The 57,671-nt window shown below is 67.1% G+C and carries 49 protein-coding genes and 1 pseudogene (2 of these 50 only partly in view); 19 read left to right on the forward strand and 31 right to left on the reverse strand.

Annotated features, from left to right (window positions below; genetic code table 11):
* Window positions 1-1,077, reverse strand: partial view of a 3-hydroxy-9,10-secoandrosta-1,3,5(10)-triene-9,17-dione monooxygenase oxygenase subunit gene (gene hsaA / locus GC106_RS03050; protein WP_173124047.1) — the 5' portion only. The gene continues 84 nt to the left of window position 1, outside the view; the window shows 1,077 of its 1,161 coding nt (coding positions 1-1,077); it begins with the start codon at window positions 1,075-1,077; its stop codon lies off the left edge, out of view.
* A 91-nt stretch (window positions 1,078-1,168) separates the two neighbouring features.
* Entirely contained in the window at window positions 1,169-1,381 is a 213-nt protein-coding gene (locus GC106_RS03055; RefSeq protein ID WP_173124049.1) for a hypothetical protein, read from the reverse strand.
* 551 nt (window positions 1,382-1,932) lie between these two features.
* Here GC106_RS03055 and GC106_RS03060 point away from each other — a divergent pair.
* Complete coding sequence (locus GC106_RS03060; RefSeq protein WP_173124051.1) at window positions 1,933-4,128, forward strand: (Fe-S)-binding protein; 2,196 nt, start codon at window positions 1,933-1,935, stop codon at window positions 4,126-4,128.
* Between the two features lie 50 nt (window positions 4,129-4,178).
* On the opposite strand, the gene GC106_RS03065 is transcribed toward GC106_RS03060, so the two are convergent.
* Genes GC106_RS03065 through GC106_RS03085 form a run of 5 tightly spaced genes read right to left on the reverse strand, consistent with a single transcriptional unit; the run spans window position 4,179 to window position 8,957 of the window.
* A complete protein-coding gene (locus GC106_RS03065; protein WP_173124053.1) occupies window positions 4,179-4,709 on the reverse strand; it encodes an HD domain-containing protein in 531 nt (176 codons plus the stop codon).
* The gene (gene dmpG / locus GC106_RS03070; RefSeq protein ID WP_173124055.1) at window positions 4,706-5,713 is read right to left on the reverse strand and encodes a 4-hydroxy-2-oxovalerate aldolase; all 1,008 of its coding nucleotides are present in this window, start codon (window positions 5,711-5,713) and stop codon (window positions 4,706-4,708) included. Before dmpG ends, GC106_RS03065 begins: the two co-directional genes overlap by 4 nt.
* Window positions 5,667-6,581, reverse strand: coding sequence for an acetaldehyde dehydrogenase (acetylating) (locus GC106_RS03075; RefSeq protein WP_173124058.1), 915 nt, complete (start codon window positions 6,579-6,581; stop codon window positions 5,667-5,669). Before GC106_RS03075 ends, dmpG begins: the two co-directional genes overlap by 47 nt.
* Complete coding sequence (locus GC106_RS03080) at window positions 6,581-7,363, reverse strand: 2-keto-4-pentenoate hydratase (protein WP_173124060.1); 783 nt, start codon at window positions 7,361-7,363, stop codon at window positions 6,581-6,583. The genes GC106_RS03075 and GC106_RS03080 overlap by 1 nt, the downstream gene beginning before the upstream one ends.
* The gene (locus tag GC106_RS03085; RefSeq protein ID WP_173124062.1) at window positions 7,350-8,957 is read right to left on the reverse strand and encodes an FAD-binding protein; all 1,608 of its coding nucleotides are present in this window, start codon (window positions 8,955-8,957) and stop codon (window positions 7,350-7,352) included. The genes GC106_RS03080 and GC106_RS03085 overlap by 14 nt, the downstream gene beginning before the upstream one ends.
* Window positions 8,958-9,054: 97 nt before the next feature.
* Here GC106_RS03085 and kstD point away from each other — a divergent pair, with 97 nt between their 5' ends.
* From kstD to chsH3, 5 genes are read left to right on the forward strand one after another with little or no spacing between them, the layout of a single operon-like run.
* Window positions 9,055-10,728 carry a 3-oxosteroid 1-dehydrogenase gene (gene kstD, locus GC106_RS03090; protein ID WP_173124064.1) on the forward strand — a complete coding sequence of 558 codons (1,674 nt, stop codon included), beginning with the start codon at window positions 9,055-9,057 and terminating at the stop codon, window positions 10,726-10,728.
* Entirely contained in the window at window positions 10,725-11,873 is a 1,149-nt protein-coding gene (locus GC106_RS03095) for a 3-ketosteroid-9-alpha-monooxygenase, oxygenase component (protein ID WP_173124066.1), read from the forward strand. The genes kstD and GC106_RS03095 overlap by 4 nt, the downstream gene beginning before the upstream one ends.
* Window positions 11,873-12,172, forward strand: a complete 300-nt coding sequence (locus tag GC106_RS03100; protein ID WP_376777698.1) for a hypothetical protein — start codon at window positions 11,873-11,875, stop codon at window positions 12,170-12,172. Before GC106_RS03095 ends, GC106_RS03100 begins: the two co-directional genes overlap by 1 nt.
* The gene (locus GC106_RS03105; RefSeq protein WP_173124068.1) at window positions 12,165-13,151 is read left to right on the forward strand and encodes a ferredoxin--NADP reductase; all 987 of its coding nucleotides are present in this window, start codon (window positions 12,165-12,167) and stop codon (window positions 13,149-13,151) included. Before GC106_RS03100 ends, GC106_RS03105 begins: the two co-directional genes overlap by 8 nt.
* Before the next feature lie 8 nt (window positions 13,152-13,159).
* Window positions 13,160-14,011 (forward strand): enoyl-CoA hydratase ChsH3, encoded by an 852-nt coding sequence (chsH3, locus tag GC106_RS03110; protein WP_173124070.1) that lies wholly within the window; start codon window positions 13,160-13,162, stop codon window positions 14,009-14,011.
* Here chsH3 and GC106_RS03115 read toward each other — a convergent pair.
* From GC106_RS03115 to GC106_RS03145, 7 genes are read right to left on the reverse strand one after another with little or no spacing between them, the layout of a single operon-like run.
* The gene (locus GC106_RS03115) at window positions 13,998-14,738 is read right to left on the reverse strand and encodes a L,D-transpeptidase family protein (protein ID WP_312872378.1); all 741 of its coding nucleotides are present in this window, start codon (window positions 14,736-14,738) and stop codon (window positions 13,998-14,000) included. The genes chsH3 and GC106_RS03115 overlap by 14 nt on opposite strands.
* A gap of 9 nt (window positions 14,739-14,747) precedes the next feature.
* Entirely contained in the window at window positions 14,748-15,923 is a 1,176-nt protein-coding gene (locus tag GC106_RS03120; protein WP_173124072.1) for a lipid-transfer protein, read from the reverse strand.
* An 8-nt stretch (window positions 15,924-15,931) separates the two neighbouring features.
* A complete protein-coding gene (locus tag GC106_RS03125) occupies window positions 15,932-16,300 on the reverse strand; it encodes a MaoC family dehydratase (RefSeq protein ID WP_173124074.1) in 369 nt (122 codons plus the stop codon).
* Window positions 16,293-17,165 carry a bifunctional MaoC family dehydratase N-terminal/OB-fold nucleic acid binding domain-containing protein gene (locus GC106_RS03130; RefSeq protein ID WP_173124076.1) on the reverse strand — a complete coding sequence of 291 codons (873 nt, stop codon included), beginning with the start codon at window positions 17,163-17,165 and terminating at the stop codon, window positions 16,293-16,295. The genes GC106_RS03125 and GC106_RS03130 overlap by 8 nt, the downstream gene beginning before the upstream one ends.
* Window positions 17,162-18,274, reverse strand: coding sequence for an acyl-CoA dehydrogenase family protein (locus GC106_RS03135; protein WP_173124078.1), 1,113 nt, complete (start codon window positions 18,272-18,274; stop codon window positions 17,162-17,164). The genes GC106_RS03130 and GC106_RS03135 overlap by 4 nt, the downstream gene beginning before the upstream one ends.
* Window positions 18,265-19,227, reverse strand: a complete 963-nt coding sequence (locus GC106_RS03140; RefSeq protein ID WP_173124080.1) for an acyl-CoA dehydrogenase family protein — start codon at window positions 19,225-19,227, stop codon at window positions 18,265-18,267. The genes GC106_RS03135 and GC106_RS03140 overlap by 10 nt, the downstream gene beginning before the upstream one ends.
* 8 nt (window positions 19,228-19,235) lie before the next feature.
* Window positions 19,236-21,215 carry an acyl-CoA dehydrogenase family protein gene (locus tag GC106_RS03145; RefSeq protein ID WP_173124082.1) on the reverse strand — a complete coding sequence of 660 codons (1,980 nt, stop codon included), beginning with the start codon at window positions 21,213-21,215 and terminating at the stop codon, window positions 19,236-19,238.
* A gap of 116 nt (window positions 21,216-21,331) precedes the next feature.
* On the opposite strand from GC106_RS03145, the gene kstR reads away from it, so the two are divergent.
* Window positions 21,332-21,943 carry a cholesterol catabolism transcriptional regulator KstR gene (gene kstR, locus GC106_RS03150; protein WP_173124084.1) on the forward strand — a complete coding sequence of 204 codons (612 nt, stop codon included), beginning with the start codon at window positions 21,332-21,334 and terminating at the stop codon, window positions 21,941-21,943.
* A gap of 52 nt (window positions 21,944-21,995) precedes the next feature.
* Here the strand turns inward: kstR and GC106_RS03155 are convergent, their stop codons facing one another.
* Entirely contained in the window at window positions 21,996-23,156 is a 1,161-nt protein-coding gene (locus tag GC106_RS03155) for an acyl-CoA dehydrogenase family protein (protein ID WP_173124679.1), read from the reverse strand.
* A gap of 11 nt (window positions 23,157-23,167) precedes the next feature.
* Window positions 23,168-23,929: a 3-oxoacyl-ACP reductase FabG gene (fabG, locus tag GC106_RS03160; RefSeq protein WP_173124086.1), complete on the reverse strand. Its 762-nt coding sequence runs from the start codon at window positions 23,927-23,929 to the stop codon at window positions 23,168-23,170.
* A gap of 64 nt (window positions 23,930-23,993) precedes the next feature.
* Here fabG and GC106_RS03165 point away from each other — a divergent pair, with 64 nt between their 5' ends.
* Window positions 23,994-24,638, forward strand: coding sequence for a TetR/AcrR family transcriptional regulator (locus GC106_RS03165; RefSeq protein ID WP_173124088.1), 645 nt, complete (start codon window positions 23,994-23,996; stop codon window positions 24,636-24,638).
* On the opposite strand, the gene GC106_RS03170 is transcribed toward GC106_RS03165, so the two are convergent.
* The gene (locus GC106_RS03170; RefSeq protein ID WP_173124090.1) at window positions 24,613-25,002 is read right to left on the reverse strand and encodes a EutQ-related cupin domain-containing protein; all 390 of its coding nucleotides are present in this window, start codon (window positions 25,000-25,002) and stop codon (window positions 24,613-24,615) included. The two genes, GC106_RS03165 and GC106_RS03170, sit on opposite strands and share 26 nt — an antisense overlap.
* A gap of 80 nt (window positions 25,003-25,082) precedes the next feature.
* Between GC106_RS03170 and GC106_RS03175 the strand changes: the two genes are divergently transcribed.
* Window positions 25,083-25,661: a TetR/AcrR family transcriptional regulator gene (locus GC106_RS03175; protein WP_173124092.1), complete on the forward strand. Its 579-nt coding sequence runs from the start codon at window positions 25,083-25,085 to the stop codon at window positions 25,659-25,661.
* On the opposite strand, the gene GC106_RS03180 is transcribed toward GC106_RS03175, so the two are convergent.
* Both GC106_RS03180 and GC106_RS03185 read right to left on the reverse strand, forming a co-directional pair.
* On the reverse strand, window positions 25,646-26,485 hold the full coding sequence (locus GC106_RS03180) for an HpcH/HpaI aldolase/citrate lyase family protein (RefSeq protein ID WP_173124094.1): 840 nt from the start codon (window positions 26,483-26,485) through the stop codon (window positions 25,646-25,648). The two genes, GC106_RS03175 and GC106_RS03180, sit on opposite strands and share 16 nt — an antisense overlap.
* Window positions 26,486-26,498: 13 nt before the next feature.
* Window positions 26,499-27,563 (reverse strand): HpcH/HpaI aldolase/citrate lyase family protein, encoded by a 1,065-nt coding sequence (locus tag GC106_RS03185; RefSeq protein WP_173124096.1) that lies wholly within the window; start codon window positions 27,561-27,563, stop codon window positions 26,499-26,501.
* 208 nt (window positions 27,564-27,771) lie between these two features.
* Between GC106_RS03185 and GC106_RS03190 the strand changes: the two genes are divergently transcribed.
* Window positions 27,772-29,592 carry an elongation factor G gene (locus GC106_RS03190; RefSeq protein WP_173124098.1) on the forward strand — a complete coding sequence of 607 codons (1,821 nt, stop codon included), beginning with the start codon at window positions 27,772-27,774 and terminating at the stop codon, window positions 29,590-29,592.
* Between the two features lie 29 nt (window positions 29,593-29,621).
* Here GC106_RS03190 and GC106_RS03195 read toward each other — a convergent pair whose 3' ends face one another.
* From GC106_RS03195 to GC106_RS03220, 6 genes are all read right to left on the reverse strand, one after another.
* Window positions 29,622-30,584: an isoaspartyl peptidase/L-asparaginase family protein gene (locus GC106_RS03195; RefSeq protein WP_217279935.1), complete on the reverse strand. Its 963-nt coding sequence runs from the start codon at window positions 30,582-30,584 to the stop codon at window positions 29,622-29,624.
* Between the two features lie 147 nt (window positions 30,585-30,731).
* Window positions 30,732-32,531: a glycoside hydrolase family 5 protein gene (locus GC106_RS03200; protein WP_173124681.1), complete on the reverse strand. Its 1,800-nt coding sequence runs from the start codon at window positions 32,529-32,531 to the stop codon at window positions 30,732-30,734.
* A 64-nt stretch (window positions 32,532-32,595) separates the two neighbouring features.
* Complete coding sequence (locus GC106_RS03205; protein WP_173124102.1) at window positions 32,596-33,159, reverse strand: GTP-binding protein; 564 nt, start codon at window positions 33,157-33,159, stop codon at window positions 32,596-32,598.
* 28 nt (window positions 33,160-33,187) lie between these two features.
* Entirely contained in the window at window positions 33,188-33,697 is a 510-nt protein-coding gene (locus GC106_RS03210) for a DUF742 domain-containing protein (RefSeq protein WP_173124104.1), read from the reverse strand.
* 7 nt (window positions 33,698-33,704) lie between these two features.
* The gene (locus GC106_RS03215; RefSeq protein ID WP_173124106.1) at window positions 33,705-34,142 is read right to left on the reverse strand and encodes a roadblock/LC7 domain-containing protein; all 438 of its coding nucleotides are present in this window, start codon (window positions 34,140-34,142) and stop codon (window positions 33,705-33,707) included.
* The gene (locus tag GC106_RS03220) at window positions 34,139-36,949 is read right to left on the reverse strand and encodes a sensor histidine kinase (protein ID WP_173124108.1); all 2,811 of its coding nucleotides are present in this window, start codon (window positions 36,947-36,949) and stop codon (window positions 34,139-34,141) included. Before GC106_RS03220 ends, GC106_RS03215 begins: the two co-directional genes overlap by 4 nt.
* A gap of 500 nt (window positions 36,950-37,449) precedes the next feature.
* On the opposite strand from GC106_RS03220, the gene GC106_RS03225 reads away from it, so the two are divergent.
* From GC106_RS03225 to GC106_RS03240, 5 genes and pseudogenes are all read left to right on the forward strand, one after another.
* A complete protein-coding gene (locus GC106_RS03225) occupies window positions 37,450-37,824 on the forward strand; it encodes a DUF485 domain-containing protein (protein ID WP_173124110.1) in 375 nt (124 codons plus the stop codon).
* Window positions 37,821-39,398 (forward strand): monocarboxylic acid transporter, encoded by a 1,578-nt coding sequence (locus GC106_RS03230; protein ID WP_173124112.1) that lies wholly within the window; start codon window positions 37,821-37,823, stop codon window positions 39,396-39,398. The genes GC106_RS03225 and GC106_RS03230 overlap by 4 nt, the downstream gene beginning before the upstream one ends.
* 242 nt (window positions 39,399-39,640) lie before the next feature.
* Window positions 39,641-40,612: pseudogene (locus GC106_RS03235) on the forward strand (type III PLP-dependent enzyme); the annotation flags it as partial.
* A 96-nt stretch (window positions 40,613-40,708) separates the two neighbouring features.
* A complete protein-coding gene (speD, locus tag GC106_RS47490; protein WP_312872417.1) occupies window positions 40,709-41,086 on the forward strand; it encodes an adenosylmethionine decarboxylase in 378 nt (125 codons plus the stop codon).
* Window positions 41,083-41,925 carry a spermidine synthase gene (locus GC106_RS03240; RefSeq protein ID WP_173124114.1) on the forward strand — a complete coding sequence of 281 codons (843 nt, stop codon included), beginning with the start codon at window positions 41,083-41,085 and terminating at the stop codon, window positions 41,923-41,925. The genes speD and GC106_RS03240 overlap by 4 nt, the downstream gene beginning before the upstream one ends.
* Here GC106_RS03240 and GC106_RS03245 read toward each other — a convergent pair.
* Both GC106_RS03245 and GC106_RS03250 read right to left on the reverse strand, forming a co-directional pair.
* The gene (locus tag GC106_RS03245) at window positions 41,900-42,259 is read right to left on the reverse strand and encodes a DUF3817 domain-containing protein (protein ID WP_173124116.1); all 360 of its coding nucleotides are present in this window, start codon (window positions 42,257-42,259) and stop codon (window positions 41,900-41,902) included. The genes GC106_RS03240 and GC106_RS03245 overlap by 26 nt on opposite strands.
* Window positions 42,246-42,638: a hypothetical protein gene (locus GC106_RS03250; RefSeq protein WP_312872380.1), complete on the reverse strand. Its 393-nt coding sequence runs from the start codon at window positions 42,636-42,638 to the stop codon at window positions 42,246-42,248. The genes GC106_RS03245 and GC106_RS03250 overlap by 14 nt, the downstream gene beginning before the upstream one ends.
* A gap of 112 nt (window positions 42,639-42,750) precedes the next feature.
* On the opposite strand from GC106_RS03250, the gene GC106_RS03255 reads away from it, so the two are divergent.
* Complete coding sequence (locus tag GC106_RS03255; RefSeq protein WP_173124118.1) at window positions 42,751-42,945, forward strand: hypothetical protein; 195 nt, start codon at window positions 42,751-42,753, stop codon at window positions 42,943-42,945.
* Window positions 42,946-43,002: 57 nt separating this feature from the next.
* On the forward strand, window positions 43,003-44,742 hold the full coding sequence (locus GC106_RS03260; RefSeq protein ID WP_173124120.1) for an HEXXH motif domain-containing protein: 1,740 nt from the start codon (window positions 43,003-43,005) through the stop codon (window positions 44,740-44,742).
* Here the strand turns inward: GC106_RS03260 and fxsT (GC106_RS03265) are convergent.
* Genes fxsT (GC106_RS03265) through GC106_RS03275 form a run of 3 tightly spaced genes read right to left on the reverse strand, consistent with a single transcriptional unit; the run spans window position 44,739 to window position 51,506 of the window.
* On the reverse strand, window positions 44,739-48,935 hold the full coding sequence (gene fxsT, locus GC106_RS03265) for an FxSxx-COOH system tetratricopeptide repeat protein (RefSeq protein WP_173124122.1): 4,197 nt from the start codon (window positions 48,933-48,935) through the stop codon (window positions 44,739-44,741). The two genes, GC106_RS03260 and fxsT (GC106_RS03265), sit on opposite strands and share 4 nt — an antisense overlap.
* Entirely contained in the window at window positions 48,932-49,942 is a 1,011-nt protein-coding gene (locus GC106_RS03270) for an AAA family ATPase (RefSeq protein WP_312872381.1), read from the reverse strand. Before GC106_RS03270 ends, fxsT (GC106_RS03265) begins: the two co-directional genes overlap by 4 nt.
* Before the next feature lies 1 nt (window position 49,943).
* On the reverse strand, window positions 49,944-51,506 hold the full coding sequence (locus GC106_RS03275) for a VMAP-C domain-containing protein (protein ID WP_246364628.1): 1,563 nt from the start codon (window positions 51,504-51,506) through the stop codon (window positions 49,944-49,946).
* Between the two features lie 149 nt (window positions 51,507-51,655).
* On the opposite strand from GC106_RS03275, the gene GC106_RS03280 reads away from it, so the two are divergent.
* Window positions 51,656-51,823, forward strand: coding sequence for a hypothetical protein (locus GC106_RS03280; RefSeq protein ID WP_173124126.1), 168 nt, complete (start codon window positions 51,656-51,658; stop codon window positions 51,821-51,823).
* 646 nt (window positions 51,824-52,469) lie between these two features.
* The gene (locus tag GC106_RS03285) at window positions 52,470-53,654 is read left to right on the forward strand and encodes an aKG-HExxH-type peptide beta-hydroxylase (RefSeq protein ID WP_246364629.1); all 1,185 of its coding nucleotides are present in this window, start codon (window positions 52,470-52,472) and stop codon (window positions 53,652-53,654) included.
* 22 nt (window positions 53,655-53,676) lie between these two features.
* Here GC106_RS03285 and fxsT (GC106_RS03290) read toward each other — a convergent pair whose 3' ends face one another.
* A protein-coding gene (gene fxsT / locus GC106_RS03290; protein WP_281368361.1) for an FxSxx-COOH system tetratricopeptide repeat protein crosses the window boundary here: on the reverse strand, window positions 53,677-57,671 show its 3' portion. The gene runs 313 nt beyond the window's last position; only the last 3,995 of its 4,308 coding nucleotides appear in the window; its start codon lies off the right edge, out of view; its stop codon occupies window positions 53,677-53,679.

Raw genomic sequence — 57,671 nt, forward strand, 5'->3', positions numbered from 1 at the left:
CACGCGGCCGGCGTGCGCGTCCCGCCAGAACCGTTGGATCGGCGTACCCGCGTTCAACGCCTTGCCACCGGAGTTCTCGAACAGCCTGTCCACCGCGCCGATCGCCCGCGAGGTCGCTTTGACCTGGTCGCGCCGAATCCGCATGCGCAGGTCGAACGGCACCTTCTCGCCCGCGACGACGTGCTTGTACGCCGTGCCGATGTTGTGCTCCAGTTGCAGCCAGGCGGCGTCGATCTCGCTTGCCGCTTCGGCGACGCGGACTTGCGAATACGGGTCCTCGGCGGCCTTGTTGCCATAGGAAGCCCGCACTCGTTGCTGCATATAGGAAACGTGCGCCTCGTACGCTCCCGTCGCCATGCCCACGACCGGGGCGGCGATCGAGTACGAGAACACCGACGCGAACGGCAGCCGGTACAACGGGCCGGTGTTCACCTCCTGGCCAGGGCAGACACATTTGCCGGTGTCCATGAAGCTCAGCGTCCGGTACTCGGGCACGAACACGTCGTCGACGAGGATGTCGTTGCTGCCGGTACCCCGCAGACCGACAGTGTCCCAGACGTCCTCGATCTTGTAGTCGGAGATCGGCAGCAGGAACGTCCGGAAGTCCACCGGGTTGCCGTCGTCACCCAGCACCAGCCCGCCGAGGAAGACCCAGGAGGCATGGTCGCAGCCCGACGAGAAGCTCCACCGCCCGGAGAACCGGAAGCCGCCGTCGACCGGGGTCGCCCGGCCCATCGGCGCGTAGGAAGAGGAGATCCGGGTGTCCTGGTCCTCGCCCCAGACGTCCTGCTGTGCCCGCGCCGGGAACAGCCCGAGCTGCCACGGGTGACAGCCGAGCACCGACGACACCCAGCCGGTCGACCCGCAGGCGCTGGAGATCAGCCGGACCGAGCGGTAGAAGTCGAGCGGATCGGCCTCCAGCCCGCCGTGCCGGGCCGGTTGCAGGAGCTTGAAGAAGCCGCTCTGCCGCAGCGACTCGATCGATTCCGCCGGGACCCTGCGCAGGTCCTCGGTCTCCTGGGCGCGTTCGCGCAGCACCGGCAGGAGTTCCCGGACCGCGTCGACGACCTCGCTCATCAGCAGCTCCCGAACTGGAACGTGTTCTCCCTACCGACTCAGACTAGAACACGTTCCATTTTCTGTCGACGCTCGGGCGAGCCGCCGGTGGTCAGGACGCCGGTCCGGCGTCCTTCGGCGGCTGCGCGCCCGGAGCGGAGGTGGCGGCGGGACGGGAGGACGCCATGTCGTCCACCCACTTGCTGATCTCCACCGCGATGTCCCGCGCCGCGGCCGCGACGATCGAGGCGATCCGGCCGAGGTGATCGGCCGTGACATCGGCGGCGGTACGGATGGCGTCCCTGGTCTCGTAGTCAGTACCCATGACCGCAAGCTACCCATCTACATCGATTCAGCCCGGCGCACGCGTGCCGCTGCGGCACGCCACTAACCCATACGGGTGCTACCAGCCGGTAAACGATCGTGAGTACGCTCCGGAAAACAGTGGCGCCGGTCACAGGGAGGCTCACCCATGCGGCACGCCTTGGCAAGGTGCCTCGCGTGTGGCTCTCGGTGTGCCTACTGCGATCTGCCGGTCCTGCTCGCCAGCGAACGCGAGCACCCCGGCTACGGCGTGGTGGATCAGGTCAACGACCTCGGCGGGCTGCCGGGCCTGGGTCTGGTCCACGTGTTCTGCCGGGACGCCGCGCGGTCACGAAGCGCGGCCCGGCGTGGGCTTGTTGTCAGAAGGGCGTATCTCGGACGTGCCACCGAGCGTTATGAAGCGCGTCTACCTCTGCGGCCTTACGATCGCCTCGGGGTTTGTCCGGGTGACGGGCGGCGGTGGCGGATTGCGAAGATGCGGTACGCGTGCAAGGCGTGCCGCTACTACACAAGCTCACACTGACAGCTCGAATTGACGAGGGTTGGGTCCACGTGGTCGTTCGTCTCGTTCTTGGCCTGTTGATGACCGTTGTCGGGGTCGGGTTCGCCGTGCAGCGAATCCTCTGGCTGAACAAGCTGATCAGGTCGGGCGAACCCGACCATGACCGATCCGGCAACCTGGGCAAACGGGTCGCGGCCCACCTCGCCGAGGTGTTCGGCCAGCGCAAGCTGCTGAAGTGGTCGATCCCCGGCCTGGCGCACCTGTTCACCTTCTGGGGCTTCGTCATCCTGATCACCGTCTACCTGGAGGCGTACGGCGCGCTGTTCTACGACAAGTTCGCGATCCCGTTCGTCGGCCACTGGGCGGTGCTGGGGTTCCTGCAGGACTTCATCGCGGTGATGGTGGCCGTCTCGCTGGTGGTGTTCGCGGTGCTGCGGATCAAGCAGTCGCCGGAACGCAAGCAGCGGGCGTCGCGGTTCTACGGCTCGCACACCGGTGGCGCGTGGCTGATCCTGGTGATGATCTTCAACGTGATCTGGACGCTGTTCCTGTTCCGCGGATCGTCCGCGGCGGCGGGCAACTTCCCGTACGACAGCGGCGCGTTCGTGTCACTGGCCGTCGGCGACCTGCTCGCCCCGCTAGGCCACGACACCAACGAGGTCATCGAGACGGTCGGCCTGCTGCTGCACATCGGCGTCGCGCTCGGCTTCCTGATCATCGTGCTGCACTCCAAGCACCTGCACATCTTCCTGGCGCCGATCAACGTCACCGCCAAGCGGCTGCCGGACGGCCTCGGCCCGTTGCTGCCGATGACGTCGCACGGCAAGCCGATCGACTTCGAGGACCCGGGCGAGGACGACGTGTTCGGCCGGGGCAAGATCGAGGACTTCACCTGGAAGGGCATGCTGGACTTCGCGACCTGCACGGAGTGCGGCCGCTGCCAGTCCCAGTGCCCGGCGTGGAACACCGGCAAACCGTTGTCCCCCAAACTGGTCATCATGGACCTCCGCGACCACCTGTTCGCGAAGGCGCCGTACCTGATCGGCGGCAAGCAGGAACCCGAGGGCGGAGTCGTCGAGAAGGCCGTCGACGAAGGCGAACACCACCACAACGTGCCCGAATCCGGGTTCTCGCGGGTGCCGGGTGACCAAGGTGGACGGCCGCTCGTGGGAACGCTGGAGCAAGGCGGCGTGATCGACCCGGACGTGCTGTGGTCGTGCACGACCTGCGGCGCGTGCGTCGAGCAGTGCCCGGTGGACATCGAGCACGTCGACCACATCGTCGACATGCGGCGCTACCAGGTGATGATCGAGTCGGAGTTCCCGACCGAGCTCGGCACGCTGTTCCGTAACCTGGAGACCAAGGGCAACCCGTGGGGCCAGAACAACTCGGAGCGGATGGACTGGGCCAAGGGCCTGGACTTCGAGGTGCCGGTGTTCGACGGCGAACTGGCGTCCGATGTGGAATACGTGTACTGGATCGGCTGCGCGGGGGCGTTCGACGACAACGCCCGCCGGACCGTCCGGGCCACGGCCGAACTGCTGCACCTCGCCGGCGTGAAGTACGTCGTGCTGGGCAAGGAGGAGAGCTGCACGGGTGACCCGGCGCGACGGTCGGGCAACGAGTTCCTGTTCCAGATGATGGCCCAGCAGACGGTGGAGATGCTGAACGCCGTCTTCGAGGGCCGCGAGCCGGTGCAGCGCAAGATCGTGACCACGTGCCCGCACTGCATGAACACCCTCGGCCGCGAGTACCCGCAGCTGGAAGGGCACTACGAGGTCGTGCACCACACCCAGTTGCTGAACCGTCTGGTGCAGGCCGGAAAGCTGACGCCGGTGGCGCCCGCCGACCCGCAGGGCCCCGGAGTGACCTACCACGACCCGTGCTACCTCGGCCGGCACAACAAGGTCTACACGCCGCCGCGGGAACTGATCGGCGCCGCGGGCGCTTCGCTGACCGAGATGCCGCGGCACGCCGACCGGTCGCTGTGCTGTGGCGCGGGTGGCGCTCGCATGTGGATGGAGGAGCGGATCGGCAAGCGCGTCAACGAGGAACGTGTCGACGAGGCGCTGACCACCGGCACGGACACGGTCGTCACCGGCTGCCCGTTCTGCCGCGTGATGATCAACGACGGCCTGACCGCGCGCCAGAGCGAAGGCAAGGGCGAAGGCGTGGCCGTGAAGGACGTCTCCCAGCTCCTGCTGGAGTCGGTGAAACGAGGCGGCACCATCCCCGCCACCGACTAACCCCCTCGTGAGTGTTTATCCGTGTTCTAACCCGGATAAACACTCACGAGCTATTTGGTGGGGTGGGACGACTGGTAGGCGAGTCTGCGGTCGGCACTCGCGGCTATCCGGTCGAGGACGTCGTCCAAGGCCATGAACGCCTCCCACGGTTCGCCGCCGAGCCGGTCCACCACCAGTTGCTCCAGGTCCTGGACGCGCTTGGCCTTCCAGATCTTGTCGGCCAGGCTGACCACCAGGTCGTCCAGGCCGACGCCGGGAGCGTGCCAGGACGCGTGCGTCCGGGCGAAGCGGGCCAGTCGCTCCGGAAAACCGCGCTCCAGCAGAAGTTCGTAGCCGGCCTGTTCGTGCTGGGACCCTGGGCCGGAGAGTTCGGCGGGGTACAGCACCTTGCCGACGTCGTGGGTGGCCGCGCCGAAGAGGACTGCCTCCCTGTCGACGGTAAGGCCACGCGCCTCGAACCAGTCGACCAGCTGACACGCCACGTCGTGCACCAGACGAAGATGCGCCGCCAACCGGGGCGGCGCATCCAACGCTTCCAGCAGTGCCACCACGTCATCGGGCAACGGTCGTAACGACGTCACCGGGGCACTTTAGCCGCGAGGTTGATCGCGATGTCGGCCAGTTGATCCTCCTGGCCGCCGACCAGCTTGCGCTCGCCCGCCTGGACGAGGATTTCCGCGCCGGAGACGCCATAGCGCTCGGCCTGGCGGTACGCGTGCTTCAGGAAACTCGAGTAGACGCCCGCGTAGCCCATCAGCAGTGCCATCCGGTCGAGCTTGCACTCCTCGGGCATCGCGGGCAGCACCACGTCCTCGGCCGCGTCGACGATCTTGAAGAAGTCGATGCCGGTCTCGATCCCGAGTTTGTCGCACACGCCCACGAGCGCCTCGGTCGCCGTGTTGCCCGCGCCGGCACCGAATCGACGGGCGCTGCCGTCGATCTGCCGTGCCCCGGCACGGATCGCGGCGATCGAGTTCGCCACCGACAGCCCGAGGTTCTCGTGGCCGTGGAACCCGGCTTCGGCGTCGGCACCGAGCTCCGCGACCAACGCCGAAACCCGGTCGCTGACCTGTTCGAGCACCAAGGCACCGGCGGAGTCGACGACGTACACGCACTGGCACCCCGCGTCGGCCATGATCCGGCCCTGCCTGGCGATCACCTCGGGCGGCTGGGAGTGGGCCATCATCAGGAACCCGACGGTCTCCAGGCCACGTTCCCGTGCCAGACCGAAGTGCTGCACGGCGATGTCCGCCTCGGTGCAGTGGGTGGCGATCCGGCAGATCGAGGCGCCGTTGTCCTGAGCGACGAGGATGTCGTCCTTCACGCCGACGCCGGGCAGCATCAGGAAGGCGATCTTCGCGTTCCGGGCGGTCCGCACCGCGACGCTGATCAGCTCCTGCTCCGGCGTCTTGCTGAAGCCGTACGTGAAGGACGAGCCGCCGAGGCCGTCGCCGTGGGTGACCTCGATGACCGGGACACCGGCGTCGTCGAGTGCGGCCACAATGGACCGTACCTCGTCGGCCGTGAACTGGTGCCGCTTATGGTGCGAGCCGTCCCGCAGCGACGTGTCCGTGATCCTGAGCATGGGCGATCCTTTCCCCGACCCGTACCGCGGCGGCGGTCATGATGTCCAGGTTTCCGGCATAGGGCGGCAGGAAGTCCCCTGCCCCTTCGACTTCGACGAAGACGGTCACCCGGGCCGGGGCCACGCCGTCGGCCGGGTCGAACTGCGGCTCGTTCAGCAACCGGTAGCCGGGCACGTACGAGGCCACCTCGGCGACCATGGACGTGACCGACGCGGCGATCGCGGAGTGGTCGGCGTCGGACGGGATCGCGCAGATGATCGTGTCCCGCATGATCATCGGCGGGTCGGCCGGGTTCAGCACGATGATCGCCTTGCCTCGGGTGGCGCCGCCCATCACCTCGATCCCCCGGCTCGTGGTCCGGGTGAACTCGTCGATGTTCGCCCTCGTCCCGGGGCCCGCGGACACCGAGGCGACCGATGCGACGATCTCCGCGTAAGGGACCTCGGCGACACGGGACACCGCGGCCACGATCGGGATCGTCGCCTGCCCGCCGCACGTGATCAGGTTGACGTTCGTGGCGTCCAGGTGCTCGTCCAGATTCACCGGCGGCACGACGTAGGGCCCGATCGCCGCCGGGGTCAGGTCGATCGCCCGGATTCCGGCTTCCTCGTACCGCGGCGCGTTCGCGCGGTGCACGTACGCCGAAGTCGCCTCGAACACCAGCTGCGGCCGATTCGCACTGGACAGCAGCGCATCCACACCGTCTGATGTGGTCTCCAGGCCGAGCGCGGCCGCGCGCTTGAGTCCTTCGCTGTCCGGGTCGATCCCGACCATCCACACCGGATCGATCACTTCGCTGCGCTGGAGCTTGTACAGCAGGTCGGTCCCGATGTTGCCGGAACCGACGATCGCCGCTGGAACACCCATCAGACACCCCCGAACGTCAGGGAAACCACGCCGAGCCCGGAGAACTCGGCCCGGAACGAGTCGCCGGGCCGCGCGTCGATCGCCCGGGTGCACGATCCGGGCAGCACGATGTGCCCGGCCCGCAACCGGACACCGAAGCTCGCGACCTTGCCCGCCAGCCAGGCCACGGCCGTGACCGGGTTGCCGAGCACGGCGTCCGACCTGCCTTTGGCCACCTCGGAGCCGTTACGCCAGAGGACCGCGTCGATCCCCCGGATGTCCACCTCGGACGGCCTGACGCGCGCGGCGCCCAGCACGAAACCGGCGGAGGACGCGTTGTCCGCGATGGTGTCGGGCAGGCTGATCTGCCAGTCCACGATCCGGCTGTCGATCAGTTCGATCGCGGGCGCCAGGAACTCCGTCGCCGCCAGGACGTCGTCCTCCGTGCAGCCCTCACCCGGCAGGTCCGCGCCGAGGACGAACCCGACCTCGACTTCGACCCGGGGATAGCAGTACCGCCCGGTGTCGACCGGAACGTCCTCGGACAGAGCCATGTCGTCGAGCAGATGGCCGTAGTCCGGTTCGTTCACGCCCATCATCTGCTGCATCGCCTCGGACGACAGGCCCACCTTGTGGCCGAGGACCGGCCGCGCCCGCCGCCTGATGTTGTGTAACTGGATCTCATAGGAATCCACCGCGTCGATGCCGGGATAGTCCCGGACCAGTGGTGCGATCGGCGACCGGTCGCGTTCGGCCGCGTACAGCCGGTCCGCCGCGTCGATGCGTTGGTCAGCCGTGAGCACTTGTCCTCCTCACACTCGCGCTGATGCCCGCTCTCCGACCGGAGAACACGCAATCGGCCAGCGACAACCCGCTGACGTAGGAGTTCGAGCAGATCCCGACGGCAGTGCGGCCCGCGGCGAACAGGCCGTCGACCACAGTGCCGTCGTCCCGGCGGACCGCGCCGGTCTGCTCGTCGACCACAAGCCCGCCGAGCGTCAGCATCGGGCACGGATAACCCAGGCTCGGCTTGATCGAGATGTCCAACAGGGAGTACGGCGGCGAGTCCAGCGCCCGCACGAACTCCGCCGGTTTGCCTGCCGGGTCCGGCTTCCCCGAGATCGCCGCCGCGTTGTGCGCCTCCACGGTCGCGGTCAGCCCGTCTGGGTCCACCCCTGCCTTACGGGCCACCTCTTCCACTGTGGACCCGCTGACGGACTCCCTGCCCAGCAGGAACCGCGTCTGCAACCGGTGGAACCACACGGTCTGCGAACGCAACTGTTTGCGCACCTCAGCGACAAGCGCGCTGTCCACGAACAACCAGCCGCGGGCACCGTGCTTCGTGACCATGTCATGCCCCAGGGCGGCGCCGTACCGGGACTCGTCGCCGATGCGCTGTCCTGAGGCGGAAACGGCGAGACTGCCCAGAAAAGCACTCGGTGGGCTGATGAACCGCCACGCGGACACCCGGTCCAGGTACGCCGTGGCGCCTCCGGCTTCGACGCCCATGAGGATTCCGGTGCCGTCGTCGGCCACGGTGCCCAGGGCCAGGCCACGCCGGTAGTCGGGCGCGTGCTCGCGCATCATCTCCCGGTTGGCCACGAACCCGCCCGCCGCCAGCACCACGCCGCGCCGCGCTTCGACACGAAACGGCTTCCCATAACGCTGTTCCAGCCGTTTGACCCGCCGGTTCAGCGCCTTCCGCAGGAACGGTACGTACAGCCCGGGCTTCGCCGCGTACTTCCCGTAGACGTGATGACGGCGAGCAGCCCACCCGGTCAGCACCGAACATTCCACCCCGACCACCCGGCCGTTCTCGGTGATCAGGCGGCGCGCAAAGGTTTGCGTCCGGACTCGCGCCCCGGCTCGGGCGGCCTCGGCGAGCCGGGCGAAGAACACCTTGCCTGACGTGCCTTTGCCTTTGGTCCGGTGACCGCGGGCAGCAGGCGGGGCGGCGTCACGAAATCCGCCCGCCGACTCGCTGCCCGAGTAGTAGAGGTAGTGCTTGTTGCTCGGGTAGGACGTCTTGTACGGGCACAGGCTGGAGTCGAACGGCACACCCTGTTTCTCCAGCCAGGCGATCATGTCCACGCTCGTATCGACGAACCTCCGAAGCGTCTCCTCGGAGACCACGTCCCCGGTTTCCAGCCGCAGATAGCGCAACATCGCGTCCGGAGTGTCCGTGACACCCGCTGCGACCTGATGGGACGTGCCGCCGCCCGCGTAGACGACGCCGCCGGACATCGCCGTCGCCCCGCCGCCACCGAACCGATCCAGTACGAGCACGTCGGCCCCAGCCGACGCCGCCTCGATGGCCGCGCAGGCTCCGGCCGCCCCGAAGCCGACGATGACCACATCGGCGCTGTCCTGCCACTCATGTGAAACACGTTTCTGCACTGTCGGACCTGCCTCACAGGGGGTGAATCCGCAGACACCATAGCGCGACTGGCGACCAAGACTATAACCTGTTCTAGTATTGGCCACGGAGGTGCTGATGACGGAGCCAGCCGAGTTCGACCTCGTTGTCGTAGGCAGCGGAGCGGCCGGGATGACCGCCGCGCTGACCGCGGCCCGCAACGGGCTGAGCACCGTGGTGCTGGAGAAGGCGCCGACGTACGGCGGCTCGACGGCCCGGTCGGGCGGGGGCGTCTGGATCCCCAACAACCGGGTGATCCTCGACGCCGGCGTGCCGGACACCCCCGAAGCGGCGAGCGCCTACCTCGACCACATCGTCGGTGATGTCGTGCCCGCCGAGCTGAAGCGGACCGTGCTGGACCGTGGTCCGGAGATGCTGGACTTCGTGCTGGCCCACACCCCGCTGAGGTTCGCGTGGGTCAAGGGCTACTCCGACTACTACCCGGAGGCTCCCGGCGGGATGCCCGGCGGCCGGTCGATCGAGCCAAAGCCGATGCCCGCCGGCCTGATCGGCTCCCATCTCGACACGCTGACCAGGCCATATCTGGCCTCGCCGATGGACGTCGCGGTCACCCAGGCCGACTACCGCTGGCTGAACCTGGTTCGCAGGCATCCCCGCGGCATGCTGCGTGCGCTCCGTGTCGGCGCACGCGGCTTCCTGGCCAGGGCCCGCAAGCGCAGGCAGCTGGCGATGGGCCAAGCGCTTGCTGGAGGTATCCGGGCGGGCCTGGCCAAGGCCGGTGTGCCGGTCTGGCTGGAGACCGCTCTCGTCGACCTGGAGACGCGCGACGACCGGGTGACCGGCGTTCGAGTCACTCAGGGCGACAAGGAGTTCGTCGTCAGGGCCCGTTACGGCGTACTGCTGGCGTCCGGTGGTTTCGAGCGCAACGAGGAGCTGCGCAAGAAGTACCAGCGCGAGCCGATCGGCACACAGTGGACAGTCGGTGCGCAGGAGAACACCGGTGACGGCATCGAAGCCGGGCTGCGGCTCGGCGCTGCCGTCGACCTGATGGACGACGCGTGGTGGGGTCCGTCCATAGTGCTCAGTGGTGGTCCGTACTTCTGCCTGGCTGAGCGGACTCTGCCTGGCTGCATCATGGTCAACGCCGAAGGCAAACGGTTCGTCAACGAAGCCGCGCCCTATGTGGACGCCGTGCACGCGATGTACGGCGAAGGCGACGGACCTGCCAGGAACTTCCCGACCTGGCTGATCGCCGACCAGCGCTACCGCAACCGATACGTGTTCGCCGGGCTTTACCCGGGACAGCCGTTCCCTGGTCGTTGGTACAAGGCAGGCGCCGTGGTCAAGGCGCCGACTCTGCGGGAACTGGCCGAGCAGATCGACGTCTCACCAGACGGCCTGGCAGAGACCGTGCAGCGGTTCAACGGCTTCGCGGCAACCGGGAAGGACGAAGACTTCCGGCGCGGTGAGTCCGCGTACGACAAGTACTACGGGGATCCGCGCAACCGTCCCAACCCATGCCTTGCGGCACTGGAGGTCGCGCCGTTCTACGCGGTCCGGATAGTGCCCGGAGATCTGGGGACCAAGGGAGGGTTGCGGACCGACGCGACAGCACGGGTCCTCAGGGAAGACGGTTCGGTCATCGAAGGCCTTTACGCGGCCGGGAACGCCAGTGCGGCGGTGATGGGACGCACGTACGCGGGCCCTGGTGCGACGATTGGACCCGCGATGACGTTTGGTTACCTGGCCGCGCTGGACATGGCCGCACTGGCGAAGGGGAGCAAGCAGTGACTCGCGACGAGATCCGGACCATCGACGTCGGCACCCCGCCGACCAGGTTCGCCCGAGGCTGGCACTGCATAGGTCTGGCCGAGCACTTCAAGGACGGCAAGCCGCACGCGATCGAGGCGTTCGGCACCAAGCTCGTGGTGTTCCAGGGCCAGGACGGCGAACTCAACGTGCTGGACGCGTACTGCCGGCATATGGGCGGAGACCTCAGCCAAGGCAGCGTCAAGGGCGACGCCATCGCGTGCCCGTTCCACGACTGGCGTTGGGCCGGCAACGGCCGCTGCGTCGAGATCCCTTACGCCAAGCGGGTTCCGTTGAGGGCACGCACCAGGGCATGGACCACCCTGGAGCAGAACGGCCAACTGCTGATCTGGCACGACCCGCAGGGCAACCCGCCGCCCGACAACGTGATGATCCCTCGTGTGGCCGGTGCGTACGAGGACGGCTGGAGCAACTGGACCTGGGACAGCATCCGGATCGAGGGCTCACACTGCCGCGAGATCATCGACAACATGGTCGACATGGCGCACTTCTACTACATCCACTTCGCCTTCCCGACCTACTTCAAGAACATCTTCGAAGGCCACATCGCCACGCAGTACCTCAACTCGCGCGGACGGCCGGACGTGACGGCGACGGGCAGCAAGAACACCGGCAACTACGCCGGTGAGGACAACCTGTTGCGTTCCGAGGCGTCGTACTACGGCCCGGCGTACATGATCAACTACCTGTGGAACGACTACAAGGGCATCGAAGTCGAGACGGTGCTGATCAACTGCCACTACCCGATCACACACAACTCGTTCATGCTTCAGTACGGGCTGATCGTCAAGAAGCTGCCCGGCCTGGACGACGAGATGGCCGACAAGGTGGCGGGCAAGTTCGCCAAGAGCTTCAAGGTCGGCTTCCTGCAGGATGTGGAGATCTGGAAGAACAAGACCCGGATCGACAACCCGTTGCTGTGTGAGGAGGACGGCCCGGTCTACCAGCTGCGCCGGTGGTACGAGCAGTTCTATGTGGACGTCGAGGAAGTCACCGACGACATGACCAGGCGCTTCGAGTTCGAGGTGGACACCACCAAGGCGAACGAGGCCTGGGAACGTGAGGTCCAGGAGAACCTGGCTCGCCGCAAGGAAGCCGGTGTGTGATGTGGGCCAAGGCGCCTGTCGGCGATGTCACCGAGATGGCCGAGCGGACAGCGGCCGACCGGCGGGGATTCCTCGCGGACGGACTGCGGCCGGTGGAGTGCACCGCCTGCGGGACTTGCGTTCTGGTCAAGAAGAGCAGCAGGCACCAGATGAGCATCCAGTGGCAGACGCCCACCGGCAGCTGCCCGGAGTACGCCGCCCAGAACAAGCCGGGCGCGTTGCTGGACACGTGTTCCAAGCTGCGTGCCAGCATCGAGTCGCTGGTCGCCGAAGGCCTGCTTGAGGTGCCCGATGGCTGAGTACCAGCAGGTGAAGGTCGCCGAGGTGATCCAGGAGACGGCCGACGCGGTGTCCGTGGTGTTCGACGCGAGGATGGACTACCGGCCGGGCCAGTTCCTGACTCTGCGATGCGGCCCGGTGGCCCGGTGCTACTCGTTGTCCAGTTCGCCGCATGTGGACGAGCGTCCACAAGTGACGATCAAACGGATACCGGACGGCTACGGCTCCGCGTGGGTGTGCGACAACGTCCGCGCGGGAACGGTACTGGACATCCTGCCGCCCGCCGGGATCTTCTCACCGAGTTCGTTGGACGACAACCTGTTGCTGTTCGCGGGCGGCAGCGGGATCACGCCGGTGATCTCGATCATCAAGTCCGCGCTGGCCCGTGGCACGGGCCGGGTGGTGCTGGTGTACGCCAACCGGGACGAGTCCTCGGTGATCTTCGCGGCCAAGCTGCGTGAGCTGGCGGACGCGTACCCGGACCGGTTCATGGTGATCCACTGGCTGGAGTCGTTGCAGGGCCTGCCGACACCCCGGCACCTGACCGCGTTGCGCCCGTTCACCGGGTTCCAGTCGTTCCTCTGTGGACCGGCGCCGTTCATGGAAGTCGTGACCCAGGCGTTGCGGTCGATGGGCGTGCCGCGCGACCGGATTCACATCGAACGGTTCATCTCCTTGACCGGCAACCCGTTCGAAGAGACCGTCGAGGAGCCGGCCGAGGGTGACGAGGCCACCGTCGAGGTCGACCTGGACGGCGAGCAGTTCACCTTTCCCTGGCCGCGTAACAGGAAGCTGCTGGACCTGTTGCTGGAGAAAGGTGTCCAGGCGCCGTACTCCTGCCGCGAGGGCGCGTGCAGTGCGTGCGCGTGCCGGATCGAGCAGGGCGAGGTGAAGATGCTGCAGAACGAAATCCTCGACCAGGAGGACCTGGACGACGGGATCGTGCTCGCCTGCCAGTCACTGCCGGTCACCGACACGGTCAGGATCACGTACAGCTGAGGAGTTCCATGCCCATCGACCCTTCAGTCGCCATCGGTGCCTCCTTGGGCGAGACCACGTTCGAGTGGATGCCGTCCGACGTGCTGCTGTACCACCTGGCGCTGGGCGCGGGCGCGAATCCGACGTCCGAAGTGGAACTGCGGTACGCGACCGAGCCGGACCTCCAGGTCCTGCCGACCTTCGGCGTGGTCGCACCGAACTTCAAGCGGACAAAGCCTCCCGCGGTGTCCTATCCCGGCGTCGAGATCGATCTGGCGAAGGTCTTGCACGGTCAGCAGGAGATCACCGTGCACCGGCCGCTGCCGGTGCGGGCGACCGCGACGATCAGCACGCGGATCTCGGACGTGTACGACAAGGGCAAAGCCGCTGTGATCGTGCAGGAGGCCACGGCCGTCGACTCCGCCGGCGAACCGTTGTACACCACCAGGTCCAGCATCTTCGCGCGCGGCGAAGGCGGTTTCGGCGGATCACGCGGACCGTCGGCCTCAGTCGAACTTCCCGGCCGGGCACCGGACTTCGTGCTGGAAACTCCCACGCTGCCACAGCAGGCGTTGCTGTACCGGCTGTGCGGAGACCGTAATCCCCTGCACTCCGACCCCGCGTTCGCCGCGGCCGCCGGCTTTCCCCGGCCGATCCTGCACGGCTTGTGCACGTACGGCATCGTGTGCAAAGCCGTGGTCGACGGGGTGCTCGGCGGCGACGTCAGCCAGGTGTCCGGGTTCGCCACACGCTTCGCCGGTGTGGTCTATCCCGGTGAGACACTGCGCAGCCAGGTCTGGCAGGAGGACAAGCGCTTGCTCGTCACGTGTTCGGTGGACGACCGGCCGGTCCTCACCGACACCGTGCTCAGCCTATGGTGATCGCCGGTCTTTTCGCCGGGTCCAGCCATCGCATGATCACGTCGAGCTCGCCGGACGGAACGGCGACGCAGCCCGCGGTCGGCTTGCCGTTGTGGACGTGCAGGAAGAACGCCGAACCGGCACCGGGTTTGACCGGATCACGGTTGTAGTCGATCACCACCGCGTGGTCGTAGACGTGGCCCGCGGTGATCAGGCGCTCGCCCGCGCGTTCGTCGAACGGGCACTTACCCGGCGGGCAGCGGAAATGCTTGTTGTATTCCGGGGAATCGACGTCACTGACCCACCAGTCCTGTTCGTCGACGGTGAAATACGGCAACCGGGTCCCGTTGTTCGGTGCGATGCCGAATGCCTCGGTCAGTGCGTAAACGCCGGCCGGTGTCCGGGAGCGGCCTTCCTGTGCCTCGCCGATGCCTTCCGCGCCGACAAAGGCGTCGACCGGGCCGATGTCCCGGTGCCACGAGTCGTTCACCCGTGACCAAGCACTCAGTTTGGCGGTCGTCGACGACCAGTCGCGTGCCGACACCGTGACCACCTGCTCGACGATGCCGTGGTGCGACGCCAGTACTCCGTTGCGCGCCTCGCCCGGGGTGACCGCGGCGATCAGCGCCATCTCGTGTTGGTCCACTACCTGCTCATCTGTTGTCCCGACCGTGGGTGCGAAGGCGGGTAACGCCGCCGCACCGAGCCAGGCTAGAACGAGCACCAGGGGAAGGGCGACACGACGCACCGGGGCAGACTAGTCGATACCCGGCCCGGTGACTATCAATCCGCTGGTAGGTACTCCGGTACCCGCAGTGACCAGAACCGGGCCGCCCACCTGGTTGCAGGACGTGCCGCGGATCTGCCGGACGGCTTCGGCGATGCCGTTCATCCCGTGGATGTACGCCTCACCCAGTTGCCCGCCATGGGTGTTGACCGGCAGCCGGCCGCCCATTTCGATGGCGCCGCCGGCGATGAACTCCCGTGCCTCGCCCGGCCCGCAGAAACCGAGTTCCTCCAGTTGGACAAGGACAAAAGGGGTGAAGTGGTCGTAGAGCACGGCTGTGGCGATGTCGCCGGGCCGCAGCCCGGACTGCGCCCACAGCTGGTCACCGACGATCCGCATCTCCGGCAGGCCAAGAAGGTCGTCCCGGTAGTACGACGTCATCACGAACTGGTCGGGACCACTTCCCTGCGCGGCCGCGGCGATCACCGCCGGTGGGTGCGGCAGGTCCTTGGCGCGTTGCGCGCTGGTCACCACCAGCGCCACGCCGCCGTCGCTTTCCTGGCAGCAGTCCAGCAGATGCAGTGGTTCGACCACCCAGCGGGACGTTTGGTGGTCTTCCAGAGTGATCGGTTTGCCGTGGAACCACGCGTTGGGGTTGACCGCGGCGTGCCTGCGGCCGGCCACCGCGACGCGGCCGAAATCCTCCGAGGTCGCCCCGTAGACGTGCTGGTAGCGCCGGGCGAACATGGCGACGTCGGCGGCGGGCGTGCCCAGACCCATGGGATACGACCACGACGCGTCGATGCCGTTGGACGTCGGCGCGGCGGCGGCCGCGGCGGAGACGCGGCCGAACCGGTGTCCCGATCGTTCGTTGAACGCGCGGTAGCAGACCACGACTTCGGCGATCCCGGTCGCCACCGCCATCGCCGCCTGCTGCACGGTCGCACACGCCGCGCCACCGCCGAAGTTGATCCGGCTGAAGAAGCTCAGCCGCGGGATGCCCAGTTCCCTGGCGACCGCGATCTCCGAGTTGGTGTCCATGGTGAACGTGACCAAGCCGTCCACATCGGACGCTGTGAGACCGGCGTCGGCCAGCGCGGCCCTGACCGCCTCGACAGCCAGCCGCAGCTCCGTCCGGCCGGACCGCTTGGAGAACTCGGTCGCGCCGATCCCGGCGATCGCGGCCTTGCCCGGCAACGTGCTCATGGTGGTTTTCATGTGCCTGCCACCCGTACCGTCCCGGTTACGTGATCACCGAGTGAGCACTTGCCGACCACGTCGACCACGGTGTCCTTGCCATCCCGTTTCGCCGTGCCGGAGAAGACCAACGTGTCCCCGGCGTAACACGGCACGCCGAGCCGGATGGAGATGTTGCGCACCAGGGCTTCAGGGCCCGCCCAGTCCGTGACGAACCGCTGGACCAGGCCTGTCGTGGTGAGGATGTTGAGGAAGATGTCCTGGGAGCCGCGCGCCACGGCCGCGTCCCTGTCGTGGTGCACGTCCTGGAAGTCGCGGGTCGCCAGCGCGGTGCTGACCACGAACGTCGTGGTCGTGTGGATCTTCAGCTCGGGCAGCTCAGTCATGTCGCGCCCGCCAGACCGGAAGCGTCAGTTCACTGTCCACTCGCGACCAGTCGACGACGACCTCCTGACCGATCCACACCTCGTCCGGTGGGACGTCGGGCAACTCCCCCAGCATCCGTACGCCTTCCTCGAGTTCGACCAGCGCGATCACGACAGGCAGACGCTTGCCCGGTATCGGCGGGTGGTGGTGCACCACGTAACTGAAGATTGATCCGCGACCGGAGGCCAGCACGTACTCCGGTGTGGCGCTGCCGCAGACCGGGCAGAACGGTCCTGGTGGATGTCTGAGCCGACGGCAGTCCGGGCAGCGCTGGATCCGCAGTTCCCGCTTGGCCGTGCCCTGCCAGAAGAACTCGGTGTCCTGGTTGACCAGTGGCCTGAGCACCGATCCGGACGGCTCCGGCGGCCTGAACTTCAGGACGCGGAACATCATCTCGGCCACCGGCTCGTCGTCCACGTACCAGGTGCTCACCGTGGTCACGAACCAGCCCTCGCCCAAAGCTGTCCGCTTAGGACCGACCACATCGGACAATCTCGTGGTGACCGCGAGCTGTTCACCCGGTCGCAGGTACCGGTGATAGGTCTGCTCACAGTTCGTCGCCACGACCGACGTGAATCCGGCGGCGTCGAGCACCTTCGACATCGCCCCGAGCGGGTCGTCGGCGTCACGGACGCCGTTGAGGCCGTACATCGTCCAGACCTGGACCATCGCGGGCGGGGCGAACTTCGGGTAGGCCGGGTTGCGGTCGCCCAGCGCCTCCACCCAGTTGTTGATCATCGGTTCGTTGACGGGATCCCTGGCGAGCCGGGGTTCGCTCTCGCCCAGCGCCTTGAGCCGCCCGGCCTCGGCCTCGATGGAGTTCATCGGATCACCCTCGGCAACCCGAGTCCGGCCATGGCGATCAGTTCGCGCTGGATCTCGTTCACGCCACCGCCGAACGTCAGGACCAGGTTGCGTTTCGCCTGGACGTCCAGCCACTTCACGAGTCCGGCGGTCTCCGGATCGGCGGGATCGCCGTGACGGGCGACGATCTCCTCCATCAGCCTGCCGACGCGCTGAACCCGGTCGGACGAGAAGACCTTCGTCGCCGACGCGTCCGCCACGTCCAGTTCAGACGATGCCACCTGGCCGTTGAGCAGCTCGTTGACCTGGATGGTCGCGTAGGTCTCCGCGAACGCCCGTCGCACGTCGGGCCTGTCCAGCAGATTTCTCCTGGCAGCCCACTCGTGCACGCGGTCGCGGAGCCCGGCGAGCCGCCCGGCCGGGCCGAGCATGATCCGTTCGTGGTTGAGCTGGGTCGTGATCAGCTTCCAGCCGCCGTTCTCCTCGCCCACCAGCATGTCGGCCGGGACGCGGACATCGCTGTAGTAGGTGGCGTTCACGTGGTGGGCGCCGTCGCAGGTGATGATCGGTGTCCACGAGTAACCCGGGGACTTGGTGTCCAGGATCAGGATCGAGATACCCTTGTGGCGTGGCGCTTGCGGATCGGTCCGGCAGGCCAGCCAGACGTAGTCGGCGTCGTGCGCGCCGGTGGTGAAGATCTTCTGGCCGTTGACCACGTAGTCCGCGCCGTCCCGCACTGCCGTTGTCCGCAACGAGGCCAGGTCCGTGCCTGCCTCCGGCTCGGTGTACCCGATCGCGAAATGCACTTCCCCCGCTTCGATCCGCGGCAGGAAGTACTCTTTCTGGGCCGCTGAACCGAAGGTTTTCAAGGTGGGCCCGACGGTCTGCAGTGTCACGTACGGCAGCGGGACGTCGGCCCGTGCGGCCTCGTTGACGAAGATCTGCCGCTCCACCTCGGTCGTGTCGCGGAACCACCCGTCGGAGCCCAGCCTGCGCACCAGATCCCGGTAGACCGTGCCGTGCCGGTCGGTCAGCATCTCTTCGCGTTGTTCGGGTGTCAACAGGGTCTTGAAGTACGCACGCAGCTTGTCCCGCAAGGCTTGCTGCTCGTCGGTCAGGTCTACGAACACCGCGCCCCCAACAGGTCGAGCCGATGCTCCGCCCCGCCGACGAACCGGACGAGGTCCTTGGCCAGCGAGTAATAGCGGTGCATCGGATAGGTGATGTCGACGCCGATCCCGCCGTGCAGGTGGTGACAGGTATGCATGGCCTGGGGAAGTTCCCCGGCGAGCCAGTAGGCGGCCACGTCGATCGCGCTTCCGGCGGCACGGCCCGTGTGCACGCGCCAGATCGCCGACCAGGCAGCCAGGTGCAGGGTTCGTGCCGCCACGTACACGTCCGCGATCTGTTGCGCCACCGCCTGGAACGTCGCCAGCGGCTTGCCGAACTGCTCGCGTGTCCTGACGTGTTCCGAGGTGAGGTCGAGCGCGCCGGCCAGCAGCCCGTCGCCGACGGCCACAGCACCGGCGAGCGCAAGCGCTTGCAGGGTCGGCGCTTCGCCAAGCCGTTCGCCTCGTACGCCGGTCAGTTCCACCGTGTACTCAGGAGATCCGCTCGATGTGTAGGTCCGGGTCGTGGTGACGTCGTCCGGGTCCACGATGTACACGTCGTTCCCGGCGGCCACAAGCAGTGTCGTCGCTTCCCCGGCGTACGGAACGTGTTTCATGGTTCCGGTGATGACGCCGCCGTGAGCCTGCGCGTTGCCGTCGAGTGCTGCCGTGATCACTCCCGGCTCGGCCAGGAGACGGTCCTGTTGTTCCTCCGTTCCCATGTGGACGATCGGCAGCACGCCCATCGCCAGGGTCGCCATCGCCGGGGTGACCACTCCGGCCCGGCCGACCTCCTTGAGCACGACACAGGCCTCGATCACGCCAAGACCGTCGCCACCAAGACGTTCCGGGATGGAGAGGGTCAGCAGGCCGGCTTGCCCCAGCGCTTTCCATGCCTGGTCGGGGTCACGGCGCAGCACTGCCGCGGTCAGGCCGGCGATCTCCCGTTGTGTGTCGTCGAACGTGAAGTCCACGCCACCTCCTAGGTCCTCGGCAGGCCGAGAACTCGTTCCGCGGCAAGAGTCGACAGGATCTGCGTGGTGCCACCGGCGATGCTCAGGCACCGGGTCATCAGGAAGGCGTGGATGGCTTCGGCGGCCACGTCGGCCAGCGCGCCGTCGGCGCCGTACAGGTCGAGAGTGGCTTCCGCGACCGCCTGCCGGTGCCGGACGCCGACCAGTTTGCGGACGCTGGGATCGGTGCCGAACTGGTCCATCAGAGAGACGACCAGACCACCCGCGACCAGTCCGCCGAGTTTGTCCGGATCAGCACCTCGGGTTTCCGCCGTTTCCAGGAGCTTGTCGACTTCCGCGCCGAAGGACGACGCGCCGCCCATCGCGACCCGCTCGTTCGCCAGCGTTGTGCGGGCCAGCTTCCAGCCGTCGCCGGGACGGCCGACCACGCAGTCGTCCGGCACGAAAACGCCGTCCAGAAAGACCTCGTTGAACATGGCGTCGCCGGTGATCTCCCGCAACGGCCGGATGGTCAGCCCGTCGGACCGCATGTCCACCAGGAAGTACGTGATGCCTTGGTGTTTCGGCACATCGGGGTCGGTCCGGGCGAGGCAGATCGCCCAGTCCGCCTCGGTCGCGCGCGAGGTCCACACTTTCTGGCCGTGCAGCCGGTATCCGCCTGGTTCCCGGACCGCGCGGGTCCTGAGCGACGCCAGATCCGACCCCGCCTCAGGCTCGCTGAACAGCTGGCACCAGACGATCTCGCCACGCAGTGTCGGCCAGACGAAGCGTTCCCGCTGTTCGTCCGTGCCGTGCTGGAGAACCGTCGGCGCCGCCCACGCGCCGATCACCAGATCCGGCCGGGTCACGCCTCGGCGGCGAAGCTCGTCCGCGATCATCTGTTGTTGCCCGGGGGACGCGTCAAGGCCGTACGGCTTCGGCCATTCCGGGACCAGCAGGCCGGTTTCCGCCAGCTTCACCCGGCGCTGGTCTTCCGGCAGCCGCGCGACTTCGTCCACCAGCCCACGGGTTCGACTGTCCGGTTCGGACACGGCACGAACCTGACGCCGGGCACCGGTGCGCGCCAGTCCGGCGACTTCCCGCCGCCAGTGGGACGTGCCGCCGAACAGGGCCCGGAGGGCCAGTGCCCGGCGAAGGTAGAGGTGGGCGTCGTGTTCCCACGTGAAGCCGATGCCGCCGAGCACCTGGATGCAGTCTTTCGCTGTCTCGACCGCGGCTTCCAACGCCACCGCGCCCGCGACCGCCGCGGCGAGCGGGTGTTCGCCGGGGGCTTCGTCCGCTGCCCTCGCGGCGTCCCACGCAGCCGCTCGTGCCTGCTCGACACGGCACAACATGCCCGCACACAGGTGTTTCACCGCTTGGAACGAGCCGATGGGCTTGCCGAACTGTTCGCGGACCTTCGCGTACTCGACGGCAGTCCGCAGGCACCAGCCCGCGACTCCGACCGCTTCCGCCGCCGCCAACGTGACCGCAAGGTCCTCGACGCCGTCCACGGTCAGCGGCAGGCCCGCTTTCACTTCCCTCACTTCGGACAGCGGCCGGGAGAAGTCAAGCGCGTCCCGCTCGGTGAGCTCCGCTTCGGCGAGCGTCCAGACACCGTCCACGCGGGTCAGCAGATACGGTGCGTGACCGATCAGCGGCGCCCCGGGCCGGAGTCCAACCGCGACCGGCACGCCTCCCTCGGTCAGCCCGGGCAGGAACTCCCGGGAAACGCGAGAGTCCTTCGCACGTGCCAGCAGCAAACCGGTGAGCACTGTCGGCAACACAGGACCGGGCACAAGGGCCCTCGCGGCGTGCTCAAGGGCTACGGCGACGTCGGCGACCGGGCCCTCGACCATTTCGAACAGCCCGAAATGCGCCAGGTCCGCCCAGTGTTCACGCCAGTGCTTGGCCCCCTCGGCCTGTCGTACCGTCGGCAGGATGCCCGCACCGGCGGCCCATCGGGTGATGGAGTCGCCGATGGCCCGCTGCTCGTCGGTGGTAGACACTCCGTCATTATAGAACGTGTTTCAGTTCTGAACTCAACCCTGCGAGTGAGTACGATTGACCGGCGCCAGGTACACTACGACGCGAAGTGGAACAGGTTTCAGCAAGGGGACCATCGATGACAGCCACGCCATCCGGTGCCATCAGCGCCCTCGGCGACGACGAGCTCGGCTCGGCCGCGCAGCGCGACCGGCGCAAGCGCATCCTGGACGCGACCATCGCGCTGGCCACCAAGGGTGGCTACGACGCGGTCCAGATGCGAGCCGTCGCCGAACGGGCCGAGGTCGCCCTCGGCACGCTGTACCGCTACTTCCCTTCCAAGATCCACCTGCTCGTCTCCGGGCTGGCCCGTGAGTTCGAACGCAACCAGGAACGCATCGAGAAGGGCACGGTCCCCGGCGAGACCCAGTACGACCGGGTCCTGTTCGTGCTCGGCCGGGTGACCCGCGCGATGCAACGCGAACCCCACCTGACCGAGGCGATGACGCGGGCGTTCATGTTCGCGGACACGTCGGCGGCCGCGGAGGTCGACCACGTCGGCAAACTGATGGAGCGCATGTTCACCCGTGCCATGCACGAAGGCGAACCCACCGACGAGGACAAGGCGATCGCCCGCGTCGTCGGTGACGTGTGGCTGTCCAATCTGGTCGCCTGGGTGACCCGGCGGGCCTCGGCCACCGACGTCGCGACCCGTCTCGAGCTGACCGTCCGCCTGCTGCTCAAGAAATGACTCGTGAGTGTTTATCGGGGTTCTAACCCTGATAAACACTCACGAGGGGGTTTCAGGCCAGGGCGCCGCGGACGGAGGCGTGGCCCTTCAACAGGTTCCGGGCGATCGTGCGGCGCTGGATCTCGTCCGTGCCCTCGTAGATCCGCAGCAGGCGCAGTTCCCGGTACCAACGCTCGACCGGCAGTTCGCGCGTGTACCCCATGCCGCCGTGGATCTGCAGAACCCGGTCGACGATCTCGTTCGCTTTGACGCCACCGTAAAGCTTGGCCATCGACTGGGCCTGGCGCGAGTCCATCTTCTGGTCGACCTGCCACGCCGCGCTCAGCACGAGCCACCGCAGTGCCTCGATCTCCACCGCGGAGTCGGCGATCATCCACTGGATCGCCTGGCGTTCGCCGATCGGCAGACCGAACGTCTCCCGGGTGCGCGCGTAGTCGATGCCCATCTCCAGCAGACGTTCACACGCGCCGATCGCCCTGGCGGGTAACAGGTACCGGCCCTGGCCGATCCAGCGCATGGCCAGCTCGAAGCCACGCCCTTCCTCGCCGAGGATGTTGCGGTGCGGCACCCGGACGTTGTCGAACGTCAGCGCGGCCGGGCCCCATTCGCCCATCGTCTCGATCGGCTGCGACTTCCAGCCCATCTCACGGTCGGCCAGGAAACACGTGACGGCACCCTTTTCCTTGTCCGTCACGGCGAAGACCATGGTGAAGTCGGCTTCGTTGCCGCCGGTGATGAACGTCTTCTCGCCGTTGATGATCCAGTCGTCGCCGTCCCGCCGGGCCGTCGCGCGGATCGCCCGTGCGTCCGAGCCCGCGCCGGGCTCGGTGATCGCGAAGCAGGACCTGCGTTCGCCCGCGATGGTCGGCTTGAGGTACGTCTCCTTCTGTTCGTCGTTGGCGTAGAACAGGATGTTGTCCGCCCAGCCGCCGAACCGGAACGGCACGAAGGAACGGCCCAGTTCCGCCTCCAGCAGTGCCGCCATCACCGCGCCGAGGTTCATGCCGCCGTACTCCTCGGGCGTGAGCACGCCCCAGAAGCCGGACTCCTTGGCCTTCAACTGCAGTTCACGCAGCTCGGACCGCTCGATCCCGGGCCTGCCGGAGCGTTCCCGGCGCAGCACCTCCGGCTCGAGCGGCATGATCTCCTTGCGCACGAACGTCCGCACCCAGTCGCGGACCTCGCGCTGCTCTTCGGTGAGGGAGAAGTCCACCATGATGTCTCCTAGAGCCTGCGGCCGCCGTCGACGTAGATGGTCTGGCCGGTGATGAAGGATGATTCGTCGCTGACGAGGAACGCGATGGTGCCGGCGATGTCGGCGGGCTGCCCGACCCGGCGCACCGGGGTGATCTCGGCACTGCGCGCGGCCAGTTCGTCCGGCGTGATGCCGAGACGCTCGGCCGTCGCCGCCGTCATCTCGGTGACGATGAAGCCCGGCGCGACCGCGTTGACGTTGATGCCGAACGGACCGAGCTCGATCGCGAGCGTGCGGGTGAAGCCCTGCAGGCCCATCTTGGCCGCGGAGTAGTTGGCCTGACCGCGGTTGCCGAGCGCGGAGACGCTGGACAGGTTCACGATCTTGCCGTACTTCTGGGCGACCATGTGCTTCTGTGCCGCCTTGCTCGCCAGGAAGGCACCTTTGAGGTGTACCCCGATGACCGTGTCCCAGTCCTGCTCGGTCATCTTGAACAGCAGGTTGTCCTTGGTGACGCCGGCGTTGTTGACCAGGATGTCGAGCGAGCCGAACTCCTGCGCCGCCCGGTCGGCCGCCGCGGTGACCTGCTCGGCGTTGGTGACGTCCGCACCGACCGCGATCGCCCGGCCGCCGGCGGCCTCGATCGCGTCGACGGTCGCCTTGCCCGCCGCCTCGTCGAGGTCGAGGACGACCACGGCGGCACCATCCGCCGCGAGCCGCCCGGCGACCGCCGCGCCGATTCCACGGGCAGCCCCGGTGACCAGGGCTACGCGTCCGTCCAGTGCCGCCATGTCGAAGCCTCCGTAAACCGTACAGCGTTAGGTATACTGGGAGCATAACTCTGGAGGGACGCCGATGCCACGGCCGAGCACGCCGATCCTGAGCCGGGATCGCATCAAGGCCGCCGCGCTGGAGATCATCGACCGCGACGGCCTGCCGGGTCTGTCGATGCGCAGGCTCGCCGCCGAGCTCGGCGTGCAGGCGCCCTCGCTGTACAGCCATTTCCCGACCAAGGACGCACTGCTCGACGAGGTGTGCGACGAGATCATGTCGGCCGTCGACGTGAGCGACTTCGAGAGGTCCGACTGGCAGACCGGCGTCCGCACGTGGGCAAGGTCATATCGGGCCGCACTGGCCGCGCACCCCAACATCGTCCCGTTCCTCGCCGGCGGACCGGCCCGCCGCGACTCGGCACTGCGCGCCGCGGACGCGATCCACGGCGGCCTGGTCCGTGCGGGCTGGCCGCCGAAGATCGCCACGATGATCGGCGCGTCGACCAAGTACCTGGTGCTGGGCGCGGCCATCGGTTCCTTCTCCCGCGGCTTCGAGGACGACGCCCGCGTCTACAACGACCGCTACCCCAACCTCAGCCAGGCACACCGGCTGGCCGAGCACGCCGACGAGATCGACGAAGGTTCGTTCGAACTGGCGCTCGACTCGTTCCTGCAAGGCCTTTGCCTGCGGTACGAATCTCTCAGGACGCAGGACGCCACTCCGTGAGCCGGTCGGCTTCGGCGGACTTCTCAGTCGCCGCAAGCCAATGCGGATAGGTCACGTAAACCAGCTCCGCGTCCTCATCGGCTGAGTACACCAGCTCTGTTCCGGCGCGCAGGTAGATCACCTCGCCCGCGTTGGCGGACACGGGACCGTCCGGCCCCTCGACGGTGAACCTGCCCTTGGTGATGATCAAAGCTTCGTCGTAGCTCATCTTCCACGGGTTTCTCTCGCCCTTGCCGTACCGCGCGAAACCGACGCTCATCGCCGTGCCGCTGCCCTGGTCGAGGACGTCTGCCAGGAAGATCTGCTGGTCAAGGCGCTGAAACCAGTTCTGCGCGGCGTCGATGGCGAACTTCTGCACGGTCATACCAACCTCCGTCTAAGTGGAACTTCTTCCACTTAGTTAACTGGAATTTTTTCCACTTGTCCAGTGGGTACGCTGCCCCCGTGCTTCCGATCTCCGGGTCCGAGCCGGTCGAGCGGGCCGACGCGGCGCGCAACCGGCAGAAGATCCTCCGCGCCGCCGCGAAACTCGTCGCGGCGCGCGGAGTGGAGAGCCTGGCGCTCGACGCGGTCGCCGCCGAGGCAGGAGTCGGCGTGGGCACGGTCTACCGGCGCTACCCGGACCGAGGCGCGTTGGCGCAGGCACTACTGGACGACCGGGAACGCGAGTTCCAGCAGGCGTTCATCAGCGGCCCGCCGCCGCTCGGGCCGGGCGCGCCCGCCAGGGAGCGGATCCGCGCGTTCGTGCACGCGTTCGTGGACCGCCTGGAAACACAGGGAAAGCTGCTGATGGTCGCGGAGACCGAGACGCCGATGGCACGGTTCACCACCGGCGCCTACCGCCTGCACCACAGCCACCTGGCCATGCTCATCGCCGAAGCCGAGCCGGACGCGGGCGTCGACGCGGATTTCCGCGCGGACGCGCTGCTCGCACCGCTGGCCGCGGCGCAGTACGTCCACCAGCGTGAGAACGGCATGACCGTCGAACGGATCAAAGCCGGGTTCGATCAGCTGCTCAGTTGATCCGCGATCGCGAGAATCCGGCGTGCGTTGTCCACGTGCATGTTCTCGACCATCCGGCCGTCCACGGTGACCACACCACGGCCTGCCTGCTCGAACGCCTCGATCACCCGGCGGGAGTACTCGATCTCCTCCTCGGTGGGCGAGAAGATCCGGTTGCACGGCTCGATCTGCCCCGGGTGGATCAACGTCTTGCCGTCGAAGCCGAACTGCTTGCCCTGCAAGCACTCCGCCTCGAACCCGGCGAGATCCCGCACGTCGTTGTAGACGCCGTCGAGGATCTCCTTGCCCGCCGCACGAGCGGCGAGCAGGCACAGCGACAACGCGGTCCGCAGTGGCGCGCGGCCGGGCACGTGATCGGCGCGCAACTCCTTGGCCAGGTCGTTGGTGCCCATCACCAGCACTGACAGCCGATCGCTGGCGTTGGCGATGTCGTACGCGTGCAACATCGCGATCGGGGTCTCGACCATCGCCCAGATCGTGGTCTTGTCCGGCGCCCCGCCCGCTTCCAGCACACGCTCGATCGCGTGCACCTCGGCGGCCGAGTTGACCTTGGGCACGACAACCGCGTCCGGCCCGGCCTCCGCGGCGGCCCGCAGGTCGTCAGGGTGCCACTGGGTGCCGAAACCGTTGACCCGGATGGTGATCTCACGGTTGCCGTACTCACCGGACGCGGCGGCCTCGCAGACCCGTTTGCGAGCCTCCACTTTGGAGTCCGGGTGGACCGCGTCCTCCAGGTCGAGAATCACCGCGTCCGCGGGCAGGGTCTTGGCCTTCTCCAGCGCACGCTCGTTCGCGCCGGGCATGTAGAGCACGGATCGACGCATGACTCAGTCCTTCTCAGTGCTGACGCTCGGAAGCAGCGTAGGCCTCGGCGAGCTCGGGGTCACGGGCGGCGAGCTGGTCGGCCAGCTCAGCGACCACGCGGCACTGCTTCACCGTCGCGTCGTCCTGCATCTTGCCGTCGATCATGACCGTTCCGGTGCCGTCGCCCATCTCCCGGATCACGCGGCGTGCCCAGGCCACGTCCTCCGGTGACGGCGAGAAGACCTTCTTGGCGATCGCGATCTGCGCCGGATGCAGACTCCACGCGCCCACACAGCCCAGCAGGAACGCGTTGCGGAACTGGTCCTCGCAGCCGACCGTGTCCCGGATGTCGCCGAAGGGCCCGTAGTACGGCAGAATCCCGTGCGCGGCACACGCGTCGACCATTCGTGCCACCGTGTAGTGCCACAGGTCCTGCTGGAACGTCTGCCTCCCGGCCGTGATGTCGTCACCGACCGGGTCGGTCCGCACCAGGTAGCCGGGGTGGCCGCCGCCGACACGGGTCGTCTTCATCCGCCTGCTGGCCGCGAGGTCCGCCGGGCCGAGCGAAATGCCCTGCATCCGCGGCGAGGCGCCGGCGATCTGCTCCACATTGGCCACACCGGTCGCGGTCTCCAGGATGGCGTGCACCAGGATCGGGCGCCGCAGCCCGGCCTTGGCCTCCAGCTGGGCCAGCAGCCGGTCGACGTAGTGGATGTCCTGCGCGCCCTCGACCTTGGGCACGATCACCACGTCCAGCTTGTCCCCGATCGCGGGGACGAGGGTGAGCAGGTCGTCCAGCGCCCACGGCGAGTCCAGGCTGTTCATCCTGGTCCACAGCTGCGCGTCACCGAAGTCGGTGTTCTTGCCGATCTCGGCCAGGCCCTCGCGGGCGGCCTCCTTGCGGTCGGCCGGGATCGCGTCCTCCAGGTTGCCGACCAGCACGTCGACCTGCTTGGCCAGGTCGGGCACCTTCGCGGCCATCCTGGGGTTGCCCGGGTCGAAGAAGTGCAGCGCACGCGAAGGGCGGAACGGGATCTCCCGCACCGGCTGCGGCGCGCCGAGCGCCAACGGCCGGAAGAAGTCCTTCGGCGAACGCATCGTGACCTCCCTGTCCTGGGGTTTACCGGAGGGTAACCCGCACGGCGGGGCTCTGCCCGCGACTCGCGTCACACAATTCGGTTGCCGCGGGTGAGCGGGCTCTGCTGCACTGCGGGAACCGATTGTCCCGACCCGAGGAGAGCACCAGTGCGACTCGCTGCCATGTCCACCCAGACAGGAACCCATCCCTCTCCCAAGGACATGAAGCTTGGCACGCACGATCAACCTCGGAATCCTCGCGCACGTCGACGCCGGTAAGACCAGCCTGACCGAGCGCTTGCTACAGCTCGGCGGCGTGATCGACGAAGCCGGCAGCGTGGACGACGGCAACACGCAGACCGACTCCATGGCGTTGGAACGCCAACGCGGGATCACCATCAAATCCGCCGTGGTGTCGTTCGTCGTCGGCGACGTCACGGTCAACCTGATCGACACACCCGGGCACCCGGACTTCATCGCCGAGGTCGAGCGTTCGCTGAGCGTGCTCGACGGCGCCGTCCTGGTCATCTCCGCGGTGGAAGGTGTGCAGGCGCAGACCCGTGTGCTGATGCGGGCGTTGCGACGCCTGGCCATTCCCACGATCGTCTTCGTCAACAAGATCGACCGCATGGGCGCGCGACGCGGCAGCCTGCTGCGGGAGATCACCGAGCGGCTGACTCCGGCCATCGTCCCGGTGGACGCCGATCCCACGGACATCTTGTCCACACTGGACGATTCCGTACTCGCCGCCTACGTCGACGGTTCACTGACCAGGGACCGGCTCCACGCATCCCTGGTCGGCCACACGAGACACGCGCGGGTCCACCCGGTCTTCTTCGGCTCGGCGACCACCGGCGCCGGCGTGCCGGAGTTGATGGCCTCGCTCACCGAGTTCCTGCCGTCGGCACCGGGCTGCGCCGAGGGACCGGGGTCCGGGCTGGTGTTCAAAGTGGAACGCGGGCAGGGCGGCGAGAAGATCGCGTACGTCCGGATGTTCGAGGGAACACTACGGGTCCGGGACAAGGTGCGCTTCGGCGACAAGGAAGGCAAAGTCACCGCGATCAGCGTGTTCGACCGTGGCCCGGCCGTCCGGCGGCAGGAGGTCTCCGCGGGCCAGATCGGCAAGCTCTGGGGACTCGGCGAGATCCGGATCGGCGACCGGATAGGCCGGGCCGCACCGGCCCTCGGGAACCACTTCTCCCCGCCGACACTGGAAACCGTTGTCCTCCCGGATGATCCGTCACAACGAGGAGCGCTGTACACCGCACTCACCCAGCTGGCCGAACAGGATCCGTTGATCAACCTGCGGCAGGACGGCGTGATCTGTTTGTACGGTGAGGTACAGAAGGAAGTCATCCAGGCGACGCTGCTGAACGACTACGGCATCGCCGTGTCCTTCAAGGAGACCACACCGATCTGCATCGAACGCGTGTCCGGGACCGGTGCGGCCGTCGAGATCATCAACGAGGGCGACAACCCTTACCTGGCAACGGTCGGACTCAGGGTCGAGCCCGGCAACGGAGTGACCTTCCGGCTGGAGGTCGAGCTCGGCTCGATGCCGTCGGCGTTCTTCAACGCCGTCGAGGAAAGCGTGCACAGGACGCTGCGACACGGTCCGCATGGCCGGGAGGTCACCGACTGTGTGGTCACGATGACGCATTCCGGTTACTGGGCAAGGCAAAGCCATGCGCACGGCACGTTCGACAAGTCGATGTCCAGCACCGCCGGGGACTTCCGGAACCTGACGGCCCTGGTCCTGACGAACGCGCTCGAACAGGCCGGAACCGTGGTGCACGAGCCGATGGACCGTTATCGGCTGGAAATCCCCGGCGACACGCTCAGCGTCGTCCAGCCCGTGCTCGTCCGGCTGCGGGCGTTCCCGCTCAGTTCCACACCACGCAACTCGTCCCTCCTGCTGGAGGGCGACATCCCCGCGGCACGGGTGCACGAGCTGGAACGCCTGCTGCCGTCCCTGACCCGCGGCGAAGGCGTCCTCCTCGACCGCACCTTCCACCGCTGGTCACCCCTCGTGAGTGGTTATCAGGGTTAGAACACGGATAAACACTCACGAGGGGGTTTTCAGCTGTTGGCGGGGGTTTCGTCGACGAAGACCTTCGTGACGATCTTGCCGTCGGCGGTCAGGTAGCCGTGCAGCATGCCCGGCGTGCTGTGCGGCGCGTCGAACGTCCCTTGGCGGTCCAGGGCGATCACGCCGCCCGTGCCGCCAAGGGCAGGCAGGCGCTTGACGATCACGTCGAACGCGGCGTCGGCCAGGCTCCGGCGGCCGAACTCGATCATGTTCGAGATCGTGCTGGCCGCGGCGCCGCGGATGAAGACCTCACCCTGGCCCGTCGCGCTGACCGCGGCCGTGTCGTTCTTGGCGTACGTGCCCGCGCCGATGACCGGCGAGTCGCCGACGCGGCCGATCATCTTGTTCGTCAGCCCGCCGGTGGACGTCGCGGCGGCGAGGTCCCGCTTCTGGTCGACCGCGACCGCGCCGACCGTGCTGTATTCGGCCTGCTTCGGGGCCTGCGGGTCCTTCGCGGCCGTCAACTGGTCCCAGCGCCGCTGCGTCCAGTAGTAGTCCTGGGTCACGGTCGGCAGGCCGTTGCGCGCCGCGAAATCGTCCGCGCCCTCGCCGGCGAGCAACACGTGCGGCGACTTCTCCATGACCAGCCTGGCCGCCGAGATCGGGTTCTTGACGCTCTGCACACCGGCGACCGCACCAGCGGCCAGGTCGGAACCGCGCATGATCGACGCGTCCAGCTCGTGCCCGGCGTCCTCGGTGAAGACCGCCCCCTTGCCCGCGTTGAACAACTCGTTGTCCTCAAGAACCTTCACCGCCGCCTCGACGGCCGTCACGCTCGATCCGCCGCTCCTGAGCACCTGCTCCCCGGCGCGCAACGCGGCAGCGAGCCCGTCCCGATAGGCTTTCTCCAGCTCAGGCGGGGTGTCCTTGCGAATCAGCCCGTTGCCCGCGCCGCCGTGCACCGCGAGGACGACGTTGCGGGCATCGGGCCTGGGTCCTCCGTTGGTTTCCACTTGACCAGTGTGAACAGGTTCAGAAGGAAGTGACGCGGCTCCGCTTTGCTGCACGGTCAGCAGCAGACCGGCCGCCGTGATCAAGGCCAGCAGGAATCTCATCGTTCACCTCTTGCGTGGATCGACGGTAAGTACCCGTCGATTGACTCACGAGGTGACTGTCCGGCGGCAGAGCAAAGCGTCGGGAGTCCGGCTGGACCCGATCCGTCCGGTGTACGCGACGCCCGCGATGTACTCGTCGTCCGCACATTGGCCCTTGTAGTGACCGTGTGCGAACTCCCCGCCGCCGGACGAAGCCCGGTTGTCCTGACGGTCGAACCACACCGTCCGGCCCGTCTTGCCCAGCGCTCGCGGCGAGCGCCCACACAGCACCGAGGAGACCGCCGCGCCACGCACGCTGTAGCCGACGACGTGATGATCGGCCGGGCACTGGAGTTTGGTGTACCCGCTCGCCCAATCCATGTCCACATAGGTCTCGTCGCGGATCACCTGGTGCCCGGTCGCGACGGCCGATTCCGTGCAGAGGCCTCGGTTGCCGGTGTGGCTCAGCCCGATCAGCCACTGGCCGTCCGGGCAGACGGCTTTCCGCGCACCGGAATCCCAGTCGTTCCTGACCGTGCGCGACTGCTGGAAATCGCCGTGGTCGAGCGTGAGCATCGACCAGCGCTTGGCACTGACCGCCGGTTTCGCGGGTGCGTTGACCAGGCGATTCCATGCCGCGGCACGCCAGTCGTCACCGTCGTGCAGGCCGATGCGCCTGCCCGCCGCGTCCCAGTGCAGCAGGCCCCAGCCGTTGCCTTGCTTGTTCGTGTGGAAGCCGACAAGCGGCCAGTACGCGAAGTCCGCATCGGTTTCGACGAGGTAGTCGACGAACCTTTCGAACCAGGCGCGCGACTTGGGATCGTTGTTGCCCCTGCCGCCCACGCCGAACTCACTGATCCACACCGGTGCCGTGAAGTGCTTGCCGGACTCGGCGGCGACGAAGAACGCCTGCCGGTACAGCACTTCCCTGAGCTGTTCGGGACTCAGGTCCTGATAGCGCGGGTCGCTGGTCTCCCCGACGCCGGTCGCGCCGGTGTGGTTCGGGCCGGTGTAGCCGTAGAAGTGCGCCGAATAGACGAGTTTCCCCGAGTCGATCAACGTGTGCGACAGGTTCCGCGCCGGTTCGAGCGTCGGCCTGCCGTGCGGGAAACCGTCGACCGGGATGCCGGTCCAGTTGATTCCCTCCACGATGATCAGCAGATCCTTGCTGGCCTCGGTCAGGATCCGGTCGCCGAGCAACTGGCTCGCGCGCTGCCAGTCGTGTTGGTTGCCCCAGCCCCAGTTCGGGTCGTCCCAGACGGTCCGCCGGACCTCGTTGTACAGGTCCACGCCCACCACGCGCTTGTTCGAGGCGTAGCGGCGAGCCATGAACAACCAGTCGTTCTCCCACTGTTGCACGGTCTGGCTGGTGTTCCAGCGCTCGTTGCCGTCCACACCACAGCACCACCGGGACGTGGTGGTGTGGTTGTTCAGGATCACCGCGAACCCGCGCTCGGTCAGCCGTTGCACCACGGCGTCGTAGACCTGCAACGGAGTCCGGCCACGCAGGTGCTGGTCGACCGGGCTGGTGACCGGTGTGGTGTCGTGGATCATCTGGTTGGAGAACGGCAACCGGATGCTGTTCAACCCCAGTTCGGCGAACCCGTCGATGATCGTGTCCATCGAGGTGCGGGTGAGGCCGAGCGGCATCTGGTCGGCCTTCTCCCCGGCGTGGTGGTTCGCCGGATCGTTGACGTCACCGGAGCCGGTCCACGTCCCGCTGGCGCCATGCCAGTTGCCGGATTTGAGCTTGAACCGCTGCCCTTGCGCGTCGACGACGTACCGCCCACGCGTGCTCAGCGGCCCGACCCAGTCCGCCTGCGGTGCCGCAGCCACCTGAGGCACCACCACAAGCCCGGCCACCATCGCCGCGACCAGAATCTGAACGATCCTCACATAATCGGACGGTAGTGGCCCGGTCGCGGTCCGGTCAATGCGCGGGCACGCCGTTGGTGGCGATCCAGCGTTCGACCGAGTACTCCACCAGGGTGATCAGCGTCTGCTTGGTCGACTCCCGATCCCTTGCGTCACAACGGACGATCGGCACCCGGGGATCGATGGCCAGCGCCTCGCGCACGTCTTCGATCCGGTGCAGCAGTTCGCCGTCGAAGCAGTTCAGGCCGATGATGTACGGCAGGCCGTGCTCCTCGAAGAAGTCCACCGGCGAGAACGAGTCGGCCAGCCTGCGGGTGTCGGCGAGCACCACCGCGCCGATCGCGCCGCGGACCAGGTCGTCCCACATGAACCAGAACCGTTGCTGGCCGGGCGTTCCGAACAGGTAGAGGATCAGGTCGGTGTCGAGCGACACGCGGCCGAAGTCCATCGCCACCGTCGTCGTCGCCTTGCCCGGGGTCGCTTCGAGGTCGTCGATGCCGATGCTCGCCTCGGTCATCACCGCCTCGGTGGTCAACGGCATGATCTCGGAGACCGAGCCGACAAAGGTCGTCTTGCCTGCCCCGAAACCACCGGCCACCACGATCTTCACCGACGTCATCGTCGGCCCGGCTGCTTGCTGCGCGGTCCTATAGCCGGCGGAGTCCACCCAAAACCCTTTCCATCAACGCGAGATGTGACGAACCGCCGGACAGGCCGGTCGTCCGGTGGACGATCACCAACCCGGTCGCGACCATGTCCCCGAGCACGATCTTGGCTACTTGCAAAGGCATGTTGAGCTCGGCGGAGACCTCCGCGACCGACTTGGGCGTACGGCACAGCTGCGCGATCGCCTGGTGCTCGATCTCCAGTGGCCCGTCGTCGGCGATTCCCTCGAACTTCGTGGAGATCAGCGCCTCCACCCGCAGGTCGGTGTCCGCTTTGGTGCGGCCGCCGGTCATCGCGTACGGGCGGACCATGGCCGGGTCGTCGTCAGGCATCTCCACCAGCACCGGTTGAGGCGGGCAGACCGGCGGCCGGGGCCGCGGTCCCGGCGCCGGTTCGGCTTCGGCCTGCTCGTCGGCCCGCCTGCCGAACGTCAGTCCATTCAGGACGTCGGCGAAGGTCGGACTGGGTGGCGCGTCCTCGTGGATCGTCATGGAACCCTCACACCGCTGCCCCGGTCATCCCCCTCGCGCCCTGCAGCGCCGCACGCAGTTCGGGGGTGAGCATCTGGCCGACCCGGTCGACCAGCATGGTCATCTCGTAGGCGATCTGCCCGATGTCGCAGGTCGGCGCGGCGAGCACGGCGAGCGACGACCCGTCGCTGATCGACATCAGCAGCAGGATTCCGCGCTCCATCTCCACGACGGTCTCCTTGACCGGACCGGCCTCGAAGCACCGGGACGCGCCGTGCGTCAGGCTGACCAGGCCGGACGCCACGGCGGCCAGCTGGTCGGCGCGGTCGACGGGCAGGCGGGCGGACGCGGTGAGCAGCAGGCCGTCGGCGGACACCACGACCGCGTGCGCCACGCCGGCGACTCGCTCGGCGAAGTCGTTGACCAGCCAGCCGAACTGGTGCGACTGGGATGGGGGCGAAGTCATGGACTCTCCTGTTGTCCGTTCTGGTTGCCGGCCAGGCTGCGCCGGCCGTTGCTCAGTCCGCGCTGGAGTCCGTCCAGCCGGCCCCGAACCTCCTGTGCCCCTCGTTCACCCCGCACCAGGCCCTCGCCGAACCCCGGCGGCGAGGTGATGCTCCCGGGTACGAGCTTCTCCCGCGGGACGCGCTGCGGCAAGCCCGCGGACGTGACACCTTCGGGGGACTTCGCGGCCGCTTCGGCCGCACGGAAACCGTTGTCACACTCGGGATGGACGGGCACGACGCCCGCGCCGGCGCGCCCTCGGGCACGGGACAGCCCGTCCTGTAGGCCGCCCAGCCGTTCCCGCAACGCCTCCGCTTCCCGCCTGCCACGGATCTCCGGCAGCCGGCGGCCGTTGGCGATGCTGCCGGGAACCAGTTTCTCCCGCGGAACCCGTTGCGGCAGACCGGCTTTGGTGACGCCCCCCGGTGGCTCGGCGACCGCCCGCGCGGTCTGGAACCCCTGGTCCGCGGCGAACTGCCACGTCTCGGTGTGCGCCTCGGCGGCCGGCCTGGCCGAATCGGTCCCGGTGAACCAGGCCGAGATCATCGCGTCGAAGATCGGCGTGGTCTCGTGGATGTCGCGCTCGCGCTCGTCCGGCGGCGGCTCGGACGGGGCGACCGGGTCCCACCAGCTGGTGGGGGTCGCCTCCTGCTTCTGGGGCGCGGCAGGCGATTCGTCGGTGCCCGCCAGCGGATCGCAGGTCATGAACAGGTCACCCCTGACCGGATTGTGGGCCGCGACGGCCGGCGTGGTGTGCACCGGCGCCGCACCGTTCGACAGCCGGGACACAATGTCCGAAGTGGACACCTTGTGCCCGTTGGCGCTTGGCGTCCCGCGTTGTTCCTCCGGCTCACCGTCGGACAGCAGGTCGGCCGGGATGGTCATGGTCGCCCTGATGCCCTGGATGTCCTTGCCGCCGTGCAGTTCCACCCGGACGTTGTGCCTGCCGGCCAGCCTGCCTACGACGAACAGGCCCATCCGGCGGGAGGCTGAGGCGTCCAGCTGGCCACCGTCCGCCAGCCGGGCGTTGGCCTCGGCGATCTCCTCGTCGCGCATGCCGATGCCACTGTCGAGCACGTCGACCGACACGGTGCCGTCGTCCGCGAGTCTGCTGGCGATCGTCACCTTGGTCGCCGGCGCGGAGAACGCCGTGGCATTGTCCAGGAGTTCCGCCGTGAGCCTGACCAGATCACGGGCCGCGTAGCCGACGACCGTCAGCGGAGGCGGTGGCTGGACGACAACTCGTTGGTACTGCTCGATCTCCGACACGGCGGCGCGCAGCAGGTCGGCCAGCTCGACCGGCGGCCCGGCGCGGCGGGCCAGCTCGTTGCCGGACGAGAGCACCATCAGGTTCTCGTTGTTGCGCCGCATCCGGGTGGCCAGATGGTCCAACTGGAACAGTGTGGCCAGCTGGTCGGGGTCTTCCTCGTCCCGCTCCAGCCGGTCCAGCAGGTGCAACTGCCGTTGCACCAGCCCCTGGCTGCGCCGCGAGAGGTTGACGAACACGTCGCCGTAACTCGCACGCAGGTGGGCTTGTTCGGCGGCCAGCCGCAACGCCTGGTCCTGCACGGCGTCGAAGGCACGCGCCACCTGGCCCAGTTCGTCCTTCGTCGTCACCGGAACCGGTGCCACCAAAGGCGGCAGCAACGCACCGGTCCGCAGACCGGCGACCGCCTCGGGCAGTTTGTGATCCGCGACCGCCAGCGCGCTGCGCCGCAGAATCCTCAGCGAGCCAACGAGTTGACGGCCGACGACGACCACGACAGCGGCCGCGAGCAGCATCGCGGCGAACAGTACGACCGAGACCAGTCCGGCCGCGTCGCTCGCCTCGTCCTGCAACCGGGCGGACGTCACACTCAGCTCGCGGGCGAGGACTCCCGCGACGGTCGCCAGCGCGCCGATGGTGAGCTGGGAACTCGTCTGCCAGTCGGCGAGGTTGATCGACACGCTGACCGGTCGCGTCTCCGGCTGTTCGAGCACCTGACCGATCAGCCGGTCCCGGGTCGTCACCCCCGCGCCGCTGACTGTCCTGTCGTACTCCTGCCGCTGCGCCTGGCTGGCCGACGCGCGGAAATCGCCGATCCTGGCGTCCAGCCGGGACTGTGACGCCCGGAGTGCTTCGAGCTCGGCGAACGGCAACGAGCCGCGGGCCGCACCGGTGGAGACCATCGCCTGTTGCAGGTAGACCTCTTCGTTGGCCAGCTGCAGGTCGTGCAGTGCCGCCGCCGTCCCGGACAGCGCCGGGTCGGTGATCTCACCGGCCAGCGCCTTGTCGAAGTTCAGCAGCGTGGTGAGCATCTCGGTGTAGCGGGCCAGCACCGCCGGCGCGTCCGGCGCGGACCTGGTGACCTGGTCACGCAGCCTGCTGAGCGGTTCCAGCAGGCCGGCCACCTGCCGAGCGGTGTCCCGTGCGGCAGGCGTGGCGAACTCGACCGCCTCGGCCGCCCGGCTCATCGCCGCCCAGTTGACGTCGGTCACCTGGTACTCCTGCCGCAGTTCCGCGCCGGGCCGGCTCGCCGCGGAGACGAGCAGCTTCGCGGACTCCGCCCGTTCCTGCTGCAGCCCGTCGATCACCTTGCCGAGCTGGTCGGACAGTGCCACCAGCAGGTCGACCCGGCGATAGGAGTCGGCCCTCGCCACCTGGTCGTGGATCTGCACGGCGCCGAGGGCGACGACGAAGACCAGCGGGACCAGCGTGACCGCGGCGAGTTTGGTGCGCAGGTGCCAGTCCCGCCAGCGCAGCATCCGTGCTCGTCCTGTGCTGGTCACTGTCACAACACTCCCAATGCGCGCAGTCGCTTTACTGCGTTGCCTCATCAAAGACGGGGATCAATTACTCGCACCGTACGGTTTCGCGGGGTGTCGGCACCCCATCGGGAAGTGCCGGACCCAGATGCTACCCGAGAAGATTGGTCAATCAATGGCCCGAACGGGGTTCACCCGCGGTTCACCACCCCGAGCATTTGCCCAGGGGAACTTTATGCCCCGATTGGGCGAAGATTTTCCGGTGACGCAAGGCCACCCGCGCCGGCCGACCGCCCCGAGTCCACCCGGATCGGTCACAGTGGACCACCGGCAGTGGTGTCGTCGCAGCTCAGCGGCCAGACACGCTACGAAACAACGAGATTCACCCGGAAGTGTGACCGTCGCCCCTCAGGTACCGCCCGGACCCGGCCGATGCAGTGACAGACCGCCCGGCGACACAGTGGACAACCCCAAACTCGCAGCTATTATGACGCCCGCCGATAACCGTGCCGGGAAGGTACATAATGACGCACTGGTCCGGCCGAACCACTTCGGCCAGATTTGACGGAATCGACTCACCGGGAGAAATAGAAGAACCAGAAGGGCCCGACTTCGTCCGTATTCAACAGAGCGACGAATTCGTACGACTGCGATCCGTCCTGCGCCGGTTCGTGTTCCCGGTGGCCCTGTTGTTCTTCGGCTGGTACCTCGGTTTCGTGGTGCTGGCCGCGTACTTCGCCGAGTTCATGAGTCACCGCCTGGTCGGCGCGATCAACGTCGGGCTCGTGCTGGGCCTGCTGCAGTTCGTCAGCACGCTGCTGATCACCCTGTGGTACCGGAGCTACGCCAGGCGCCGGATCGACCCGCGGGTCGCCGCGCTGCGGAAGGCCCATTCATGAGCACCGATGTCGGCAGCCCCGGGCTGAACATGGCCGTGTTCGGGCTGTTCGTCGTGGTCACGCTGGTGATCGTGGCGAACGTCAACCGCAGGCACGCCACCGCCAACGACTACTTCACCGCGGGCGGCGCGTTCGGCGGCGGCAAGAACGGCCTCGCGCTGTCCGGTGACTTCCTGTCGGCCGCGTCGTTCCTCGGCATCGCCGGGGCGATCGCGATCCACGGCTACGACGGGTTCCTCTTCTCCATCGGGTTCCTGGTGGCCTGGCTGGTCAACCTGCTGCTGATCGCCGAACTGGTGCGCAACACCGGCCGGTTCACCATGGGCGACGTGCTCTCGTACCGGATGCGCGCCCGCCCGGTCCGGGCCGCGGCGGCCACGTCGACCCTCGTCATCTCCTTCTTCTACATGCTGGCGCAGATGGCCGGCGCGGGCGGCGTGGTCGCGTTGCTGCTCGGCGTGCACGACGGCACCGGCCAGGCGGTCGTGATCACCGTGGTCGGCGTGGTGATGATGCTGTACGTGCTGGTCGGCGGCATGCGCGGGACCACGTGGGTGCAGATCATCAAGGCCGCCATGCTGGTGCTGTGCGTGGCGTTGATGACCGTGTTCCTGCTCGGCAAGTTCGGCTTCGACCTGTCGGCGCTGCTGCGGCAGGCCGCCGCCAACAACGTCAAGGGCGAGCGGATCCTCGACCCCGGCGGGATGTTCGGCAGGAGCGGCACCAGCAAGCTCAACTTCATCTCACTGGCGCTGGCGCTGGTGCTCGGCGCCGCGGGCCTGCCGCACGTGCTGATGCGCTTCTACACGGTGCCCAACGCCGTGCAGGCCCGGCGGTCGGTGATCTGGGCGGTGGGCACGATGACCGTGTTCTACCTGGCGACGTTGATCATCGGTTACGGCGCTTCGGCCTTGGTCGGCTCGCGGCGCATCCTGTCCGCGACGGGTGGGCAGAACTCCGCGGCGCCGCTGCTGGCGTACGAGATCGGCGGCACGCTGCTGCTCGGCGTCGTCGCCGCGGTGGCGTTCGCGACGATCCTCGCTGTGGTGGCGGGTTTGACGCTGACCGCGTCGGCGTCGTTCGCCCATGACGTGTACGCCAACATCTTCAAGCGCGGCAGGGCCAACCCGGGCAGCGAGGTCCGCGTGGCGCGGCTGACGGCGGTCGTCGTCGGCGGGCTGGCCATCGCCGGCGGCATCCTGGCCAACGGGCAGAACGTGGCGTTCCTCGTCGGACTGGCGTTCGCGTTCGCCGCCTCGGCCAACCTGTCCACTTTGCTCTACTCGCTGTTCTGGCGCCGGTTCAACACCAGCGGCACGTTGTGGGGCATGTACGGCGGCCTGGTGTCCTGCCTGGCGCTCGTGGCCGTGTCACCGGTCGTGTCCGGCAGGCCGTGGTCGCTCTTCCCGTCCGTGGACTTCGCCTGGTTCCCGTTGAGCAACCCGGGAATCGTGTCGATCCCGGTCTCGTTCGTCCTCGGCTTCCTCGGCACCGTGCTCAGCCGCGACAAGGGCGACGAGCGCAAGCAGGCCGAGATGGAGGTCCGCTCCCTGACCGGCCTCACCCCCTCGTGAGTGTTTATCGGTGTTCTAACCCTGATAAACACTCACGAGGGGGTGGCAGGCTGGGGCGGGTCGTCCGGCCGAGTGACGAGGCACACCGTGTCGATCTCGTAAGTGGATTTCGTCGTGGGGCAGACCTGGACCTATGCTTGCCCGCTGTGATCGACGCCCTCCCGCTGGCGCCGGAGCGCATCAGAGCGTTCCTGGACGACCGCAGGCCACCCACCCCGTGTCTCGTGATCGACCTCGACACGGTGCGGGAAAGCCATACCAGGCTGCGGGAAGCACTCCCGGAAGCGAGGATGTACTACGCCGTCAAGGCCAACCCGGCGCCGGAGATCATCAGGCTGCTGGCCGCCGAGGGGTGCGGCTTCGACGTGGCGGGGCGCGAGGAAATCGACCTGGTCCTCGGCCAGGGCGCCCGGCCGGAGCTGATCTCGTACGGCAATCCGATCAAGAAGGCCCGGGACATCGCGTACGCCCACCGGGTGGGTGTCCGGCGGTTCACCTTCGACAGCGAGACCGACCTGGAGACGATCGCCACCTTCGCGCCGGGCTCAGGCGTGTCCTGCCGGATCCTGGTGGACGGCACCGGATCGCAGACGCCGTTCGGGCACAAGTTCGGGTGCGCGCCCGCGATGGCCGCCCGGCTGCTCGTCCGGGCCGCGGCACTCGGTCTTGACCCCGAAGGCGTAGCGTTCCACGTCGGCTCCCAGCACCTCGATCCAGCGGCGTGGGAGCCGTGGATCGCCGCGGCGGGCGACGTCACCCGATCGGTCGCCGCGCAGGGGGTCGCCCTGCGGGGCTTGAACATCGGCGGCGGCTTCCCCGGCCGGTACCTGGTCGACCCGCCGCCGCTGAGCGCGTACGCCGACACGATCCGTGCCGCGATCGCACGGCATTTCGACCACCCGGTCGACCTGGCCATCGAGCCCGGCCGGGTGCTCGTCGCCGAGGCGGGCGTGATCCGCAGCGAGGTCGTGCTGGTGTCGCGCAAATCCGACACCGACGACAAACGCTGGGTCTACCTGGACATCGGGCGCTACGGCGGGATGGCCGAAACTGAGAACGAGGCCATCGCGTACCGGTTACAGACCGCGCACGACGACGAGCCGTGCGGTCCCGTAGTGATCGCCGGGCCTTCGTGCGACGGTGATGACGTGCTGTACCAACGCACTCGTTACGACCTGCCGCTCTCGTTACAGGCAGGCGACTACGTCGACATTCTGAGTACGGGTGCGTACACGCAGAGCTACTCTTCGGTGGCTTTCAACGGGTTCCCGCCGCTGCGGACGTATTTTGTCGGCGGCCATCCGGCTTCGGTGCCGTCCGAGGCCGGTGAGGTCGGCGAGTTCGCCGGCCGGCACGTGCTGGCCGAGTTCGAGGGCGTGTCGGCGGAGCTGCTGGACGACGCCCCGTTCCTGTGCGAGAGCCTGCAACGCGCGCTCGAGAAGGCCGGCGCGACCGTGTGCGACATGACGTTCAAGCAGTTCGAGCCGCAGGGTGTGACCGTGCTGGCGCTGCTGTCGGAGTCGCACGCGTCCATCCACTCGTACCCGGAACGTGGTGCGGTGTTCATCGACGTGTTCACCTGCGGCCGGGTCGCTGACCCTGAGTTGGCGGTGAACTTGTTGCGGGACATGCTCAACGCGGGCGTGTCCCGGATCAGTGTTATCCACAGAGGACAGGAGGACCGGTGAGGATCGAGGAGCCCGTCGGCGCCGGTCTGACCCGTGTGTGGCAGGTCGACGACGTGATCGTCGACACCCGTACGGCGTTCCAGCACCTGGTGATCGGCAAGACCGCGCAGGGCGTTTCGTTGTTCTGCGACAACGAACGGCAGAGCACGGACTTCAGCCAGCTCGTGTACCACGAGGCCCTGATGGTGCCGGCGTTCCTGCTGGCTGCCCAGATCGAGCGGGTGCTCATCGTGGGGTCCAGCGAGGGCGTGGCCAGCCAGATGGCCGTCCAGGCGGGCGCCACGGTGGTCCACCACGTCGACATCGACACCGAGGCCGTCAAGTTGTGCGCACAGCATCTGCCGTACGGCTACACGGTCGAGGAGCTCGCAGCCGCTGAGCAAGGCGACGGGCCCGTGCGCGTGCTGTACGCCGACGGTTTCGAGTACATCCGTACGACCGACGAGCGGTACGACATCGTGGTCGTGGACCTGCCTGACGAGCAGGACGACGCCGACGCCCAGCAGAACCGGCTCTACGGCGCCGACTTCCTGGAAATGTGCAAGCGGCTGCTCACGCCCGGCGGCGTGGTCGCGTACCAGGGCGGCTGCCCGACCCTGTGGCGCAACTCGACGCTGGTCAAGTGCTGGCGCCGGTTCGAGCAGGTCTTCCAGGCACCGGTGTACTTCGGCTCCGACGAGCACGAGTGGGCGTTCTTCTTCGGCACCTCGGCGGAGAACCCGGTGGAGGAGATGGTCTCCAGGCTGCCTTCGCTGGCCTACCGCCCGAAGACCATCGACGCTCTCACCCTGCGTGGTTCGACGGTGCCGCCGATCAGCCTGCGCGCAGCTCCTGCGTGACCTTCCGTTCGGCCACGAACGACACGAACGGGATCATGCCGGCGAGCAGGACCAGCCCGGTCCTGACGATCGGCCACCGGGCCTTGAGCCCGAGGTCGACCGTCAGGACCAGGTAGACGACGTAGAGGAAGCCGTGCACCGGGCCGACGATCTTGCTGTACTGCGGCTGGTCGAACCCGTAGTTCATGATCATCGCGCCGACCAGGGCGAGCAGGCCGACACCGACGATGTAGGCGAGCACCCGGTACCGGGCCAACGCACCCTTCAGACCGGGGGCGGCGGTGTCGCGGGCCGGGCTCTCCTCGTTGGTGACGATGGGTTCAGGGGCGGTCATGGCGGTCCTTCGCGTTCAGCTCGGCAAGGTAACGGTTGTACGCGGCCAGCTCGTCATCCGGCTCGTCCCGCGTGGTTCGCGGCGGCTCGGGGCGCCGCGGCCTGGGCACGTCCCGGGGAGGTGCGGCGACGGGTCCCGCCCCGGCCCGTTCCTCGCTCTCCCGCTCCCGCTGCCTGAGCCGCCTGATCCGCCACACCATGAACGCCGGGAACAGCCCGAACAGGGGCCACTGCAGAACGTAACCAAGGTTCTGCCAGGACCCGCTGGCGGACTCGTACCGGTTCCACTGCCACCACGCCAGCAGGCACGCACCGGCCAGACTGACCAGGCAGACCACCACAATGGCCAGCCTGCGCACAAAAACCCGGTCGCCGCGCACCACTCCAAGCTAACATTTCACCCCTGAGTGACTACGGTCACCAGGGTACTGGCACCATCTGGTGTCCCCATAGGACAACTCCACCCGTAGTAGGCCGCAGTTGCACGACAACATGAGCAGAAGGCAGGTCGACGTGGCGGAAGGCCCGACAACCGAGGTCAGCACCACCGTGGTCGACCTGACCTCTTTCCGTCTTGGCGACCTGCGCTCAGGCCGGCCACAGGCGAGCGTCGACGCCGCGGTGGAGTGGGCACTGGCCTACGCGGGCGGCCCGGAAGCCATCGCGGTGCAAATCCAGAACCAATAGTTCTCCTTCGAGGCTCCGCACGACGCGAATTGAATTCTCGATGAAGGGTTGGGCCGAATGGCGAGCCTTCGTGACGAGGTGATCACCCACCGGCTCGCTCCGGATTTCTTCGCCGAGTTCTGCTCAGGGGCGGTCAGCGAGAATTCGATGCGCGTCTTGCGTACCAGCGTGTACAGCCAGCGACGCGCGATGCTCCTCGCAGTGATGCGACTGGCGGCTTCCAACCCGGTCGCCTCCGGATTCGCACAGGACTTGGACCAGGCCTACGGAATCCTGTCGGATTTGGAACACTCCGCGCCGGAGACCCTCGAGTCGGTGATCATGCATCCGTCAACCGGCGTGTGGTTGGTGCGCGCCGTGCGGTTGTTGCTGGGGGTCGGTCAGGATTCGGATGCCCCGGAACTGTCCTACCTGCAGTCACTGGCCGCCGCCGCCGCTGTCCGGGCCGGGTATGCCTGCACGATCACCGTTCCGGTGATCCACCGTACCGTGGTTCTGCCCACAGTCGGCCACGTCAGGCTCCCCGCACAGGCGCGAGACCAAGCCGAGTTGCGAAATTCTGCCGAGCTGACCGTCCTGCACCTCGGGCCGGATATCGACCCGATCAGCTTCGGCCGTTCCGCGCCGAATTCTTCCTTCATCCCCACCCGTCACCACCATGCCAACCGGCGAGGCGTCGACTTGTTCGTGGAGATCGACGACAACACTCCCTATCGGGAATTCTCCACGCCGGAACCGCCTTTTCCGCTGACCGCCACCGAATCGGCCGAGTGGGCCGGCCTACTCGAACGCGCGTGGGACGAACTCACCCATTGGCATCTCGGATATGCCGAAGAACTCGCCGTCGGACTGCATACGATCGCGCCCGCTCCCCGAACGCGGAACTACGCCGGATCGTCGTCGAACTCGGCGTTCGGGGCCGTCGCGCTCAGCCCGAAGACATCGGAGTTCCACCTCGCCGAGGTGCTCGTTCACGAACTACAACATTCCAAGCTCAACGCCGTGCTCGAACTGGTACCGCTGCATCATGGAGGACCGGAGGACTGGTGGTACGCCCCGTGGCGGCCTGACCCCCGGCCTCTGACCGGGCTACTGCACGGTATTTACGCGTTCGTGAGTGTCGTGGAGTTCTGGCACAACCAACGCGGCCACATCACCGACACCGGCCTGGCGCGAGAGGGTGATTTCACGTTCGCTTACCGCCGTGCCCAGGTGCGCAGGGCGGTTGACTCCCTCTCTGACGCCATGGAGCTGACCGAATTCGGCGACCACTTGGTATCGGCGGCATCCGACCGGCTGGCGGTCACCGAGGCGGAGGCGGTTCCCGCCGAACTGGCGGACATTGTCAGGTTGATGGCACAGGATCATTGGGTGACCTGGCGGCTGCAACATATGCGGCCTGACGACGACTACGTCACCGGACTGGCCGACGCATGGCGTAACCGCAAGCCCGCGCCTCCCCATGTTCCGAGCCGTATGGTGCCGTTCTGGCAGAGCACTCCTTCCACTACCCGAATGGCTCTGTTGAAAGCAAAGGCAGTGGATCCCGAACGGTTTGTCACCCTCAAGTCCACCGCACGGGACGCTGACGTCGCCTTCGTCGCGGGTAACGTCGACGCCGCGAGATCCGAGTACCTCGCCTGGATCCGCCGCGATCCGACCGCCCTCTGCGCCTGGGTCGGTCTCGCTGTCAGCTCGGCCGATCTGGTGACAGCACCCGAGGTCCTGCTCAGCCTGTACAACCGGTTGCACGGCCGGCCCGATCCGCTCGATCTGGCGACCTGGCTGGGTGCCTAAAGCTGCATGGTGTCGGTGTCACAGTCGGCCCGCGTGGAGTTCATCGCCGCCATCGTGGCCGGGTGTGTGCTCCCCAAGACCTTGCTCAGCGCGTTCACAGTCGACGCGTGTTGTACCCGAGCTTGCTGCGGCTCGCCCAGTCCGGCCGAATCGATCGACAAGTTCAGCCCGACCGCGAGCGTGGACGGGTGTTCGGCACCGAGGACACGGGTGGAGCGTTCGAACGTGTCCCGATCGAGCTCGTACGCTTCGGTCAGTCGCCCTGACGCTGCCAGATCGCTCGCCAGGTTCGTTGCGGTGACCAGCGTGAACGGATGATCGTCACCGAACATCTCTCGAAGCCTCCCGAGCGTTGCCTCGTCGTGTGTCATGGCTTCGTCTACGTGGCCGAGCAACCGCAACGTGACCGCGAGGTTGATCGCCGCGACCAAGGTGAACGGATGCCACTCCCCGTGGGTCTCGACGAACAGTTGATAGCTTGTGGTCCCCAGGTTCTGCGACTGGTGCAACTCGTCCAACTTTCGGAAGTCAGCCGACATGCACATCTGCGCGGTGATCGTGTCGACGTGTCGTGCTCCATGCAGCCGCCGATACATTTCGAAACACTGCGTGGACAGGTCCGCCGCCTGCCGATAGAGGCCCGCTCTTCTCCTGGCAACAGCGAGGTTTCGCATTGCCCCGATGGTTCGTGGATGTTCGTCCCCGATGACCAGCCGTTGCCGAGCGAGATTCTGTTCCTGGATTCGGCACGCCTCAATGTGTTCCCCACACTCCCTCATGTCCATCGCCAGGGCGTTGAGGGTGAGGAACGTGTCGGGATGATCCTCACCCAGTACGACCACCTTCCGCCGCCATGTGTCCGTGTCCAGTTCGCGGGCTTCGAAGAACTGACCGATCAGCCGGAGGCTGCCCCCGAGGTCGTTCGCGTACTGCAGGGTCTCCGGATCATTCCTGCCGAGGACGTGACAGGACTTCTTGAAAATCGTGCGCTGCATGGCCAGTTCCTCCTCGATCCGGCCCTGGGCGCGCATGCTCATCCGGAACGTGTTGGCCACACTCAGGAAGAGCTTGTTGTCGTTCCCGAAGTGACGGCGGACGATCTGGAAGGTTTCGCGGTTGAGATCGTAGGCTTCCTCGTAGCGTCCGAGCCGCCAGAGGGCAAGGCCACGCAGCCTGGCCATCTCCAGTGTGCTGGCATCGGATTCGAGCAGTTCTTGTTGCCATTCGTCGATGGCCTGGCAGGCCAGGTCGTGGGCCACTCGGTAGTCACCGCTCTGCACCAGGTATGTCACCAGGTTGATCACCAGATGACGAACACGCGGATCCATCCGGCATCGCAGGGCGTCCGACATGATCGCGTGCGGAAGCAGTGCGCTGTAACGAGCCCATGTTCGTGACGAGACCGGATCGTCCGGATCGTTGATCACGAGCAGCACGTGCGCCACGTGCTTCACCTGATCCTTTTCCTCTGCGGGCAACTGGTTCTTGATGACTTCCTGGACGAGCCGGTGCAGCTGCAAGGTGTTGTGCCGTTCGTCCACCTTGGCCAGGCCGTACCGGCTGATCTCACGGACGATCCGGCCCAGTGTGTACTGGTCGGTCATCACCCCGGCGAGCTCATCAGGGACCAGGACGTCCGCGGCCGCGGAGAAGAAGCTCTGCGGAATGGGTTCCGGGCCCAAGTAGGCGCACGCCTGAAGCAGGCGCAGGGCCTCCGGGAAATCCGTCCGCAGCCGGCTCAGCGGAACGCTCCACGCCGCTGCGACCGGCCGCATCATGCCGTACCCATCGACGTCATCCGGCAACTCGGCCAGGTTTGCTTCCAGGAGACGGAGATACTCGCCCGCGGGCATGCCGCTACGCATCCGCCACACCGCGGCCTGTTCCACGGCCAAGGGCAGATCGCCGAGCGCGTCGGCCACCCGGTCGGCGTCGGCCTGACTGATGTCGCCGCCGACACGGCGTAGCATCTCGATGCTTTCGCGCCGTGTGAACAGATCTACTTCCACCACGTTCGCCTCACGAGCCCAGTCCGTGTCCCGGGAGGTGACGATGATGTGTCCGGGACCGGACGGGAAGAACGGGCGCACGCTGTCCGGGCTGCCCGCGTTGTCGAACACGAGCAGCCATCGGCTGAACGGCCGGCCCAGGCGCAGACTCTCCAGCACCTCGGTGATCGCGACCTCCGCCGAACTCGCCGGCAGGCCAAGGCGTTTGGCCAGTTCAACAAAACTGGCCGTGATCTGGGACATCTGTTCGGCCGGAATCCACCAGATGACGTCGTAGTCATCCGTGTGCCGGTAGATGTACTCGACCACCGTCTGCGACTTTCCCACCCCGCCCATGCCCTGCAACGCTTCTGGCAGCACCGCGGTGACACCCGGAGAATCGAGTCTGCTCGCGAGTATCCACAGTAGATCGTCACGCCCCACGAAATCCGGGTTGCGAACGGGAACCGAGCCCCATACCTGTGGCCGGCGTTCCAGCCCGTCCGAGGACGGTTCCGGCTGGGCCTCGGTGGCAAGCACGGCGGGATCGAAGTCGTGGAGTGGTGGCTCTTCTCGACGGTGGGTCCACAATCTCGCGTCTTGCCCCGCATGCTGCAGTTCGCGCCGCAGACTCGCGGCCCGAGGCGCATACCTTCCTGACAACGCGCGGAAAACAGCTTCCTGCACGCGCAGGTACGGCATCGTCTCAGCGGAGATCTCCGGCTGAACCGTTCCATCGGGATCGTCAACCGCGTCTCGGAAGTTCCGCAGGATCGCCACACTGGAGCCCAGGTAGTCGCCGAGTACCCGGGCAACCCGGACGGTGTCGGCCCGCCGGACTCCGGACAGAAGCTCTTCTCTGACACCGTCATGGAATTCGAACACGACAGCCGTGGGATCGTGGACCGAACGCGTCGTGCGAACCTTTCGCAACAGTCCGCCAAGGATCACCTCGGCCAACGCTGACACATCGCTGTCCGGCAGAAGTTCTCGCTGGACGAATCGCATCATCGCCAAGTTGAGTGGTGCGGCCGCCAGGAGGCCCGCGAGGTGGAACGCCTCCAGCGAGGCGTACGTCCGGAAGCGCATCACCCGGTCGAAGGCAGAACGCGTACGCTCCGAATCGGACGGCTCCACCGATTTCTTGCTGTCACGGGTGTTCACCATCACCGCGGTGGTGTCCACGCTGGCCGCTCCCGAAGCCGCGAAGAGATTCGCCCAGCCTGACAACCATTCCGGCGTCAACGCGAGCACCGGCACCGGAATCGAATCGTCCGCGACCTCCTCGTCGAACATGTCGTGCTCGATCCACCGGACCCGCAGTTCCCGATTGGCCACGCCCAACGCGCCTGACGAGAGGGATACCCGGCGAGGCGACAGCCCGCCCCAGCTCCACAGCCGGGACGGCAGGACGTTGATGATCGCCAGCGGCATCCGGTTCGCCCAGCCCGCCAGCACCTGTTCAGCCGAGCCGTCTCGCCATGCGTTGGCGATCGCGTCCGTCATCACCAAAACGAGCCGCCTGCCGGTCGGGTCGACCAAATGCCGGGTACTGTGCACGGCACCGGCGGGACCTTCGACGCGCAGTACCAGATCCGAGGTCGAGCAGTCCACGAGAAGCGTCCGCACGTTGCGGAAAGCGCCCTGTTGCCTGAGCAACTCGCGGAACTCCGCCACGGTCTCCCGCCAGACCTCCATCGACGCAGCCGTGTCGACGACAAGGACGACCTCGAACCGCCGCCACGGCGCCGGATCAAGAACGGGAAGCCACATGCCGTCCTGAGCCGCGCGAACGGCTGTCGCTTCCTCGTTGACGACCCGTTTCCACGGTGACGGCGACCGTTTCATCAAGGGCCGCAACGCCCTCGCGAGCTGGGCGGAGTGCGGAAGCTCCCGGCTGGGCGATCCGATCTGTGCGGTGGCACGAGGCGGAGCACCATCTCCGGAGCGGGCGAATCGTGTCGACCAGGACACGCCCAAGTCCGGATCCGGTTGTGGCTGCGACGGTTTCGTTCGGTCCGGCGGGTCGAGAACAGTGGGGTCCACTGTGGGCGAGACGGGATCGTCCGGAGGCACGTCCAGTGGTGTGGCTTCAGTGTGGGCGCGGATGATCCCGGCCAGCCACAGTGCGTCCTTGACTTCCATCGCGGTCAAATCGCGTGCGCGCAACCATGGCACACCGGCTGGCCGTCTCTCGGTACTCATCCCGGCTCCGCTGTCGACAGCGGGTGCCAGATCGCGCGCATCAGCTCGTTCCACTCCTCGTCGGGCCGGTACGCGCCTGACGTCGCCAGTTCGACGGCCAGGTGCACGGCGTTGAGCAACTGGTCTGCCGCGAGCCCGCCGACAGATTCGCTGCGTTCGAGGAATTCGCCGATCAACCTGGCGACGTCGACTCGCTCGATCTCGCCGAACTGCGCCGCCACCATCGCGGCGAGTTGCTCGGCGTCAGGCGGCCTGAGGTGCAACTGCAGACACCGCCGCAGGAACGCCGCGGGGAACTCGCGTTCGCCGTTGCTGGTGATGATCACGACGGGAAACGCCCGGCACTGCACCAAACCGTCCCTGATCACCGCGGTTCCACGCTTGTCGTGCGTGAACACGGTGACCTCCGGCTGTTGCTTGGCGATCCGGACGAGTTCGGAGATGGGGTACTCGCCGTCCTCGAACACGCTCAGCAGGTCGTTGGGCAGGTCGATGTCGCCCTTGTCGAGCTCGTCGACGAGCAGCACACGAGGTGTCTCGTAGGGCAACAAGGCTGTCCCGAGCGGGCCCAGGTGTACGAAATCGCCGATGTCCGGCTCGCGATCCGGCCGTGCGCCCGCCGCCTGGACCCGGCCGATCGCGTCGTAGGAGTACAACCCGTCAGTCAGGGTCGTCCGGCTGGTGATGCCCCACCGCAGCACGGGGCCGAGGCCGAGTTCGGCCGCGATCAGGTAGGCAAGACTGGACTTTCCGGTGCCGGGACGGCCGGTGACGAGCAGCGGCCGGCGGAGGTACAGCGCCGCGTTGACCATGGAAACCTCGTGGGCGCTGGACAGATGGCGCCGCCCGGTGGCGCCGCCGATCCGGCGAGCCGTCTCACCGCCGTCGGCGTCCGGCCTGCTGGCCACGCCCTCGCCGGTGAACCTCCGCCAGGGAGGTGGTTGCGGGAGCGCCGTGATCGGCGACGGGGCCGCCTGCCCGGTACCCCGGTAAATGCGCCAGTCCACGTCAATCCACCTCCTCGGGTGGTCCCGGACGGTCCGGGACCACGACCCTTTCGGGGTCGTCCCACAGCACGGCCAGATGGCTACCGACGTGGGGCTGTTCCGTCTCGCTCGCGAACGCGTTCGTGCGCACCAGGCGAAGCCTGTCCAGCAGCAGCCCCGGGTCCTCCGCGTGCAGCAGTTCCTTCACCGTCGCGACGAAGTCCTCGAGGCCACAGTCCTTGCGGTGCCAGACCATCACCGGGATGCCCGCCCGCAGACCGACCGCGACCTCGTCGAACGACGGCGGCCCGGCCGGCGGTGGCGCGCCGAGCACCTGCGCGACGACACCGGACGTCTGCTCGAAATAGGAAGTCATTCGCCGGAGGTTCGGTTCACCGCCCGGCTTGCTCCAGAAACCGGCATCCGGCGTGAGCACGCCGCGGTCCCTGAGCTGGTTCTTGAGCTGTTTCCACCGGATGTACCACTGCCGGTGCCATTTCCGGGCGACCATGCGGTCGAGGCTCCGGACGCAGACCGGGAAGTGGCAGCCCATCGGTTCGGGGAAGTCACTCTCGGCCTCCCACTGCCATTGGTCGACGTCGAGGTTGAGCAGTTCCCTCGGCAGGATGAACTCGACTCTGATGTCGGAGTCATAGGGCGCCCAATCGATTTCCACGCCTTCCACGAGCGCGGCGACACGGTGTTTGATCTCGTCCAGCTTGCCGACGAAATCCGATCCCCGCCGGGGGTACCACCCGCCGGAAAGGTCGCGCTGGCGCCAGTGGGAAAGCCGATAGAGTTCGGTGGCGGGCCCTTCTCGCTGCAACTGGAAAACGATGTATGCGGGCGATCCGGGAGTGCCCGGATCACTGGGCGCCTGACTGCCGACGGAGCCCCGGATGATTTTCAGTTCGGGCAGCAGCCCCATCCGCATGGCCTGGGCGTCCACCCAACGCCGCAGTTCCGCTCGCAGGTCAGGGCGGGCATGCACAGCGAGGTGCTCGACGAAGATCAGCGGTTTCGGTACGCCGTCCGGGCCGGCGTTGAGCGTCTCCAACGCCAGGAAAACCTCGGCGTACGTGGTTTGCGCGTGCAGTTCCGGTGCGTGCGGACCGGCGACAAGCCGGTAGATCTGGGCGATATCCGGCACCACGAAACCGGAGAGCATGCTGAAAAGCCGGCGCCGTTCCTGTGGTGACCAAGCCTCCAGCGCGGACATCTCCATGATGATCCGCCGCACCTCGGCCATCGCCTTCGTGCCCGGCTCGACCTGGTCGAGAACGAATAACAGGGTGGACAACCCGTCCGGCCGATGATGACACGCCTCGACGATGCTGAACAAATGTGCCGCGCAGTGCGCATGTTCTTCGGCGAGCAACGGATGTCCCAGCTCGTCGGACACAATTCTGACGATCAGGTTCCGCCCACTCAAATCGGCCAGGCACCCGACCCGCAGGAGCGCACGGACAAGCGGCCAAAGAGGTCCACGTGCCGGTATGACGTCACCGTCCTCCGCCACATCGCCCCCTAAGGAGTGTCCGCCGCCACGGCAATGCGCACAATATTGTGTCAGCCGCGTGGACATCGCGGTAGCAGTCAAAAACTTGATCAAGAAAGCCGGGGCCCCGTTCGGCGGTTGCGGAACTAGCCGATCAGCCCTGCCGCACGCGGCGGCCGTCCGGCACCATGAAGGGTGCGGGTTCGATGCTGGTGACAGTACGGGGAGGTCCGTCCATGACAACGATCTCGGCAGCCGATCTCACGTCCGAGCTTGTCGATCTGACCGAAGTTCCACTCCGTGAACTGCGGACGATCACCACCCGGCAGTTGGCCGAGGCGGTCGAATGGGAAGTCGAGTTCTCGACCGCGAACGGGGACGAACGGCAAGTCCAGAACGAGTGACGCCAACGAGGTCCGGACAATGAAACCCCTGCGATTCCAGCCCGACCGACACCTGCTCACCCACCAGTTGTCCGGTCAGGTCTTCGATGAACTGTGTTCCGGCACCGTGACGGACGAATTCGTCAAGGCTGTGACAGCCGCACAGTTCAGCAAACGAAAATTGTTACTACGCGCGCTCGCCGACTACGGCGTCGAGCACCCCCGAACCGTTGGCCCACTGACCGATGTCGAATCTCTGTGGGAGGTCCTGGCGGCCGCCGAAGACAAAGACCCCGATGTGGTCAGGGAGATACTGACCTATCCGACGGTCGGTGTGTGGGCTGCCAGAACGTTACGCAGAATCCACGGCCACGAACGCGATGCGCTGCCCGTGTGGTCCGAGTTCGGCTACTTGCACTCGCTCGTGGCTGCGGCGGCCATACGGACCCGGGTTTCATGCGACATCAGGGTGCCGGTCATGCACGGAATGGTCACGCTGCCGACTTTTGGCCAAGTCCGGTTGCCGATCGCATTCCCAACCGGCTTCGTCGAACTGCACACCTCGGATGGCAACGCTGTACTCAGAACTGGTGTGGGCAGAGAAGTCGTCACGTTCCAGCCGTCCACGGACAGCCGCCACATCCTCCGCCCCCATCGACATGTCTCCATGGCGCGCGGTCTACGGCTGGAGGTGGAGATAAACGACACCGATCCGTACCGGGAGTTCTCAGCACCGATGCCGCCGCGCCGAATGGACACGGTCCAATCAGCGGAGTGGCGGAAGATCCTCGACGAAGCCTTTGACATCCTGACGCTCTGGCATCCTGGATACGCGAGGGAACTCGCGGCCGGTCTGCGTATGGTGACACCGCTCAGTCCTGGCGGAACGGTCAAAGGCGCGTCCTCCTCGGTCGCGATCGGCGCTGTGGGCGCCGCAGGCACAGGATCGGCGACGGCACTGGCCGAGACGCTTGTGCACGAATTCCAGCACTCCAAGGTGAACGGCCTGCTGAACCTCTTCGATGTGGGCGGTCAGCACGTGGCCACCTATGCCCCCTGGCGAGACGATCCCCGGCCGCTGACCGGCTTGCTGCACGGCGTCTTCGCGTTCTTCAGCGTGGCCGAGTTCTGGCGGATTCAGCGTGACCTTGTGCCTCCCCACGAGAAACCAGCGGCGGACTTCACGTTCGCACTGCGCAGGCATCAAGTCATCGAAGCGGTCAGCTCGCTGCGCCATCACCCTGCTTTGACCGCGGTGGGAAAGCGTCTCGTCGAGGCGATCGACGCCAGACTCGGCCCGCTGCGACTCCAGCCGATCGAGCCGGAACTCGCCGCCACGATCGCCACGATCACCGACGATCACCGTGCGACGTGGCGCCTCCAGCACACCCGGCCCGATCCACAGGACCTCGTCCGGCTCTCCAACGCATGGCTGGTGGCCGTTCCCGCACCCACCGTCGCGCCCAGCAAAGTAGTGCTCAACTCAAGGTCGCGAACGCGGTCGGCCCGACGTGATCTCCTGCTGCTGAAAGCGACTGAGCCCGACCGTTTCGCGGAGACCATGCGGCACTCGGCGGTGTCGTCCGCCGATTCGGCGTTCCTGACGGGCGACTACGCCACTGCGGCCATCGGGTACACAACACTGGTCCAGACAATGCCGCATGACGTGGACAGCTGGATCGGGCTCGGCCTGTCCATGCGAGCTCAGGGCAACGCCGCGGCGACGGCGATCCTCGACTCACCCGAGGTCGTTGTGGCCTTGTACCGGAAGATTCTCGCGCGCACCGGCACGGGCCCGGACCTGCCGCGTCTGACGGGATGGCTCAGCTCGGTGGCGGTCGGCGTCGAGTGACAACCCGACGCCGACCAAGGCATCACAGCTGCATGGTGTCGGTGTCGCAGTTGGCCCTGATGAACTGGTCAGCGGCCAACGTGGCCGGGTGATCCGGGCCGAGGGTGTTGCGGAAGTTCGTCACCGTGGCGCCGTGCAGCGCGGCCGATTCCTCTTTCCTGCCGAGGATCTGCAGATCGATCGACAGGTTCAGCGCGACGGCCAGGGTAGACGGGTGGTGCTCACCCAGGACCCTGGTCGACCGTTCGAGCGTGTCCACGTCCAAGGCGTGCGCCGCCTCGATGTCGCCCATCGCCGCCAGGTCGCTGGCCAGGTTCGTCGCGCAGACAAGCGAGAACGGATGATCCTTGTCGAAGATCTTGTACAGCGTGTCCAGGGCCTTGGCGTCGATGTCCCTCGCCTCGTTCACCCGCTTGAGCAGGCGCAGCGTGACGGCCAGGTTGATCGCGGCGATCAGGCTGAACGGGTGGTTCTCGCCGAACTGGGAGATGAACAGCCGCCAGCTGTGTTCCGCCAGATCACGGGACTCGGCCAGGGAACCCAGCACTCTCAGGTCCGCCGACAGGCCCATCTCCGCGGTGATCGTGTCGACGTTGTTGTCCCCCTGCCGCCACCGGTACAGCCGGACACATTCCTCCGACAGTTCACGCGCTTGCTGGTGCAGCCCGGCCTTGCGCCGAGCCACGGCGAGGTTGCGCATCGCCCCGATCGTTCGAGGGTGGTCGTCACCGATCACGACTCGCTGCCGAGCCAGGTTCTCTTCCTGGATCCGGCAGGCCTCGACGTACTCACCGCATTCGCGGACGTCCATCGCCAAGGCGTTCATCGACAAGAACGTGCTGGAATGTTCGTCCCCCATGACGATCTTCTTCCGGCGCCAGGTCTCCTCGTCCAGCTTTCTGGCTTCGACGAACCGCCCGTTCAGCCGGAGACTGCCTGCCAGGTTGTTGGCGTACCTCAGGGTCGCGGGGTCTTCGTCGCCCAGGACCTGCCTTGCCTTCTCCAGAATGGTCGTCTGCGTGGCAAGCTCCTCGGAGAACCTGCCGAGAGCACGCAACCCGGTTCGGTATGCGTCGGCGACCGTCAGGTACAACTCGTTGTCCTCGCCGAAGATGTCCCTGACCCGCTTGTAGACCTCCTCGTTGAGCTTTCGTGCCTCGTCGAATCGACCGAGCCTGAAGAGGGCGAGCCCGCGCAACGAGGCGGCCATCAGGGTGTCCTCGTGTGCTTCACCGAAATAGATCTTCCAGGTCTCGGCTGCTTCTTTGGCGTTGGCCAGTGCGACCTCGTAGTCACCGACCCCGAGCAGGTAACGGATGAGGTTGATGATGAGCCGGCGGACCCAGGCGTCCGACTGGCACTCGATCGCCCTCGACATGGTGGTGTGCGGGAGCAGTTCGGCGTAGCGAGGCCAGTTCGCGGCCGCGTCGGGGTCGTCCGGGTCGCCGTGGACCAACAACATGTGCACGGCGTGCCGCATGCTGTCTTTTTCCTTCTCGGTCAGCTGGCTTTTCAGCACGGTCTGGACCAGGCGGTGCAACTGGAGGGTGTTGTTGCGGTGGTCGATCTTGGCCAGGCTGTACCTGCTGATCTCCCGGATCGCGCGGTTGAGCTTGATCGGATCGCTCAGCGCGTTGGCGAGTTCGAGGGGGACGGGCACCGCCCGGCCGCCGGTGAACAGGCTGCGGGAAATGGGTTCGGGTCCGAAGAAGGCGCAGACCTGGAGCAGTTGCAGCGCCGCGGGATGCGATGTCCGCAGACGGTGCAGCGGGACGTTCCACGCGGCGGCGACCGATCGCTGGTAGCCCATCGCGCCGTACTCGGCCGCGCGTTCGTCGCCCAGCAGGTCGGTCAGGTTCTGCTCAAGCAAGGCAAGGTATTCGTCGACGGGCATGCCCGTCTGCCCGCGCCACGCCGCGGCCTGCTCGACCGCGAGGGGCAGGTCGCCGAGGGCGTCGGCGAGCTTGTCGGCGTCCTCGTCGGAGATGTCCCCGCCGCGCAGGCGAAGCAGGTCGATGCTTTCCTGACGGGTGAACAGGTCCACCTCGACGGTGCGCGCGACGCCTGCCCAGTCGGGGTTTCGTGACGTGACGATGACGTGGCCGGAACTGGCCGGGATGAACGGGCTGACGACGTCGGGGTGCTCGGCGTTGTCGAAGACCAGCAGCCATCGCTGGTGCGGGGTTCGCTTCCGCAGGGCCTCGAGGACTTCCGGCCGCGCCGTTTCCGCCGAGCTGCCGGGAAGGCCGAGTTTCTTGGCCAGTTCGACGAAGCTGGCGTTGATCTGCGACAGCTGCTCCGACGGGATCCACCAGATCACGTCGTATTCGGAGCTGTGCCGGTAGATGTATTCGACGACGGTCTGAGACTTCCCGACACCGCCCATTCCGTGCAGTGCTTCCGGGAGGACCGCCGTGGCCCGGTCGTCGCCTTCGAGCAGTCGTTCCTGCAAGCGGTCGAGAAGTGCGGAACGGCCAACGAAGTCCGGATTTCGCAGCGGAACGTTTCCCCAGATTTGCGGCCTGACGACGGTTCCTTTGCGGGGTTCGGTTGTGGGTGTGCCGGAAACACTCATTTCGTCGTCCTCCACAGAGGCTGTCATCGACTCGCTTCTTCCGCCGCTGATATTTTCATGGCCGGCGGTATCGTAAGGCTCACCTGGCGGCATAACACGTTGATCTTGATAATTTCCCCCAATGGGCTGACCCGGCACTCCGGTTTCGGAGTACTTTCTCAATCTCTCCCCCAGAGAACGGGCTCGCTGCGAGTAGTGACTTCCGGAGACGGCCGCCAGGACCGCGGCCTCGATTTTCACGTAGTCCAGATTCGCCGCCGTGACCACTGGCTGCGGCGCTGTCGACGGCATGTCGACCGCGTCCCGGAAGTTTTTCAGGAAAGGCACACTCGCACCGAATGCGTCGCTCACGACGCGGACGACGCGGACCGTGTCGGCGCGAACTCCCATGGAGAGCAGTTCTTCGCGGACACCGTCGAAGAATTCGTACGCCATCGCCGCCGGATCGGTCACCGAGCGGAGTGCGGCGGTCGGTTTCACGATTCCGCCGAGGAGCACCTCGGCGATGGTGGACATTTCCGAGCCATCGAGCATCACGTGCTCGACGAATTGCATCACGGGGAGGTTCAACGGGGTCGCGGCCAGGAGGCAGGCCAGTTGGAAAGCGCGTTTCGAGGCGTAGGTCCTGAAACGGAGGACTCGCTCGCGCGGCGAGATGTAGGGCTCGGCGATGCCGATCGGGTAGTCGGCCTCGACCGGCCAGGTCGTGCTGGCGTGGATCGCGGTTGTCTCCGTCGCGCCGCCCGCGATCAGCGTTGCCCAGCCGGAGAGCCACTCGGGCGCCAGCGCGAGGACGGGGACCACGACTCCGTCGTTCGGCGGCGGCTCGGCGTGCAACATTCTGTTGGGGGCGCCCGGAGTCGGCGACGACAGACGCACGCGGTGCGGGGACAGGCCGCCCCAGCTCCATAGCCTGTCGTTCAGGACGTTGACGATGGCGAGGGGCATTCGTTCGGCCAGCTCGGCGATCAGGTGCTCGGCCGCGCCGGTGCGCCAGGCAGCGCCGATGGCGTCGGTGATCACCAGGACGATCGTGCGGCCCGTCGGGTCGACGAGGTCGGACCAGTGGCGTGGCACGCCGGTGCCCGCGACAGCCAACGGCAGGGCGGTGGCACGTGAGCCGTCTGTCTCGTAGGTTCGGATGTTGCGGAATGCTCCCAGATTTCCCAGGATTCCGGTGAACTCGTCCACGGTTTGGCGCCATATCGCCAATGTCGGCGCCGAGTCGACGATCAGCAGCAGCTCGAATTTCCGCCACGGCGCCGGTCGCCAGGCGGGCAGCCAGATCTTTTCCTCCGCCGCCCTGCTGGCGGTGGCCTCCTCGTCGAGAACGTTCAGCCACGGCGACGGGGCGCGCTTTGTCAGCGGGCGCAGTGCCTGTTCGATCGCGCGGGGATCGCGCAGTGCCGGAACGGCCGGCCAGCGCAGCGGAGCGGACGCCC

This window comes from Kibdelosporangium persicum, from assembly GCF_013280595.1.
Lineage (GTDB): Bacteria > Actinomycetota > Actinomycetes > Mycobacteriales > Pseudonocardiaceae > Kibdelosporangium > Kibdelosporangium persicum.

Excerpts from the sequence above, each read along its gene's own strand:
- GC106_RS03055 (WP_173124049.1), bottom strand. The coding sequence starts at position 1,381 with ATGGGTACTGACTACGAGACCAGGGACGCCATCCGTACCGCCGCCGAT.
- dmpG (WP_173124055.1), bottom strand. The coding sequence starts at position 5,713 with ATGCTCAGGATCACGGACACGTCGCTGCGGGACGGCTCGCACCATAAG.
- GC106_RS03075 (WP_173124058.1), bottom strand. The coding sequence starts at position 6,581 with ATGGGTGTTCCAGCGGCGATCGTCGGTTCCGGCAACATCGGGACCGAC.
- kstD (WP_173124064.1), top strand. The coding sequence starts at position 9,055 with ATGACGGAGCCAGCCGAGTTCGACCTCGTTGTCGTAGGCAGCGGAGCG.
- GC106_RS03100 (WP_376777698.1), top strand. The coding sequence starts at position 11,873 with ATGTGGGCCAAGGCGCCTGTCGGCGATGTCACCGAGATGGCCGAGCGG.
- GC106_RS03105 (WP_173124068.1), top strand. The coding sequence starts at position 12,165 with ATGGCTGAGTACCAGCAGGTGAAGGTCGCCGAGGTGATCCAGGAGACG.
- chsH3 (WP_173124070.1), top strand. The coding sequence starts at position 13,160 with ATGCCCATCGACCCTTCAGTCGCCATCGGTGCCTCCTTGGGCGAGACC.
- GC106_RS03120 (WP_173124072.1), bottom strand. The coding sequence starts at position 15,923 with ATGAGCACGTTGCCGGGCAAGGCCGCGATCGCCGGGATCGGCGCGACC.
- GC106_RS03125 (WP_173124074.1), bottom strand. The coding sequence starts at position 16,300 with ATGACTGAGCTGCCCGAGCTGAAGATCCACACGACCACGACGTTCGTG.
- GC106_RS03130 (WP_173124076.1), bottom strand. The coding sequence starts at position 17,165 with ATGAACTCCATCGAGGCCGAGGCCGGGCGGCTCAAGGCGCTGGGCGAG.
- kstR (WP_173124084.1), top strand. The coding sequence starts at position 21,332 with ATGACAGCCACGCCATCCGGTGCCATCAGCGCCCTCGGCGACGACGAG.
- fabG (WP_173124086.1), bottom strand. The coding sequence starts at position 23,929 with ATGGCGGCACTGGACGGACGCGTAGCCCTGGTCACCGGGGCTGCCCGT.
- GC106_RS03165 (WP_173124088.1), top strand. The coding sequence starts at position 23,994 with ATGCCACGGCCGAGCACGCCGATCCTGAGCCGGGATCGCATCAAGGCC.
- GC106_RS03170 (WP_173124090.1), bottom strand. The coding sequence starts at position 25,002 with ATGACCGTGCAGAAGTTCGCCATCGACGCCGCGCAGAACTGGTTTCAG.
- GC106_RS03180 (WP_173124094.1), bottom strand. The coding sequence starts at position 26,485 with ATGCGTCGATCCGTGCTCTACATGCCCGGCGCGAACGAGCGTGCGCTG.
- GC106_RS03185 (WP_173124096.1), bottom strand. The coding sequence starts at position 27,563 with ATGCGTTCGCCGAAGGACTTCTTCCGGCCGTTGGCGCTCGGCGCGCCG.
- GC106_RS03200 (WP_173124681.1), bottom strand. The coding sequence starts at position 32,531 with ATGGTGGCCGGGCTTGTGGTGGTGCCTCAGGTGGCTGCGGCACCGCAG.
- GC106_RS03205 (WP_173124102.1), bottom strand. The coding sequence starts at position 33,159 with ATGACGTCGGTGAAGATCGTGGTGGCCGGTGGTTTCGGGGCAGGCAAG.
- GC106_RS03210 (WP_173124104.1), bottom strand. The coding sequence starts at position 33,697 with ATGACGATCCACGAGGACGCGCCACCCAGTCCGACCTTCGCCGACGTC.
- GC106_RS03215 (WP_173124106.1), bottom strand. The coding sequence starts at position 34,142 with ATGACTTCGCCCCCATCCCAGTCGCACCAGTTCGGCTGGCTGGTCAAC.
- GC106_RS03225 (WP_173124110.1), top strand. The coding sequence starts at position 37,450 with ATGACGCACTGGTCCGGCCGAACCACTTCGGCCAGATTTGACGGAATC.
- GC106_RS03230 (WP_173124112.1), top strand. The coding sequence starts at position 37,821 with ATGAGCACCGATGTCGGCAGCCCCGGGCTGAACATGGCCGTGTTCGGG.
- GC106_RS03245 (WP_173124116.1), bottom strand. The coding sequence starts at position 42,259 with ATGACCGCCCCTGAACCCATCGTCACCAACGAGGAGAGCCCGGCCCGC.
- GC106_RS03255 (WP_173124118.1), top strand. The coding sequence starts at position 42,751 with ATGAGCAGAAGGCAGGTCGACGTGGCGGAAGGCCCGACAACCGAGGTC.
- GC106_RS03260 (WP_173124120.1), top strand. The coding sequence starts at position 43,003 with ATGGCGAGCCTTCGTGACGAGGTGATCACCCACCGGCTCGCTCCGGAT.
- fxsT (WP_173124122.1), bottom strand. The coding sequence starts at position 48,935 with ATGAGTACCGAGAGACGGCCAGCCGGTGTGCCATGGTTGCGCGCACGC.
- GC106_RS03275 (WP_246364628.1), bottom strand. The coding sequence starts at position 51,506 with ATGTCCACGCGGCTGACACAATATTGTGCGCATTGCCGTGGCGGCGGA.
- GC106_RS03280 (WP_173124126.1), top strand. The coding sequence starts at position 51,656 with ATGACAACGATCTCGGCAGCCGATCTCACGTCCGAGCTTGTCGATCTG.
- GC106_RS03285 (WP_246364629.1), top strand. The coding sequence starts at position 52,470 with ATGGCGCGCGGTCTACGGCTGGAGGTGGAGATAAACGACACCGATCCG.